54 protein-coding genes and 7 pseudogenes (1 of these 61 cut by a window edge) are annotated in these 55309 nt (G+C 69.8%); 26 read left to right on the forward strand and 35 right to left on the reverse strand.

From position 1 onward, the window contains the following. Positions 1-298: transposase (locus GFH49_RS23235; RefSeq protein WP_230396448.1), on the reverse strand; the 298-nt coding region annotated here is incomplete at its 3' end. A 162-nt stretch (positions 299-460) separates the two neighbouring features. On the opposite strand from GFH49_RS23235, the gene GFH49_RS23240 reads away from it, so the two are divergent. The 3 genes from GFH49_RS23240 (at position 461) to GFH49_RS23250 (ending at position 2208) form a co-directional block, all read left to right on the forward strand. Continuing rightward, entirely contained in the window at positions 461-955 is a 495-nt protein-coding gene (locus GFH49_RS23240; protein WP_155058017.1) for a helix-turn-helix domain-containing protein, read from the forward strand. 77 nt (positions 956-1032) lie between these two features. Beyond that, positions 1033-1707, forward strand: a complete 675-nt coding sequence (locus GFH49_RS23245) for a hypothetical protein (protein ID WP_155058018.1) — start codon at positions 1033-1035, stop codon at positions 1705-1707. A 168-nt stretch (positions 1708-1875) separates the two neighbouring features. After that, positions 1876-2208: a DUF2516 family protein gene (locus GFH49_RS23250; protein WP_196218104.1), complete on the forward strand. Its 333-nt coding sequence runs from the start codon at positions 1876-1878 to the stop codon at positions 2206-2208. A gap of 89 nt (positions 2209-2297) precedes the next feature. Here GFH49_RS23250 and GFH49_RS23255 read toward each other — a convergent pair whose 3' ends face one another. The 3 genes from GFH49_RS23255 to GFH49_RS23265 form a co-directional block, all read right to left on the reverse strand. After that, complete coding sequence (locus tag GFH49_RS23255) at positions 2298-3611, reverse strand: PP2C family protein-serine/threonine phosphatase (RefSeq protein WP_155058019.1); 1314 nt, start codon at positions 3609-3611, stop codon at positions 2298-2300. A 485-nt stretch (positions 3612-4096) separates the two neighbouring features. Further along, the gene (locus GFH49_RS23260; protein WP_155058020.1) at positions 4097-5191 is read right to left on the reverse strand and encodes a C40 family peptidase; all 1095 of its coding nucleotides are present in this window, start codon (positions 5189-5191) and stop codon (positions 4097-4099) included. Positions 5192-5799: 608 nt separating this feature from the next. Beyond that, on the reverse strand, positions 5800-6537 hold the full coding sequence (locus GFH49_RS23265; protein WP_230396449.1) for a class I SAM-dependent methyltransferase: 738 nt from the start codon (positions 6535-6537) through the stop codon (positions 5800-5802). Between the two features lie 282 nt (positions 6538-6819). On the opposite strand from GFH49_RS23265, the gene mshA reads away from it, so the two are divergent. Together mshA and GFH49_RS23275 are read left to right on the forward strand one after the other, a co-directional pair. Further along, a complete protein-coding gene (mshA, locus tag GFH49_RS23270) occupies positions 6820-8157 on the forward strand; it encodes a D-inositol-3-phosphate glycosyltransferase (RefSeq protein ID WP_155058022.1) in 1338 nt (445 codons plus the stop codon). Then, the gene (locus tag GFH49_RS23275) at positions 8150-8650 is read left to right on the forward strand and encodes a type III secretion system chaperone family protein (protein ID WP_155058023.1); all 501 of its coding nucleotides are present in this window, start codon (positions 8150-8152) and stop codon (positions 8648-8650) included. Before mshA ends, GFH49_RS23275 begins: the two co-directional genes overlap by 8 nt. A gap of 3 nt (positions 8651-8653) precedes the next feature. On the opposite strand, the gene GFH49_RS40305 is transcribed toward GFH49_RS23275, so the two are convergent. Both GFH49_RS40305 and GFH49_RS23285 read right to left on the reverse strand, forming a co-directional pair. Next, complete coding sequence (locus tag GFH49_RS40305) at positions 8654-9298, reverse strand: class I SAM-dependent methyltransferase (protein WP_155058024.1); 645 nt, start codon at positions 9296-9298, stop codon at positions 8654-8656. Positions 9299-9351: 53 nt separating this feature from the next. Next, positions 9352-10128, reverse strand: a pseudogene (locus GFH49_RS23285) (helix-turn-helix transcriptional regulator); the annotation flags it as partial. A gap of 49 nt (positions 10129-10177) precedes the next feature. Here GFH49_RS23285 and GFH49_RS23290 point away from each other — a divergent pair. Beyond that, positions 10178-10603: a PTH2-like family protein gene (locus GFH49_RS23290; RefSeq protein ID WP_155058026.1), complete on the forward strand. Its 426-nt coding sequence runs from the start codon at positions 10178-10180 to the stop codon at positions 10601-10603. A 38-nt stretch (positions 10604-10641) separates the two neighbouring features. On the opposite strand, the gene GFH49_RS23295 is transcribed toward GFH49_RS23290, so the two are convergent. Further along, positions 10642-11892 (reverse strand): MDR family MFS transporter, encoded by a 1251-nt coding sequence (locus tag GFH49_RS23295; RefSeq protein WP_155058027.1) that lies wholly within the window; start codon positions 11890-11892, stop codon positions 10642-10644. A gap of 162 nt (positions 11893-12054) precedes the next feature. Here GFH49_RS23295 and GFH49_RS23300 point away from each other — a divergent pair, with 162 nt between their 5' ends. Beyond that, positions 12055-12816 carry a phosphoglyceromutase gene (locus tag GFH49_RS23300; RefSeq protein ID WP_155058028.1) on the forward strand — a complete coding sequence of 254 codons (762 nt, stop codon included), beginning with the start codon at positions 12055-12057 and terminating at the stop codon, positions 12814-12816. A 78-nt stretch (positions 12817-12894) separates the two neighbouring features. Here the strand turns inward: GFH49_RS23300 and GFH49_RS41745 are convergent. From GFH49_RS41745 to GFH49_RS23320, 5 genes and pseudogenes are all read right to left on the reverse strand, one after another. Further along, positions 12895-13023 (reverse strand): annotated as a pseudogene (locus GFH49_RS41745) (tyrosine-type recombinase/integrase); the annotation flags it as partial. Beyond that, a pseudogene (locus GFH49_RS23305) lies at positions 12995-13195 on the reverse strand (DUF2637 domain-containing protein); the annotation flags it as partial. The pseudogenes GFH49_RS23305 and GFH49_RS41745, both read right to left, overlap by 29 nt. A 23-nt stretch (positions 13196-13218) precedes the next feature. Further along, positions 13219-13449, reverse strand: a pseudogene (locus GFH49_RS40310) (FtsK/SpoIIIE domain-containing protein); the annotation flags it as partial. Beyond that, positions 13449-13777: pseudogene (locus tag GFH49_RS23315) on the reverse strand (SCO3933 family regulatory protein). The pseudogenes GFH49_RS23315 and GFH49_RS40310, both read right to left, overlap by 1 nt. A gap of 166 nt (positions 13778-13943) precedes the next feature. Then, positions 13944-14732: a GntR family transcriptional regulator gene (locus tag GFH49_RS23320; protein WP_155058029.1), complete on the reverse strand. Its 789-nt coding sequence runs from the start codon at positions 14730-14732 to the stop codon at positions 13944-13946. A gap of 107 nt (positions 14733-14839) precedes the next feature. Here GFH49_RS23320 and GFH49_RS23325 point away from each other — a divergent pair, with 107 nt between their 5' ends. From GFH49_RS23325 to GFH49_RS23335, 3 genes are read left to right on the forward strand one after another with little or no spacing between them, the layout of a single operon-like run. Continuing rightward, positions 14840-15247 (forward strand): NUDIX hydrolase, encoded by a 408-nt coding sequence (locus GFH49_RS23325; protein ID WP_155058158.1) that lies wholly within the window; start codon positions 14840-14842, stop codon positions 15245-15247. Between the two features lie 46 nt (positions 15248-15293). Then, the gene (locus GFH49_RS23330) at positions 15294-15722 is read left to right on the forward strand and encodes an ATP-binding protein (protein ID WP_155058030.1); all 429 of its coding nucleotides are present in this window, start codon (positions 15294-15296) and stop codon (positions 15720-15722) included. Then, on the forward strand, positions 15716-16108 hold the full coding sequence (locus GFH49_RS23335; RefSeq protein ID WP_155058031.1) for a hypothetical protein: 393 nt from the start codon (positions 15716-15718) through the stop codon (positions 16106-16108). Before GFH49_RS23330 ends, GFH49_RS23335 begins: the two co-directional genes overlap by 7 nt. A gap of 272 nt (positions 16109-16380) precedes the next feature. Here GFH49_RS23335 and GFH49_RS40315 read toward each other — a convergent pair whose 3' ends face one another. The 5 genes from GFH49_RS40315 to phoU all read right to left on the reverse strand — a co-directional run bounded on the left by GFH49_RS40315 (position 16381) and on the right by phoU (position 19656). Continuing rightward, positions 16381-16923 carry a hypothetical protein gene (locus GFH49_RS40315; protein ID WP_230396450.1) on the reverse strand — a complete coding sequence of 181 codons (543 nt, stop codon included), beginning with the start codon at positions 16921-16923 and terminating at the stop codon, positions 16381-16383. Between the two features lie 17 nt (positions 16924-16940). Next, positions 16941-17627: a GTP pyrophosphokinase gene (locus GFH49_RS40320; protein WP_230396451.1), complete on the reverse strand. Its 687-nt coding sequence runs from the start codon at positions 17625-17627 to the stop codon at positions 16941-16943. Positions 17628-18301: 674 nt separating this feature from the next. Continuing rightward, the gene (locus tag GFH49_RS23345; RefSeq protein ID WP_155058032.1) at positions 18302-18550 is read right to left on the reverse strand and encodes an SCO4226 family nickel-binding protein; all 249 of its coding nucleotides are present in this window, start codon (positions 18548-18550) and stop codon (positions 18302-18304) included. Between the two features lie 129 nt (positions 18551-18679). Beyond that, on the reverse strand, positions 18680-18844 hold the full coding sequence (locus tag GFH49_RS23350) for a hypothetical protein (protein ID WP_155058033.1): 165 nt from the start codon (positions 18842-18844) through the stop codon (positions 18680-18682). Between the two features lie 98 nt (positions 18845-18942). Beyond that, positions 18943-19656 (reverse strand): phosphate signaling complex protein PhoU, encoded by a 714-nt coding sequence (gene phoU / locus GFH49_RS23355; RefSeq protein ID WP_155058034.1) that lies wholly within the window; start codon positions 19654-19656, stop codon positions 18943-18945. Positions 19657-19890: 234 nt separating this feature from the next. Between phoU and phoR the strand changes: the two genes are divergently transcribed. Together phoR and phoP are read left to right on the forward strand one after the other, a co-directional pair. Further along, the gene (gene phoR, locus GFH49_RS23360; protein ID WP_155058035.1) at positions 19891-21252 is read left to right on the forward strand and encodes a two-component system sensor histidine kinase PhoR; all 1362 of its coding nucleotides are present in this window, start codon (positions 19891-19893) and stop codon (positions 21250-21252) included. Between the two features lie 5 nt (positions 21253-21257). Beyond that, on the forward strand, positions 21258-21929 hold the full coding sequence (phoP, locus tag GFH49_RS23365) for a two-component system response regulator PhoP (RefSeq protein WP_004000192.1): 672 nt from the start codon (positions 21258-21260) through the stop codon (positions 21927-21929). A 69-nt stretch (positions 21930-21998) separates the two neighbouring features. Here the strand turns inward: phoP and GFH49_RS23370 are convergent, their stop codons facing one another. Beyond that, a complete protein-coding gene (locus tag GFH49_RS23370; RefSeq protein ID WP_155058036.1) occupies positions 21999-22688 on the reverse strand; it encodes a copper chaperone PCu(A)C in 690 nt (229 codons plus the stop codon). A 719-nt stretch (positions 22689-23407) separates the two neighbouring features. On the opposite strand from GFH49_RS23370, the gene GFH49_RS23380 reads away from it, so the two are divergent. The 6 genes from GFH49_RS23380 (at position 23408) to GFH49_RS23405 (ending at position 30110) form a co-directional block, all read left to right on the forward strand. Then, the gene (locus GFH49_RS23380) at positions 23408-23890 is read left to right on the forward strand and encodes a CarD family transcriptional regulator (protein ID WP_003953493.1); all 483 of its coding nucleotides are present in this window, start codon (positions 23408-23410) and stop codon (positions 23888-23890) included. Between the two features lie 313 nt (positions 23891-24203). Then, positions 24204-24956, forward strand: coding sequence for a 2-C-methyl-D-erythritol 4-phosphate cytidylyltransferase (gene ispD / locus GFH49_RS23385; protein WP_155058037.1), 753 nt, complete (start codon positions 24204-24206; stop codon positions 24954-24956). Next, positions 24946-25464, forward strand: coding sequence for a 2-C-methyl-D-erythritol 2,4-cyclodiphosphate synthase (gene ispF / locus GFH49_RS23390; protein ID WP_155058038.1), 519 nt, complete (start codon positions 24946-24948; stop codon positions 25462-25464). The genes ispD and ispF overlap by 11 nt, the downstream gene beginning before the upstream one ends. Before the next feature lie 331 nt (positions 25465-25795). Beyond that, positions 25796-27211, forward strand: coding sequence for a cysteine--tRNA ligase (gene cysS / locus GFH49_RS23395; RefSeq protein ID WP_155058039.1), 1416 nt, complete (start codon positions 25796-25798; stop codon positions 27209-27211). A 99-nt stretch (positions 27212-27310) separates the two neighbouring features. After that, complete coding sequence (gene rlmB, locus GFH49_RS23400; protein ID WP_155058040.1) at positions 27311-28252, forward strand: 23S rRNA (guanosine(2251)-2'-O)-methyltransferase RlmB; 942 nt, start codon at positions 27311-27313, stop codon at positions 28250-28252. Positions 28253-28475: 223 nt separating this feature from the next. Further along, complete coding sequence (locus GFH49_RS23405; protein WP_155058160.1) at positions 28476-30110, forward strand: DoxX family protein; 1635 nt, start codon at positions 28476-28478, stop codon at positions 30108-30110. A 129-nt stretch (positions 30111-30239) separates the two neighbouring features. On the opposite strand, the gene GFH49_RS23410 is transcribed toward GFH49_RS23405, so the two are convergent. From GFH49_RS23410 to GFH49_RS23425, 4 genes are all read right to left on the reverse strand, one after another. Further along, complete coding sequence (locus GFH49_RS23410) at positions 30240-30980, reverse strand: nucleotidyltransferase family protein (RefSeq protein ID WP_155058041.1); 741 nt, start codon at positions 30978-30980, stop codon at positions 30240-30242. A gap of 64 nt (positions 30981-31044) precedes the next feature. Further along, a complete protein-coding gene (locus GFH49_RS23415) occupies positions 31045-31491 on the reverse strand; it encodes a hypothetical protein (protein ID WP_155058042.1) in 447 nt (148 codons plus the stop codon). A 227-nt stretch (positions 31492-31718) separates the two neighbouring features. Then, complete coding sequence (locus GFH49_RS23420) at positions 31719-32855, reverse strand: ABC transporter ATP-binding protein (RefSeq protein ID WP_155058043.1); 1137 nt, start codon at positions 32853-32855, stop codon at positions 31719-31721. Between the two features lie 111 nt (positions 32856-32966). After that, positions 32967-33401 carry an ArsR/SmtB family transcription factor gene (locus GFH49_RS23425; RefSeq protein WP_230396452.1) on the reverse strand — a complete coding sequence of 145 codons (435 nt, stop codon included), beginning with the start codon at positions 33399-33401 and terminating at the stop codon, positions 32967-32969. A gap of 151 nt (positions 33402-33552) precedes the next feature. Between GFH49_RS23425 and GFH49_RS23430 the strand changes: the two genes are divergently transcribed. After that, complete coding sequence (locus GFH49_RS23430) at positions 33553-35517, forward strand: heavy metal translocating P-type ATPase (RefSeq protein ID WP_155058044.1); 1965 nt, start codon at positions 33553-33555, stop codon at positions 35515-35517. On the opposite strand, the gene GFH49_RS23435 is transcribed toward GFH49_RS23430, so the two are convergent. From GFH49_RS23435 to GFH49_RS23460, 6 genes are all read right to left on the reverse strand, one after another. Next, positions 35453-36892 (reverse strand): wax ester/triacylglycerol synthase domain-containing protein, encoded by a 1440-nt coding sequence (locus GFH49_RS23435; RefSeq protein ID WP_230396453.1) that lies wholly within the window; start codon positions 36890-36892, stop codon positions 35453-35455. The genes GFH49_RS23430 and GFH49_RS23435 overlap by 65 nt on opposite strands. Positions 36893-37028: 136 nt before the next feature. Beyond that, the gene (locus tag GFH49_RS23440) at positions 37029-38237 is read right to left on the reverse strand and encodes a beta-ketoacyl-[acyl-carrier-protein] synthase family protein (protein WP_155058045.1); all 1209 of its coding nucleotides are present in this window, start codon (positions 38235-38237) and stop codon (positions 37029-37031) included. Continuing rightward, positions 38234-38512 (reverse strand): acyl carrier protein, encoded by a 279-nt coding sequence (locus tag GFH49_RS23445; RefSeq protein WP_155058046.1) that lies wholly within the window; start codon positions 38510-38512, stop codon positions 38234-38236. The genes GFH49_RS23440 and GFH49_RS23445 overlap by 4 nt, the downstream gene beginning before the upstream one ends. Positions 38513-38535: 23 nt before the next feature. After that, positions 38536-39804 (reverse strand): WS/DGAT domain-containing protein, encoded by a 1269-nt coding sequence (locus GFH49_RS23450; protein WP_155058047.1) that lies wholly within the window; start codon positions 39802-39804, stop codon positions 38536-38538. A gap of 133 nt (positions 39805-39937) precedes the next feature. Then, positions 39938-40210: a hypothetical protein gene (locus GFH49_RS23455; RefSeq protein ID WP_155058048.1), complete on the reverse strand. Its 273-nt coding sequence runs from the start codon at positions 40208-40210 to the stop codon at positions 39938-39940. Between the two features lie 62 nt (positions 40211-40272). Next, positions 40273-41040, reverse strand: a complete 768-nt coding sequence (locus GFH49_RS23460) for a hypothetical protein (protein ID WP_155058049.1) — start codon at positions 41038-41040, stop codon at positions 40273-40275. A 412-nt stretch (positions 41041-41452) separates the two neighbouring features. Here GFH49_RS23460 and GFH49_RS23465 point away from each other — a divergent pair, with 412 nt between their 5' ends. From GFH49_RS23465 to GFH49_RS23475, 3 genes are all read left to right on the forward strand, one after another. After that, a complete protein-coding gene (locus GFH49_RS23465; RefSeq protein WP_155058050.1) occupies positions 41453-41944 on the forward strand; it encodes a hypothetical protein in 492 nt (163 codons plus the stop codon). 316 nt (positions 41945-42260) lie between these two features. Further along, a complete protein-coding gene (locus tag GFH49_RS23470) occupies positions 42261-42554 on the forward strand; it encodes a hypothetical protein (protein WP_155058051.1) in 294 nt (97 codons plus the stop codon). A 266-nt stretch (positions 42555-42820) separates the two neighbouring features. After that, the gene (locus GFH49_RS23475) at positions 42821-43162 is read left to right on the forward strand and encodes a hypothetical protein (protein WP_155058162.1); all 342 of its coding nucleotides are present in this window, start codon (positions 42821-42823) and stop codon (positions 43160-43162) included. A gap of 71 nt (positions 43163-43233) precedes the next feature. On the opposite strand, the gene GFH49_RS23480 is transcribed toward GFH49_RS23475, so the two are convergent. The 4 genes from GFH49_RS23480 to GFH49_RS23495 form a co-directional block, all read right to left on the reverse strand. Next, positions 43234-43578 carry a hypothetical protein gene (locus tag GFH49_RS23480; protein WP_230396454.1) on the reverse strand — a complete coding sequence of 115 codons (345 nt, stop codon included), beginning with the start codon at positions 43576-43578 and terminating at the stop codon, positions 43234-43236. Positions 43579-43898: 320 nt separating this feature from the next. Beyond that, the gene (locus GFH49_RS23485; RefSeq protein ID WP_155058052.1) at positions 43899-44243 is read right to left on the reverse strand and encodes a hypothetical protein; all 345 of its coding nucleotides are present in this window, start codon (positions 44241-44243) and stop codon (positions 43899-43901) included. 332 nt (positions 44244-44575) lie between these two features. After that, positions 44576-44947 carry a hypothetical protein gene (locus tag GFH49_RS23490; protein ID WP_155058053.1) on the reverse strand — a complete coding sequence of 124 codons (372 nt, stop codon included), beginning with the start codon at positions 44945-44947 and terminating at the stop codon, positions 44576-44578. 314 nt (positions 44948-45261) lie between these two features. Continuing rightward, positions 45262-45570, reverse strand: a complete 309-nt coding sequence (locus GFH49_RS23495; protein ID WP_155058054.1) for a hypothetical protein — start codon at positions 45568-45570, stop codon at positions 45262-45264. A 427-nt stretch (positions 45571-45997) separates the two neighbouring features. Here GFH49_RS23495 and GFH49_RS23500 point away from each other — a divergent pair. Continuing rightward, a pseudogene (locus GFH49_RS23500) lies at positions 45998-46827 on the forward strand (ABC transporter ATP-binding protein). Between the two features lie 73 nt (positions 46828-46900). Further along, positions 46901-47194 (forward strand): annotated as a pseudogene (locus GFH49_RS23505) (lipase family protein); the annotation flags it as partial. A gap of 208 nt (positions 47195-47402) precedes the next feature. On the opposite strand, the gene GFH49_RS23510 reads toward GFH49_RS23505, so the two are convergent. Both GFH49_RS23510 and GFH49_RS23515 read right to left on the reverse strand, forming a co-directional pair. After that, positions 47403-48770 carry a tryptophanase gene (locus GFH49_RS23510; RefSeq protein ID WP_155058055.1) on the reverse strand — a complete coding sequence of 456 codons (1368 nt, stop codon included), beginning with the start codon at positions 48768-48770 and terminating at the stop codon, positions 47403-47405. Positions 48771-48835: 65 nt separating this feature from the next. Next, positions 48836-50047: a tryptophan dimethylallyltransferase family protein gene (locus GFH49_RS23515; RefSeq protein WP_155058056.1), complete on the reverse strand. Its 1212-nt coding sequence runs from the start codon at positions 50045-50047 to the stop codon at positions 48836-48838. Positions 50048-50210: 163 nt separating this feature from the next. On the opposite strand from GFH49_RS23515, the gene GFH49_RS23520 reads away from it, so the two are divergent. Continuing rightward, positions 50211-53210 (forward strand): AfsR/SARP family transcriptional regulator, encoded by a 3000-nt coding sequence (locus tag GFH49_RS23520; RefSeq protein ID WP_155058057.1) that lies wholly within the window; start codon positions 50211-50213, stop codon positions 53208-53210. Positions 53211-54050: 840 nt separating this feature from the next. Here GFH49_RS23520 and GFH49_RS23525 read toward each other — a convergent pair. After that, positions 54051-54422 (reverse strand): hypothetical protein, encoded by a 372-nt coding sequence (locus GFH49_RS23525; protein ID WP_155058058.1) that lies wholly within the window; start codon positions 54420-54422, stop codon positions 54051-54053. A gap of 23 nt (positions 54423-54445) precedes the next feature. Here GFH49_RS23525 and GFH49_RS23530 point away from each other — a divergent pair, with 23 nt between their 5' ends. After that, positions 54446-55309: the beginning of a hypothetical protein gene (locus GFH49_RS23530; RefSeq protein ID WP_155058059.1), read on the forward strand. 933 nt of this gene lie beyond the right edge of the window; only the first 864 of its 1797 coding nucleotides appear in the window; the start codon lies at positions 54446-54448; the stop codon falls past the right edge of the window.

Below are 55309 nucleotides of genomic sequence, written 5' to 3' on the forward strand. Positions count from 1 at the left end.
TGACAGCCGCGGTCGGCTCCGCATCCCGGCCCTCGCTCTCACGGACCTTGCCGCGCAGCCGGTCGTGGAACTCCTGGGCCAGGCCCTGATCCCGCCACCTGCGGAAATAGGCATACACGCGGTCCCACGCAGGGAAGTCGGCCGGCATCGCACGCCACTTGATCCCGTTGTCCGTGACATAGAAGACCGCATCCAGCATCTGCCGGTGGCAATAGCCCCCGGGCTGTCCGCCCCGACCCTCCAGCCACGCCGGGACGGGCAGCGCGTCGCGCACCACCGCCCACTCCTCGTCCGTCATGTCCGACGGATACCTGCGCATCCTGTTCGGACGGTCAGCCGTGTTCCCGATCTGTACGGAACGGACAACGTGCTCAGTCACAGGGGCCGATCGGGCGTGGTGTGGCGCACTTTTGCAAGCGGGTGCTTGCAAAAGTTAGCGGGGGTGGTGCAAGGTGGAGGTATGGCATCGCTCAACGTCGGCAATCTCGGTGAATACCTGCGCGAGCAGCGGCGCAATGCGCAGCTGTCGCTCAGGCAGCTCGCCGATGCCGCCGGGGTGTCGAATCCGTATCTGAGCCAGATCGAGCGCGGGCTGCGCAAGCCGAGCGCGGAGGTGCTGCAGCAGGTCGCCAAGGCGCTGCGGATCTCCGCCGAGACGCTGTACGTGCGGGCCGGGATCCTCGACGCCGAACGGGACCGGGACGAGGTGGAGACGCGTGCCGTCATACTCGCCGATCCCACGCTCAACGAGCGGCAGAAGCAGGTGCTGCTCCAGGTCTACGAGTCCTTCCGCAAGGAGAACGGGTTCGAGACCGGCGCCGAGGCGGCCGACGCAGATCCTCAGCACATAGCGGACGACGATGCTCAGGATGACGCCCGACGCAGTGACACTGCCGTACGCGGCACCCGCAAGGCCGGCGGCAGCGACGCCGCCCCGCGGCAGTCGGCAGGCTGACGGGACTCAGCACCACGCCGACTGACCCGCGGGACCCACAACCCTCAAACGCAAGTGATCCCGGGAGGACCATCACCATGGCCATCACCGACGACCTCCGCAAGACCCTCAGCGACCCGACGCCGCTCTACTTCGCCGCCGGCACCGCCGACCTGGCCCTCCAGCAGGCCAGGAAGGTGCCCTCCCTGGTGGAGCAGCTGCGCACCGAGGCGCCAGCCCGTATCGACGCCGTGCGCAACACCGACCCCAAGGCCGTCCAGGAGCAGGCCACCGCCCGCGCCAAGGAGGTCGGCGCCCGGGTCAGGGGGACGCAGGAGAACTTCCAGACCAAGGTCAACGAGTTCATCGGCACGCTGGACGCCGACATCAAGAAGCTCGGCAGCACCCTCGACGCCGACCTGAAGAAGCTCGGCGAGACCGCCCAGGACATGGCGCTGCGCTCGGTCGGTGTCGCCGCGGAGTACGCCGTCAAGGCCCGCGAGACCTACGAGAAGGTCGCCGAGCACGGCGAGCAGGCCGTGAGGACCTGGCGCGGCGAGGCCGCCGAGGAGATCGAGGAGCTCGCCGTCGCGGTCGAGCCCAAGGCGGAGCCCAAGGCTGAGCCGGTCGAGGTCAAGGAGGCCGAGAAGGCCAAGGCCGACGAGAAGCCCGTCCAGGCCAAGGCCGAGCCCGCCCCGGTGAAGAAGACCGCCGCGAAGAAGGCTCCGGCCCGCAAGACCACGGCCAAGAAGACGACGCCGCCGGCCAGGTGAGGCGGGCGGGTCATACCGCCGTGCGTTGACCGCCGTGCGTTGACCGCCGTGCGATAACGGGTCGGGCACTCCTGGAGTGCTCGGCCCGTTCTCCGGGTAGCGGCTTTCCGGTTACGGGTACGGTGACCGCGTAGGGACTAACCGAGTCGGGTGGTGGACGTTGTGCTGATGCAGGGGTTCTCAGGGTTCATGTGGCTGCTGAGCACGGCCCTGATCCTTTTCAGCGGCTTCGCTCTCTTCGACGCCGCCGTGCGCCGCGAGGATGCCTACCGCGCGGCCGACAAGCAGACCAAGCCGTTCTGGCTGATCATCCTCGGGATCGCCTTCGTGGTGAACCTGATCTTCAACATCCTGTCGTTCCTGCCGATCATCGGCCTCATCGCCACGATCGTGTACATGGTCGACGTACGCCCGGCGATCCGGAGTCTGCCCGGAGGGGGCCGTCCCCGTCGTGGGTCGAGCAGCGACGGCCCGTACGGCCCGTACAACGGCGGACGGTGAGCGAAGCCCCGATCGACAGGGGCGCGGGACTGCATCAATCGGTGGCTCCGCCGCGCGGGCGCGACCAGCCACGACGCATCCGTGCCCGCTCAGGCCGCCCGGTCCAGCAGCAACACGGCAACGTCGTCCGTCAGCTCACCACCGTTGAGCTGACGCACCTCATTGACCGCGGCCGTCAGCAACGCCTCCCCGCGCAAGCCCTCCCCGAGTTGTCGACGGATGAGTTCCACCATCCCGTCCTGCCCGAGCCGCTCCCGCCCTTCACCGACGCGCCCCTCGATCAGCCCGTCGGTGTACAGCATCAGACTCCACTCCCGCCCCAGCTCCACCTGCTGCCGAGGCCACCGCGCCCCCGGCAGCAGACCCAGCGCAGGCCCGTTGTTGTCGTACGGCAACAACCGCGCGGGCCTGCCCGGTCGCGCGACGAGCGGCGCCGGGTGCCCGGCAAGGCACAGCCCCGCCCGCCGCCCGTCCGGCGCGATGTCCACGGTGCACAGCGTCGCGAAGATCTCCTCGTCGGAGCGCTCATGCTCCAGCACCTGCTGCAACGTGCCGAGCAGCTCGTCCCCGCACAGTCCCGCCAGGGTCAGCGCCCGCCAGGCGATACGCAGCTCCACACCGAGCGCCGCCTCGTCCGGGCCGTGCCCGCAGACGTCACCGATCATGGCGTGCACCGTGCCGTCGGGCGTGCGGACGACGTCGTAGAAGTCACCGCCGAGCAGCGCACGCGACCGTCCCGGCCGGTACCGCGCGGCGAACCGCAGCGAGGAGCCCTCCAGCAGCGGGGTCGGCAGCAGGCCGCGTTCCAGGCGCCGGTTCTCCTGTGCCCGCATGCGGCCCTCGGCGAGCCGCCGTTCGGCCGTGTCGGAACGTTTCCGCTCTACCGCGTACCGGATCGCCCTGCTCAGCAGCCGGCCGTCCAGTTCATCCCGGAAGAGATAGTCCTGGGCGCCTACCCGGACCGCCTCGGCGGCGCGCTCGGTGTCGTCGGACGCGGTCAGCGCGAGAACGGCGTGCCGGGGCGCCAGCTTCAGGACGTGCTTGAGTACGGCCAGCTCGTCGTCGTCGGCGGTCCGGCCGGGCGCGGGCAGCGCGAGGTCGAGCAGGATGCAGTGGACGTCGTCGGTCAGCAGCCGCTCGGCCTCGGTCAGGTTGCGGGCCGTGCGGATGCGGATCGGCTTGCCGGAGGCGTCGAGCAGTTCGGGCACGATCGGCGAGCCGCCGGGGTCGTCCTCGATCAGCAGCAGGGTCAGGTTGGTGGCGGCAGCGCCGCTCGGGTTGTCGACCGGCTCTGCCGTGCGCGGGGCCTCTGGCTTGGAGGGGCCGCGCACTGTGGACGCGGCCGGCGCCTGACCACTCTCCACGGCCGGGATCGCTCTCTGCCGCGGTACGGGTACGGGCATTGTGTTGGGTTCCTTCCCTCCCCCCGAGGGCATGGCCGGGGGACGAGGAAGTCCTCCCACCGACCGGGACCATAGCGGTAGTCGGCGCCGTAAAGGAATGGTGTGACGCACGCCGCTCGGCACTCGGCCACTGTCATATGCCGCTTTCCGTACCGCAGTTGGACAGGGCGACCGCGAGGCGGGGATGACGAAGGTCACGTCCGTGAAGGTTTGAACGCCCGTGGGGAGGTGGGCCAGGTCACGTGGTGCGGGTCACGAAATGGATGAAACGGTCACGCCGCCTCAGTGATTCAGCCCCACGTCTCCAGTGGCCCGGTCCCACTGTCTCCACTGCCTCAGCCCCACGTCTCCAGTGGCCCGGTCTCACCGTCTCCAGTGCCTCAGCCCCACGTCTCCAGTGGCCCGGTCCCACCGTCTCCAATGGCTCAGTCTCAGTGCCTCAGCCTCACCGTCTGAGTGGCCCAGTCACCCCGTCTCAGCGGCCTTCACTCGGACGTCTCCGCCCCCGGACGCACCACCCCGAGAATCGGCATCGATCCGGCCCCCGCGATCGTCACCGTCCGCCCCGGGCGCGGGGAGTGGACGATCGCGCCGTCGCCTATATACATCGCGACATGGCTGGCGTCGTCGAAGTAGATGATGAGGTCGCCGGGGCGCATGTCCTCCATGTCGACCGGCTCCAGCTGCTTCCACTGCTCCTGCGAGGTGCGCGGAATCGCGGCCCCCGCCGCCAGCCAGGCCTGTGAGGTCAGGCCCGAGCAGTCGTACGCCGCCGGGCCCTCGGCGCCCCATTCGTACGGCTTTCCGATCTGGGCCGTCGCGTACTCGACCGCCTTCTCGCCCGCCGCGGTGGCCGTGCCCTCGATGTCGTCGAGTATGCCGGTGTCGAGCCAGGCGTTCTGCGCCTCGGACGCGGCCTGCCGCTCCAGCTCCGCGAGGCGCTCCTTCTCCTCTTTCTCCAGCTGGGACTCCAGCTTCTCGGCCGCGGCGATCTGCTTCTCGATCTCCTTCTGGGCGGTCGCCCTGGCCTTGCGGTTGGCCTCCAGGTTCTCCCACTGGGCGGAGGCGTCCTTGGCATACCGCTCCAAGTCCTCCTGGGTGCGGGTCATTTCCTGCATGAGGGCATCGATGGCGCGCTCACCCTGGAGCACGCGGCCCACGCCGTCGAGGAACTGCTGAGGGTCGTCGCTGAGCAACAACTGTGCCTCGTCCGGCAGTCCGCCGGTGCGGTACTGGGCGCGGGCCGCCGCGCCGGCGCGCTCCTTGAGGTCGTCCAGCCTCGCCTGGCCCCGGACGATCTTGTTGGCCAGGTCGACGATCTCGGCGGACTGCTGCTCGGCCTTCTCTTCGGCGGCGTTGTACGCGTCCGTGGCGGCGGCGGCCTCGCGGTAGAGCTTGTCGATCTCCTCGCGGACGGCCTCAAGGTCGGTGCTCGTGGCCGGAGTCGAGGAAGCGGACGCCGAGGGGGCCGGTGTCGGGGTCGGTGCGGCGGATGCCATGCCGGGTGCTGCCGCCAGCACGGTGACCGCGCCGACCACGGTCACGGCCGCTGAGATCAGGCCCCGCTTGCCCGTACCCATACCCCTGCCCCCAAACTGATTTACCGTCAGTAACTTACGGACACCGGGGGATCGTGCCACGACATGGCACAAAACGACAGAGGCAGTGACTCTCTCTCCCCATTCGGTCACTGCGTCGGCTACTGCTACGATCCTCTCCCCGCCTTTGGTCTCCCCGCCTTTGGGACGAACGACTCCAAGAGATCGTTCCCGGTCGTCCGGCCGCCCGGGGAAACGAGAGGGAAACCTGTCGGTCCTGCGCCCCAAGCCACCGGGCCCTGCCCCTCCGTCCCGTCAGGCCCTGCCCCTCCGTCCCGTCAGGCCCTGCCCTCAGGCCCTGCGCACCCGTGTCCGTCAGGCGCTGCCCCCAGGTCCTGCACACCCCCGTCCCGTCAGGCGCTGCCCCCAGGTCCTGCACACCCCCGCGCCCGTCAGGCGCTGCCCCCAGGCCCTGGACGCCCGGTGCCCCGTCAGGCGCTGCCCCCAGGTCCTGCACACCCCCGCCCCGTCAGGCGCTGCCCTCAGGCCCTGCACACCCGCGCCCGTCAGGCCTGCCCCCCCCAGGCAGCCCTGCACACCCCGCCCCGTCAGGCCCTCCCCCCGCCCCGTCAGGCGCTCCCCTCACCCCGTCAGAACCTCGGCGCCAACGCCCCCCACCGCACCGTCACTTCGCCCTGCCGCCAGCGGACCGGACCGTCCGTCACCGGCCAGTCGGCGGTCAGGTCCCGCGCCGCGCGCATCCAGCGCTGGCGGGCGCCGTAGGAGGCGTAGGGCGCGGCGGCCGCCCAGGCGCGGTCGAAGTCGCGCAGGAAGGCGTGTACCGGTTCGCCGGGGACATTGCGGTGGATGAGTGCCTTCGGGAGCCGCTCGGCGAGGTCCGACGGCCGCTCAAGGGAGCCGAGCCGGGTCGCGAACGTGACCGTGCGCGGCCCCTCCGGACCGAGCGCCACCCACACATGCCGCCGCCCGATCTCGTCGCAGGTGCCGTCGACGAGCAGTCCGCCGCCGGAGCCGTCCGCCCGGGGCGCGAGCCGGGCGCACAGCCGCTGCCAGACCGCGGCGACCTCGTCCTCGCCGTACTGCCGCAGGACGTTGGCGGCGCGGACGAGCAACGGCCGCTGGGGGATGGGGATCTCGAAGCCGCCGTGCCGGAACGCGAGTCCCTCACGCTCGTACGGCCGTGCCGCCGCGACCCTCGCCGGTTCGATCTCGATGCCGACGACACGCGCGCGTGGCGCGACCGTGCGCAGGCGGCCGAGCAGTTCGACGGCCGTCCAGGGGGCCGCGCCGTAGCCGAGGTCGACCGCGACGGGGTCGGCGCCGCGGCGCAGTTCGGCGCCGTGCGTGGCCGCGATCCAGCGGTCCATGCGGCGGAGACGGTTCGGATTGGTGGTCCCGCGCGTCACCGTTCCCACGACCGGGGCCCCCGCGCTCGAACGAAACCGAGAGTGCGGGAGGGGCGCTGCGCGGGATGCCATGGCTACGAGGGTAGGCGAACGCACTTCATCATCGAACGGTTGAGCGACAATCGGTAATGATTCGGCAAAGAACCCGAAACTGGAAATGGAGCGCCACCCTCCGGTGTTCCTCCCTCTTGGAGGGCCGCGTACGTCCTCCCGAGGCATGCCCGGACCAAGGAGGAACGCCACGTGAGCCAGTACGTCAGCAGGCTCGGACGGCGCTCCCCGGCCGCGCACCCGCGGCTGCGGCTGCACCGTCGTCCCCGCCGTGTCGCGATGCTCTCCGTGCACACCTCACCCCTCCACCAGCCGGGCACCGGTGACGCCGGCGGCATGAACGTCTACATCGTGGAGCTGGCGCAGCGCCTCGCGGCCATCAACATCGAGGTGGAGATCTTCACCCGGGCGACCACCGCCACCCTCCCCCCGACCGTCGAACTCGTCCCCGGCGTCCTCGTCCGCCACGTCGACGCGGGCCCCTACGAGGGCCTCGCCAAGGAGGACCTCCCGGCCCAGCTGTGCGCCTTCACCCACGGCGTCATGCAGGCCTGGGCCGGTCACCGCCCCGGCTACTACGACCTCGTGCACTCGCACTACTGGCTCTCCGGTCACGTCGGCTGGCTCGCCGCCCAGCGCTGGGGCGTCCCCCTGGTGCACGCCATGCACACCATGGCCAAGGTCAAGAACGCCAACCTGGCCGACGGCGACACGCCCGAGCCCGCCGCCCGCGTCATCGGCGAGACCCAGATCGTCGCCGCCGCCGACCGGCTCATCGCCAACACCGCGGAGGAGGCCGAGGAGCTGGCACGGCACTACGTCGCCGACCGCGAGAAGGTCGCCGTGGTCCACCCTGGCGTCAACCTCGACCGCTTCAGCCCCGCCGAAGGCCGCGCCGCCGCCCGCGCCCGCCTCGGCCTCCCGCAGGACGCCCTGATCCCGCTCTTCGCGGGCCGCATCCAGCCCCTGAAGGCGCCCGACGTGCTGCTGCGCGCGGTGGCCGTCCTCCTCGACGAGCGCCCCGAGCTGCGCGGCAACATCGTGGTCCCCGTCGTCGGCGGCCCCAGCGGCAGCGGCCTCGCCAAGCCGGAGGGCCTGCAGAAGCTGGCCGCCCGGCTCGGGGTCGCGGACGTCGTACGGTTCCGCCCGCCCGTCGGCCAGGACCAGCTCGCGGACTGGTTCCGGGCTGCCTCCGTCCTGGTCATGCCCTCCTACAGCGAGTCCTTCGGCCTGGTCGCCATCGAGGCGCAGGCGGCGGGCACACCGGTGCTCGCGGCGGCGGTCGGCGGGCTGCCGGTGGCGGTACAGGACGGACGTACCGGATTCCTCGTCCAGGGGCACAATCCCGCCGACTACGCGCGCGTGCTGCGCGATTTCGCCGACGACCCCGCGCTGTCGGGACGTATGGGCGCGGCAGCCGCCCGGCACGCACAGTCCTTCGGCTGGGACACCGCGGCCGCCGCCACGGCGGACGTCTACACGGCGGCGGCCCACTCGTACCGCCGTCGCGTACGCTCCCACCATGGCTGAGTCACCGACGGCAGCGCAGGTCATCGAAAGCTTCCTCAAGGACGCCGAACTCGACTGGGAGAGCCCCGAGCCCGGCCACTACGTCGTGAAGCTCCCCGGCACCCGCAAACTCTCCACCACGGTCTCCGTCCTCCTCGGCCGCCACTCGCTCTCCCTGAACGCCTTCGTCGTCCGCCACCCCGACGAGAACGAGGCCGGAGTCCACCGCTGGCTCCTGGAGCGCAACCTCAAGCTCTACGGGGTGAGTTACGCCGTCGACCCACTCGGCGACATCTACGTCACCGCCAAGCTGCCCCTCTCCGCCGTCACCCCGGACGAGATCGACCGGCTGCTCGGCCAGGTCCTTCAGGCGGCGGACGGCTCCTTCAACACCCTCCTGGAACTCGGTTTCGCGTCCGCGATCCGCAAGGAGTACGAGTGGCGGGTGTCGCGGGGCGAGTCCACGCGGAACCTGGAGGCGTTCACGCACCTGATCGAGCGGCCCTCCGACTGACGCTCAGGAACGCCGCAGCACGTCGTACCCGACGAAGTCGAACATCCGCTGCCCGGGGACGAGGGGGCGGGGTTCGCCGGTGAACCGGTGGGCCCCGACGGCCTGTGTGAGCGAAGGGTCGGCCACCCACAGCCGCTCGAACCCTCGCTGCTCCAGCCACGCACAGACCTGCGGAACGAGATCGGGGGACCTGCGATTGCGGGTCCATACGAGCGTGCCGCCCGTCCGGCACAACCGGGTGCAGTAGTCCAGGATGCGCTCGACGTCCGCGTCACTGACGTTGCCGAGCGTGCCGCAGACCAGGACCAGGTCGGCGGGCACCATCCCGGCGTACTGATCGGTCGACGCGGCATCCCCGGCGACGACCTCGACCTGCTTCAGCCCCGCCGCGTCCGCCGTCCGCCTGGCGGCGGCCACGTTCCGCTCGTCCAGTTCGACGAGCCGCGCCCGGACGTCGTCCCGCCGCGGATGCCCGGACAGCACGCCGATCAGGTCACGCCCCTGCCCGGCACACAGGCTTACGGCGGTCAGGGGACCCGGCGGAGCGGTGTCGAGGGCGAGGCGGATGCGCTGCTGGACGAGGCTGAGGCGTCGTCCGAGGTGGGAGTCAGGGCTGTCGTAGGCGTCGTGCCAGGAATGCCAGTCCATGTACGAAGCGTACGGTGCTCAGCCGGGCCGTGTCCGGGCATAACGGTCCGGGCATAACGCCCAGGGGGCACGCCCACCAACTTCCGGAAGTGCCGCGTCAGATGGGCCTGGTCGTAGAACCCGGTCGCGGTGGCCGTCTCGGCCGGGCTCGCGCCGCGCAGCAGCAGGGCGCGGGCCCGGTCGACCCGGCGGGAGTTGAGGTACTGGTGCGGGGCGATGCCGTAGGCGGTGCTGAACGCCCGTACCAGGTGGGCGGGGTGGGCGTGCAGCAGCCGGCCCGCCTCGTCGAGGGTGAGGCCCTCGGTGACGCGCGCGTCGAGGAGTTCGCGGAGATCGCGGGCCAGGGCGGGATCACGGCGTTCCCCTACGGCCGACCGCGCCCGCAGATGGGTCCGCAGCCGGTCCCCTACGAGCGTCAGCCTGCTCTCCGCCTCCAACTCGTCGCCGGGACGGGCGAGCGCCGAGTGCAGTTGGCCGACGCGCCGGCGCAGCACGGAATCCCGGAGGTCGGGGGCGTCCACGGCCGGGCCGATCAGGTCCTCGGCCAGCCGGGTGCTGTCCAGGTACAGGACGCGCTTGCGGAATCCGTGCGGGGTGGCGGGGGAGCCGTTGTGCGGGACGTGCGGCGGCAGCAGGGACACCGTGTCGTGCGGGGTGCCGTGCTCGTGCCGGTCGAGGTCGTACCGTACGGCGCCGTCGTCCACGATGAGCAGCGTCCAGGCCTCGTGGACATGCATCGGATAGGCGTACTCGGTGAAGTGCGCGTGGAAGACCTCGACGACGCCCGGGACGCGCGGGCGCCAGGCGGAGACATCACGCCGGCCGGCCATGCAAAGAACGTACAAGACGGCGTCGTACGGCGATCGGCAGTCTCACCGCATGAGCGAGCAACCCCTCCGATTCGACACGAAGATCGCCGTCCTGCTGCGCGACGACCTGGAGCCCTGGCAGCGCCTGAACGTCACCGCGTTCCTGGTCAGCGGCCTGGGCACCCAGCTTCCCGAGGTGATCGGCGAGCCCTACGAGGACGCGGACGGTGTCCCGTACCTGCCGATGTTCCGCCAGCCCGTCCTGGTCTTCGAGGCCACCAAGGAGACCCTGACGGCAGCCCACGCGCGCGTGCTCTCCCGTTCCCTCCCGCGCGCGCTCTTCACCCCCGACCTCTTCGCGACCGGCCACGACCGCGACAACCGGGCAGCGGTGCGCGCCGTGCCGACGGGGGAGCTGGACCTGGTGGGTCTGGCGGTGTACGGGCCGCGGAACGCGGTGGACAAGGCGGTGAAGGGGGCGCGGATGCATCCGTGAAGCAGGCGTGCCGCCCTCCGCTTTCGCGGGGGACGGAGTCAGGCGCTGCCGACCTCTGCCTTCGTGAGCGGCGCTCCCGCTGTGGGCTCCCCCGCCGGATGCCGCCGCATCAGGACGCCGTACCCGATCCCCGCCGCCGTCCCGACGACCGCGCACAGCCCCCACAGCCACTCGGCGCCCCAGCGGTCGATGACGACACCGGACATCAGCGGGGCGACGAGGGAGGCCACCGCCCAGGACATGGTGTACATGCCCTGGTAGCGCCCGCGCCCGTGCACCGGAGACAGGCGGACGACCAGGCCGGTCTGGGTCGGGGCGTTGACGATCTCGGCGAGGGTCCAGACGCAGACGGTGAGGGCGAAGACGCCGACCGAGCCGGCGAAGGCGGTGAGGCCGAAGCCGTAGCCGGCGAGGAGGGAGGAGAGGACGAGGAGACGGCCCGGGTCCCGGTGTTCGATGAAGCGGGTGACCGGGATCTGGAGGACGACGATCAGGACGCCGTTGACGGCGATCGCCAGGCCGTAGTCGGCCGGGGTGAAACCGGCCTCGCCCATCGCCACCGGCAGGCCCACCATGCCCTGCTGGAAGATCAGGGCGACCAGGAAGGACAGGCCGACGACGCCCATGAACCGGCCGTCGCGCAGGACCGTGCCGAGCCCGGTGTCGTCGGCCGCCCGCTCGGCCGCGGTGCGTTCGGGGCGGGACTCGGGCAGCTTCAGGAAGACGACGATCGCGCAGACCATCGTCATCCCCGCCTCGATCAGGAAGCCGGCGAGATAGCTGAACTCGGCGATGAAGCCGGCGGCCATGGAGGAGACGGCGAACCCGAGATTGATGGCCCAGTAGTTCAGTGAGAAGGCGCGGACCCGGTCCTCCGGGCGGACGATGTCGGCCATCATCGCCTGCACGGCGGGCCGGGAGGCGTTGCTCGCCATCCCCACGAGGAACGCGACGGCCGCGATGGCGACGGGGTGGTGCATGAAGCCCAGCAGCGCGACCGACACGGCCGTGGACGCCTGCGCCACGAGCAGCGTCGGCCGCCGCCCGAGCCGGTCCGTCAGCACGCCCGCGCCGACGGAGGAGACGACCCCGCCGAGTCCGTGGAGCGCGGCGACCAGACCGGCGTACGAGGCGGAGTAGCCGCGGTCGAGGGTGAGGTACAGCGCCATGAAGGTGGCGACGAAGGCACCGAGCCGGTTGACGAGGGTGCTGGTCCACAGCCACCAGAACTCGCGGGGGAGTCCGGATACGGTTTCTCGGGCGGCGCGTCTCAGAGAGGCGAGCGACATACGGGTCCCCCACGGCAGTCAGCTGGCTGTAAGCGGCTCAAGCGGAGAGCACAACTTACGAGGACGCGGTCGCCCGGGGCCACTGAATTAACGGATCCCGTCAACCGTCCGCTCTGCGGGCGGCCGTACAAGCGATCAGAGCCGTCGATTACGCTCGGACGCATGGCCGACGCACCGTACAAACTGATCCTCCTCCGCCACGGCGAGAGCGAATGGAACGCGAAGAACCTGTTCACCGGCTGGGTGGACGTCAATCTCAACGAGAAGGGCGAGAAGGAGGCGGTCCGCGGCGGCGAGCTCCTGAAGGACGCCGACCTCCTCCCCGACGTGGTCCACACGTCGCTCCAGAAGCGCGCGATCCGCACGGCCCAGCTCGCCCTGGAGTCCGCCGACCGCCACTGGATCCCCGTCCACCGCTCATGGCGCCTCAACGAGCGCCACTACGGCGCCCTCCAGGGCAAGGACAAGGCCCAGACCCTCGCCGAGTTCGGCGAGGAGCAGTTCATGCTGTGGCGCCGCTCCTACGACACTCCGCCGCCCCCGCTGGAGGACGGCACGGAGTTCTCCCAGTCGGACGACCCCCGCTACGCGACGATCCCCCCGGAGCTGCGCCCCCGCACCGAGTGCCTCAAGGACGTGGTGTTCCGCATGCTCCCGTACTGGTACGACGGCATCGTCCCCGACCTCCTCGCTGGCCGCACGGTCCTCGTCGCCGCCCACGGCAACTCCCTGCGCGCCCTCGTCAAGCACCTCGACGACATCTCCGACGCCGACATCGCCGGCCTCAACATCCCCACGGGCATCCCGCTCTCCTACGAACTGGACGCCGACTTCAAGCCGATGACGCCGGGCGGCACGTACCTGGACCCGGACGCGGCCGCGGCGGCCATTGAGGCGGTCAAGAACCAGGGCAAGAAGAAGTAGGGTTTGTGATCATGCCCCTGACCTGCACGGGAAGTGCAGATCAGGGGCATTTTCATGGCCTGGGCCCACTGTGGGCCCTCAGTCCCCGGAGCCTTGAGGCCGGAGCGCCTGCCCGAGAGCCTTCCGGGCGCGGTCCCGGCTACTCGGCATGAGGTGCGCGTATACCTTCAGCGTCAGGCCCGGATCGGAGTGTCCGAGGTACTCCGCGTCGGCGCCAGGCGGCGACGAGCAGCAGGTCGACCGAGACGGGGTAGGCCCACGCTTTCCACCCGTGCTGTCCGGCGGCCGAGGCGATGTCGTGCAGGTGGGTGAAGGACAGCGCGGCGGCGATGAGCGCCTGGACGAGCACCGCGTCGACACGGGCCAGTTGGGCGCGCATGATGCGGCTCCTTGATCAGGTCGCTCCCGCCGAGTGGTGGCCTTGACGGCGAGGACCCGCAGCCGGGACGGCGCCACGGTCAGCCCGCACCCCTCCATGACCGAGCCGTACGAGCCGAGCAGCCGGGCGGTCGCTATCGGCAGACCGACCGAGGGCCAGTACACGCGAGGGTGCTTGGCCGGGGTGTAGGCGGCCCCGCCGCCGAGTGCGGCGACAGGACCACCCACCTCCAGAAGTGTCACCAGATCGGACATCAGGCGGTGGCCCTCATGGCGGCAGGGAAGGCGATGCCGTGCCGCTGCTGCCCGTTGAACACGCTCTCCCACGGCCGGGCAACCAGCCCCGGTAGCGAGACCGGCGCCCCCAGCATCAGCCTCTCAGCCACACCGCCTTCCGGCACGGTGACCTTGACCAGCGACGACTCCCCGTTCTCGATGTAGACGACGCCGATCGTCATCAGCACTTCCCCGCTGAAAGCGTCCTTGGCGATCTCGCCCGTCTGCCGGTCCCGGACCTTGGGCTCAGGAGCCTCTCGGTCAGCAGGATCGTGGCGGCCGAGGTCTCAACACGAATGGTACGCAAGGCAGTTCACCCATCTACTCGTCTATACACAATGCGCTGCGAACCCGATCTCCGGGCTCATGCGGACCGCCCTGCCCCGCCACTTGCCCACTCGTCTATGTGAGTATGCCTGTTGGGGTGTACGAGTCGGAGAAGCGTCCCCCGCGCACCACCGCAAATCACCTCATCACGTCGCCGGAAGCTGATACGACAGCACGTACGCGTCCGCCGCCATGACCGTGTCACAGACCTCCACGGCCCGCCCTTCGGCGTCGAAGGCGGTACGGATCAGGTGGATCACCGGCACACCGGAGGCCAGCCGCAGCGTCTTCACCTCGGCCGGCGAAGGCATCCGGGCGCGAATCTCCTCCTCGAAGTGGTCGAGGCGGTGCCCCAGCTCTTCGAGCCGGGCGTAGATGCCACCGGGCCCGGGGTTCGGCTCAGCAATCGGCGTACCGCGCGCGATGTCGAGTGGGAGATACGAGGTGGCGAACTCGACCGGCCGCCCGTCGAGCAGATAGCGCCGACGACGAGCCAGAACCCGCCGCACGGACCCGAGCCTGGCCGAGACGTCCTGACTGGCCTTCTCTTCCTTCACCTCAAGACTGTCGACCTGGGGGTGACTGCCAGCGGCGTTGGCTTCGACGATGAAGGCCGCCTTGCCCTGCTCGCGATGGCGCCGGGCGAACCGGTCGGAGGCGAGCCGCCGCACGGGCGGCCGGGGCCGGACGAAGACGCCCTTGCCGTGCTCGGCGTGCACGAGCCCTTCGCCCTGGAGGACGGAGAAGGAGTTGCGGACCGTCATCCGGGATACCCCGTAGTGGTCAACAAGCTCGGCTTCCGAGGGCAGTTTTTCACCCTCCTTGAACCGCCCGCGGTCGATGGCCTCGCGCAACTGGTCGGCGATCTGCCGAAAGACCGCACGATCACTCGTGGGGTCGAGATCACCGAGGAAGCCGGAAGGAAGAGAGGGCACGTGTACTCCTTTAGATATCTAGACGAGTGGGCGATTGTTGTTGCTACGGTGGAGAGCCTAGCCAGCCGAGAGGGCCCAGGAACGTGAGCACCGAACGTCCGCACTCCGTGAGCGTCGCCGGTGTCATCGTCGACGACCAGGGCCGGGCCCTCTTGATCAAACGCCGTGACAACGGCAAGTGGGAACCCCCGGGCGGAGTCCTCGAACGCGAGGAAACCGTCCCCGAGGCCCTCCAGCGCGAGGTTCTCGAAGAGACCGGCATCAAGATCACGCTTCCCGCGACCCTGACCGGTGTCTACAAGAACATGACGGGCCTGATCGTCTCTCTGGTCTTCCGCTGCGAGGCGGCAGACGGCACACCGACCACCGGCGACGAGACCCGCGCACTGCGCTGGGCCACCCACGAAGAAGTCACCGAGCTTGCCGACGAGGCATACGCGATCCGCGTCACCGACGCATTGGACGCGGCATCCCCGCCGGCCATCCGCGCCCACGACGGCGTGAAACTCGTCTAGCCCGAACCCGCTGCACATGGCGGCCTACCAGCACGAAGAAACTTGTATGCACGAGTATACGAGCACCGCCCGGGTCTGGGGACTCACTTGCCCAGGATTTCCGGAAGAGGTGAGCCGGGCCCGCCGCTGGACCCGTGACATCCTGCGCGGATCTCCCCTGGCCGACGACGCCGAGCTGATCGTGAGCGAGCTGAGCGCGAACGCGATCCTCCACACGGCCAGCGGCATGGAAGCGGGCAGCTTCCACCTGGCCCTCGCGGTGACCCGGCAGGTGATCGCCCTGTCGGTGACGGATGGTGGAGGAACCGGCACGGCCCCCAAGGCCGAGCACCAGGACGACGAAGCCGAACACGGCCGGGGCCTGGGCATGGTCACCGCACTCGCCCACCGAGTCGTCATCCACGGCAGTGAGGACGGCTACACAGTCACCGCGGAACTGTTCACCGCCCCCCGGTCGGGAGACCACCTGTGCTGAAGGGCGAAGCCCGCCGAGGCTACTGGTGCGAGTGCTGGACCGAAGACCTCACCGAAGACGGCCCGTTGATACTCCGAGCATCCTTCGACGCCTACACGGCACCCCAGGCCGACCGATGGGTTGCCGTCGCGCTGCGTACCATCTCACCGGCGTTCGACCCGGAAGCATCCGAGCAGGCATGGCAGTGGCTGTACGACGGCCGCATAGAGACACGACGAGCCCTCCTGCGCTCCGAGCCCTGCACCGTGTCGGTCACCTTCTTCACCACTCGCATCACCTGGACGATCCGACCAGTGATCTTCCTGCCCCTCGCAGACCGTCAAGGCACGGAACTGCCAGCCTGCGCATACGACTTCAAGCCCCGGCCGCCACAGCGGACTGACTGAGTTACAACTTTCTCTACTGGTTCAAGGCGGCTCGCTTCGCTCCCCGCGCGCGGCCCGGCCCCCGGCCGGGCCTGCGCTCCTGCCTTCGTCCCGCTCCAGCCCGGCCGGCGCCCGTGCCGCGCTCACAGCAATCAGCCTCCGAAGCCAGAGAAGGGGTGCCTCTCGGCTGGGGCAGTCGGCTTCGCGATTTTAGCCAGCCGCTTGGCGCGAGCCATGAAGATCGTGGCCCCATCTCGCGCTTTACAGGCAGGCCAACTGACTGCCCGACTCGTTCAAGGAAGTATCCGGCGTACTCTTTCCGTGATTTCTTGAACTCGATCAGTCGCCTCGGCCAGGTAACTGATGGGCGGAACATCTCTTCCATGCACCACACTGTTACGCACTCGCCGCAACAAATTGATCTCATGGCGAGTCTCTGCGTCCAGCATTGTTAGGCGGTCAAGTAGCCGAAAGATCGGCAGGGCGATTCGCTCGTCGTCTTCCCTCGGGGCAAGATTTCGTAGTGACTCTTCTAGGTCTACCCAGCTTGTGAGGAAATGGCCGATCTGTTGATGCATTCGTGCGCTCTGCGAACGGGGATCAAGTGAAATGGCGTCAGCGTCAACCTGAACCAAGTTGAAATTCTCGTATCGCGAAGGGTCTTCGGCGAGAAGAGCATCAATAACCTGCTCAGCAAGGGGGCGCATCTCCACATTGTCGTGCAATGATGCCAGATATGAGTTCAGGTCAGCGGGTGCCTCTTTATTCAGATGTCGCAAGAAATTGAACAGGAGGTCTACGCGGCCTAGGCCTGAGTCCCCGACAGGCTCGTTCAAGATCTTACCTGCCTGGTTCAGCAGGTAAGCTGCGAGTTCATAGTGATTGAGGAATCGACCGTTCCTAGCGACTCGATTCTCGCTCGCCTCTTGCAGCATCCTGAGCGACAATTCGCCAGCGATAACCAATCCATTGAGCTGGTCCAGGATCGCTTTTCCGCCTCGGACAGGTCCCCCGATAGTGGCTTGTAGGCGAGATCATGCTCCACCTCTGACCAGGAATGCATAAGCACCGATGCGACCTGTACTTCGACACGCGCCTTGGCGTATCGCTTATCCAGATCGATCAGCTCGCGCTCCTTGAGTCGAACCCGATAATGAGTTGCCGAGTACCCAGAAAATTCTTTCCCGGGTGGCCTCTCGTTCGACTCGGGGAAACTTTTCTTCGCCGTTAGGTCGAAAAGGCGATTAACGGCCTTTTCTACCTGATCTTGCTCGCCCGGGAAATATAGAGCAATGCGCACGCCTGCCAGATCGACAATATCGTCGTAAATATCTTCTACTGACTTGTATTTCTTTTTCGGTGCGCGTTGGCGGCACTTCTCTTCCAGGCGCTTGATGTCTTTCGCGCGGTAGGTGACGATGCAGCGGACGCCTGATTCTTTGAGATCCCTTTCTAGGGCTTGGGAAACTAGGTGCGCTGCCCGACTGTAAAAGTCGTACTCCTTTGAGTAGCGCGCAATGAAGTGATCAACGATTTCCATGGCTCCCCCAAGGCGCAGTGCTGGGCCTTCCGGTGCTGCGTCTACGTGCATACGTAGGATGCCGCAAGAAGGGACTGACGCGGGGGCGAACGCCCCAGCAACTGCTTCGGTCCGGCTACCTACACCAGCCCGTGGCGCGGTCCCTCCTCCGGCTGCTGCGCGACGAAGAAGCGTCCGTGCCCAAAGCTTCGTCATCACGGTTCCACCGTCGCCGCGTGCTCTGGCGGACGTCACCGGACAACGTGGCTGAGGCCGGTGGGGGTGCAGCGAGACACACGCGCGCGCTGCCGGTCGACGCGCCCGCCGTCGTGGCTGACTGTCGTCGGCTGAGGTTCGTACGGGGCGCATCGAGGTGCTGGCCGTCAGCCGGAGGCGGCATAGCTGGGCCGTCCCTGGGCCGTCCGAGGACGCTCACCAGTGGCCAATGACGACCACCAGGCGCACGAGCTCACCGCCCCTCACCAGCAAAAACCCAGCTCACCAACATCCCCGACAACACCCAGGGCAAGAAGAAGTAGGGTTTGTGATCATGCCCCTGAGCTGCGCATACGGCGTGGATGAGGGGCATTTTCAGCAGATGGTGAGCCGGGCGAAGGCCATCCCCATACCCTCGCCCGGCGTCCCGTGGTGGCGTGATGAGCGGCCGTGATGAGCGGTGAGCCGGTGACCGTCAGTCAGATGGACAGCGGGACCTTGTGGACCTCGTCGGCCTTGTGGCCCGTCCGCTCGTGGATGCGCTGGACCGCTTCGGCCGAAGGCGCCTCGGAGAGGCAGTAGACGATGCCGGACTCCGGGTCCGCCCAGGCCCGCTCGAAGTGCACGCCCTCTTCCTTCTCTATGGCGAGGTCCGCTTCGTGGGCCTCCCTGAGCTGTTCGGCCGTGATCCCCTTCATCCCGGTGTGTACGTCCATGAACTGAGCCATGGCCTCGCACCTCCTTCTCGCCAGTGCGCTCCGCTGCGCTTGCCCTCTCTCCATGCTGCGCCTGTACGGCCGTACGGACCAACACAAGGGCCCCGGCGCGAAGCCGGGGCCCCTGAGAAGAACGGTCGGTCAGCCGCACTGGCACGGATTGCCGGACTGGCATCCGCACTGGCAGCCCGAGCCACATCCGCACGCGCTGATCAAGGTCAGGCTCTTGATCTCGGCGGGCTGCTCGGTCGGACGTTCCTGGGTGGGGTCGGTTGTCGTACCGGAGGTGCTGGGGGATTCGGCCATGGTCCCTCCTAGAGGCTGGAGCCTTTGCCCATTCCATGCCCGCCCTGCCGGTCGCATCAACGGCGCACAGAGGCTCTGGGCACGCCCCCGACGCGATCTCAGGCGCCCTCGGTCCCAGGCGCCGGCGTGATGTCGGGCTGGATCTCGGGCTGGATGTCGGGCTGCAGCTCGTCCGCGTGCTCGCCCGTGACCAGGAACACCACGCGCTTGGCGACCGCCACGGCATGGTCGGCGTAGCGCTCGTAGTAGCGGCCGAGCAGGGTGACGTCGACGGCGGTCTCGATGCCGTGCTTCCACTTGTCGTCCAGCAGGTGCTGGAAGAGCGTGCGGTGCAGCAGGTCCATCTCGTCGTCGTCCTGTTCGAGCTGCATCGCCAGGTCGACGTCCTTGGTGATGATGACCTCGGCGGCCTTCGCCATCAGGCGCTGGGCGAGCTGGCCCATCTCCAGGATCGTGGCGTGCAGGTCGTGGGGGACCGCCCGCTCCGGGAAGCGCAGCCGGGCCAGCTTGGCCACGTGCTGGGCCAGGTCGCCCGAGCGCTCCAGGTCGGCCGACATCCGCAGCGAGGTGACGACGATGCGCAGATCAGTCGCCACCGGCTGCTGCCGTGCCAGCAGGGCTATGGCCCGGGCCTCCAGGTCGTGCTGGAGTTCGTCGACCTTCTTGTCGCCCTCGATGACGCTCTCGGCAAGCTTCAGGTCGGAGTCGAGGATCGCCGTCGTGGCACGCCCGATCGCTGATCCGACCAGCCGGGCCATCTCGACCAGACCGTCACCGATCGAGTCGAGTTCCTCGTGGTACGCGTCCCGCATCAGGGTTCCTCTCGTACGTCTGTTTCCGTGGCTGCCGGGGGCCGGGCCCGGTGCACAGGTCCTGCTGAAACCGGTGCTTCGCACCCCACGTGTCCACGTTCCGGCCCGTACGCGTCCGTTTTCGCCACCCCAAATGAACCAACCCTAGCCCCGACGTGAACTCTGGGCGACGAGTGTTCGAGGTCGCACCCCGATGGCTGTGGCCATGGACTATCCCATGCCTAACCTGGATGCATGGACGTGAACGCGGCGGTCGCCGCAGCGGCAGCGATCGTCGGTGTGCTCACCGGTGTCATCGCCATGCTGGCGTTCCGCTGGAGCGAACGCGACCAGAAGCGGCCCACGAGAACCTCCCTGCACACCGACCCCGTCCTGCCGCCCGGCGTGGACACGGTGCTGTCCGTGCTGCGCTCCTCGGCCGTCGTCCTCGACGAGGGGGACGCCGTGGTCAAGGCCAGCTCGGCGGCGTACGCACTGGGCCTGGTCCGCGGCGGCAAGCTCGCCGTCGACCCGATGCTCACGATGGCCCGCGACACCCGGCGCGACGGAGAGATACGGCAGGTGGAGCTGGACCTGCCGAGGAGGGGAACCGGCCGGGGCGAGGCCCTCGCCGTCTCCGCGCGCGTGGCGCCGCTCGGCTCCCGCCTCGTACTGCTCCTGGTCGAGGACCTCACCGAGGCCAGACGCATCGAGGCGGTACGGCGCGACTTCGTCGCGAACGTCAGCCATGAGCTGAAGACGCCGGTGGGCGCTCTCTCCCTCCTCTCCGAGGCCGTCATGGACGCCTCGGACGACCCGGAGGCCGTGGAGCGCTTCGCCGGCCGTATGCAGATCGAGGCGACCCGCCTGACCAACCTGGTCCAGGAGCTGATCGACCTCTCCCGGGTCCAGAACGACAACCCGCTGGAGGACGCCGAGCCGGTCCGCGTCGACGAACTCGTCGCCGAGGCCATCGACCGCTGCCGGCACGCGGCCGGCACCAAGCAGATCACCATGGCCGCCGCCATCGGGGGGCCCGGAGGGCCTTCGACCGAGGACGGTGGTGGGAGCCGGGCGGGCACCGCCGACCTGCATGTGTGGGGCAACCGCGGCCAGCTCGCCGCCGCCCTCGGCAACCTCGTCGAGAACGCCGTCAACTACTCGCCCGCCCGCACCCGCGTCGGTATCGCCGCCCGGAAGGTGACCGCGTCCGGCGGCGCCCACATCGAGATCGCCGTGACCGATCAGGGCATCGGCATCTCGGAGAAGGACAAGGAGCGCGTCTTCGAGCGCTTCTACCGAGTCGACCCCGCCCGCTCCCGAGCCACGGGTGGTACGGGCCTCGGGCTGGCTATCGTCAAGCACGTCGCCGCCTCGCACGGCGGGGAGGTCTCGGTGTGGAGCTCCGAGGGACAGGGCTCCACCTTCACCCTGCGGCTGCCGGAGGCGGGCGTGGCCCGCGACCGTGCGAAGCAGCACTCCGCCCTCGACGACGAGGCCGGACAGTCCGCACCCGCCGTCCCGTCCCCTGATTCATCTGAGTCATCTGACTCACCCCGGTACGAACCTGACTCATCCCCGTACGAACCGCTTCCCGCCCCGGAGGTCCTTCCGTGACCCGAGTGCTTGTCGTCGAGGACGAGGAGTCCTTCTCCGACGCCCTGTCGTACATGCTCCGCAAGGAGGGCTTCGAGGTCGCCGTCGCGACCACCGGGCCCGACGGCCTCGACGAGTTCGAGCGCAACGGCGCCGACCTCGTCCTCCTCGACCTGATGCTGCCCGGCCTGCCGGGCACCGAGGTCTGCCGCCAGCTGCGCGGCCGTTCCAACGTCCCGGTGATCATGGTCACCGCCAAGGACAGCGAGATCGACAAGGTGGTCGGCCTGGAAATAGGAGCCGATGACTACGTCACCAAGCCGTTCTCCTCGCGCGAGCTGGTCGCCCGTATCCGGGCCGTCCTGCGCCGCCGCGGCGAGCCGGAGGAGGTGACCCCGGCCGCACTGGAGGCGGGCCCGGTCCGCATGGACGTCGACCGCCACGTGGTGACGGTCTCCGGCTCCAAGGTCGACCTCCCCCTCAAGGAGTTCGACCTCCTGGAGATGCTCCTGCGCAACGCCGGCCGCGTCCTGACCCGTATGCAGCTCATCGACCGCGTCTGGGGCGCCGACTACGTGGGCGACACCAAGACCCTCGACGTCCACGTCAAGCGCCTGCGCGCCAAGATCGAGCCGGACCCGGGGGCGCCGCGGTATCTGGTGACGGTGCGCGGTCTGGGGTACAAGTTCGAGCCGTAAACCGCTGCGTACGACGACGAAGGGCGGGACCTCTGCGGAGGTCCCGCCCTTCGTTTCCGGTACGGCTGCTCAGTGGCCGGCGGTCTCGCCCAAGGGGGACTCGGTGGCCGTGGCGCTCTCGGAAGCGGCGTCGTCCGGGGAAGCGGCGTCGTCCGGGGAGGCCGTGCCGGTCGCCGATTCGCTGGGCGAGCCGGAGGTGCCCCGGCCCGGCTTCTCCGAGGCCGTCGCCGAGGCGCCCGGCGCCGCCGGGACCTCGGTCGGGCCCCAGCTGGTGAAGTAGTGCTCGGCCGGCACGACGAAGGCCCGCAGGCTCACGTCGCCGGTCGTGGAGAAGGTGAAGGTGACCTTCTGGGCGTCGCCGTCCCTCACGGACTCGCGGCTGCCGGTGAGGACGGCGGAGGCGTTGTTCTCACCGCCGAGGACGAGCGAGCCGCCGGCCGGGATGGACAGGTTCCTGCCCTTGACCGCGGTCAGCTTGGCGGTGCCGGCGCCGTCCACCCTGATGGAGTCCAGGGTCTGCGCCTTGTCGCCGCTGTTGAACAGGGTCGCGGAGATGGCGGCCGGGCCGGTCGACTCGGTGTCGGGCTGGGTGATGACGATGGCGTTCTGGATCTTGATGTCGCCGACCGTGGTGGCGGCGTTGTCCGGCTTGATCTCCAGGGTCTGGGCGTTGTTGCCGGCCGCGCACGCGGAGAGCGAGGCGATCGAGAACGCGATGGCGGCGGCGGCGAGGGCGCCGCGTCGAAGGCTGCTGCTCACGGCGGCGGCAACTCCTTGACTCGAACGGGGCGGGCGCGTAAAGCCGCCCTAAGCATCTGTCAGCGGACTTAGGTTACCGAGACGTTCCCGCGCGACCGCACCCGACCCTCCCCATGAGCCCCCTTCCCTCGGCGGGCGCCGGTCGGTGTGCCCGCAGAAGTGACTCACGAGTCACTTCGCACCGGCGCTCGTCCGCCATTCACATAAGTGGCCGAGATCGATTGGCTGACAACACCTCGACATCCGCCTCGACATCCGCCTCGACATCCGCCTCGACATCCACCCTGACATCCGCCTCGACAACGCGCCGACATAGCGTCGGCATAGTCGAACCACCGGTGCGCAAATTTTCCGTGAAGGAATGCGCGGACGCCCTGATAATTGATCACCGGTCACCCGGTCGGGCTCCTGTGATCAATTCCGGATTCGTCTCACACCCGACTCCAGACACCGAACGGAGTAGCGGAAGTCGAGCACTTGGAACCGGACATATGGGGACGTTCGTCCACTTGGAGGGGGCTCCGGATGTGTGTAACGTGCGGGTTTCACTCCCCCTGGAGAGCCGCTCCGACCTGCGAATACCTTCGCCCCGTCGGCTCGCGAAGCACGTTCCTGTCGTTGTTGTCAAGCCCCGAGATATGCCCTGACCTGCGAAAACGCCATTCAGAACCCGCCGTTTCCGTGTTACCCTGGATAGCCACGGAAGGGGTACCTGTCACATGACGTTCAAGGTTGGCGACACCGTGGTCTATCCCCATCACGGGGCCGCGCTGATCGAGGCCATCGAAACTCGCCAGATCAAAGGCGTGGACAAGACCTACTTGGTGCTGAAGGTCGCCCAGGGTGACCTGACAGTGCGTGTGCCAGCGGACAATGCGGAGTTCGTCGGCGTGCGTGATGTGGTCGGTCAGGACGGGCTGGACCGGGTCTTCGAGGTGCTGCGCGCGCCGTATGCCGAGGAGCCCACGAACTGGTCCCGTCGTTACAAGGCAAATCTGGAGAAGCTCGCCTCCGGCGATGTCATCAAGGTCGCGGAAGTCGTACGTGATCTGTGGCGTCGTGAGCGCGAGCGCGGACTCTCCGCAGGTGAGAAGCGCATGCTCGCCAAGGCCCGCCAGATCCTGGTGAGCGAACTCGCCCTGGCGGAGAACACGAACGAGGACAAGGCAGAGGCTCTGCTCGACGAGGTCCTCGCGTCCTGACGCAGGCGACACGCAGCACGCCGCACTGCCTCAGCGGTACATGGAAAATGCCGTGGTGCCCGATGACGTATTCACTGTCGCCGGGCGCTGCGGCATGTTCGCGCCCAGCGCTACCGCAGACCGCTACCGCAGACACCGCGCGGTGATGTCGTACGCATTCCGTACACCGAGGAAGGTAAACCCCCGTACTTGGCGTGCCGGGCCCGGGCAGCTGGCTCGACCAGGGTCACGGAAGGGTTCCGGTCAAGGCGTCGCGCCCGGCACGGTGTGGCCATACCCAAGTAGGCCGAGCACACAAACCTGACAGGAACCGATGTCTGACGATTCGCGCCCTTCGCCCGCGTCCACTCGCACTGCGGCGGTGATTCCGGCCGCCGGCCGGGGCGTACGCCTCGGTCCGGGCGCCCCCAAGGCACTCCGTGCGCTGGGCGGCACTCCCATGCTGATCCACGCGGTGCGCGCGATGGCCGCGTCCCGTGCCGTCTCCCTCGTGGTCGTCGTGGCCCCGCCGGACGGCGCCGCCGAGGTCAAGTCCCTGCTGGACGCCCACGCGCTGCCGGAGCGGACGGACTTCCTCGTCGTGCCCGGCGGCGACTCCCGGCAGGAGTCGGTGAAGCTGGGCCTGGACGCCCTGCCCCCCGAGTACGACATCGTGCTGGTCCACGACGCGGCCCGGCCGCTCGTCCCCGTGGACACGGTCGACGCCGTGATCGAGGCGGTACGCGACGGCGCACCGGCCGTGGTGCCCGCCCTGCCTCTCGCCGACACCGTCAAGCAGGTCGAGCCCGCCGGGACGCCCGGCGACCCGGAGCCGGTCGTCGCCACCCCGGACCGCTCCCGTCTCCGCGCCGTGCAGACACCGCAGGGCTTCGACCGGGCGACGCTGGGCCGGGCCCACGAGACGGTGACCGACGACGTCACCGACGACGCGAGCATGGTCGAGCAACTGGGGGCGCGGGTCGTGGTCGTGCCCGGCCACGAAGAGGCCTTCAAGGTCACGCGGCCCCTGGACCTCGTCCTCGCCGAGGCGGTCCTCGCCCGCAGGAGGCTGAACGATGGCTTCTGACGTGTCTGATGTCCGGCTACCGCCGGGTGGCCACCTGCCCCAGGTCGGCATCGGCACCGACATCCACGCCTTCGAGGACGGGCGCGAACTGTGGTGCGCCGGCCTGAAGTGGGAGGGCGAGGGACCGGGCCTGGCCGGGCACTCCGACGCCGACGTCGTCGCCCATGCCGCCTGCAATGCCCTCTTCTCGGCCGCCGGCCTCGGCGACCTGGGGCAGCACTTCGGCACCGGGCGGCCTGAGTGGTCGGGGGCGTCGGGGGTCACGCTGCTGACGGAGGCCGCCCGCATCGTCCGCGAGGCGGGCTTCCGGATCGGCAACATCGCCGTCCAGGTGGTCGGGCCCAGGCCGAAGATCGGCAAGCGCAGGGCCGAGGCGCAGAAGATCCTTTCGGAGGCGGCGGGAGCACCGGTGTCGGTGTCCGGCGCCACGACGGACGGGCTCGGGTTTCCGGGGCGCGGCGAGGGGCTGATGGCGGTGGCTACGGCGCTGGTGGTGCGGACGGGCTGATTTCGCCCCGCCGCCCTTACCCGTCCCGTCCCGTCGCGTCGTCCCGTCCCGTCCCGTCGTCCCGTCCGTCCCGTCGTCCCGTGCGTCCCGTCGTCCCGTCCCGTCCGGTCCGGTCCGGTCCGGTCCCAGGGATTCGCCCCTTCGACCCCACCAGGGGCTTCGCCCCTGAACCCGTTCGGGGCCAGCCCCGGGACCCCCGCTCCTCAAACGCCGGAGAAGCTGAATCTCCGCGACCGTCGGAGGGGCTGAATCTCCGCGGAAGTTCCGCGACCGCCCGAGAGCAGCCGTCCTTTGCACGGTGCAGTCCCGTCCGCCCACTACCCTTGGACACGTGACTATTCGCCTGTACGACACCAGCGCCCGGCAGATCCGTGACTTCACCCCGCTCACGCCGGGTTGTGTCTCGATCTACCTGTGTGGCGCCACCGTGCAGGCCGCACCGCACATCGGGCACATCCGCTCCGGGCTCGACTTCGACATCCTGCGCCGGTGGTTCGAGTACCGCGGCTATGACGTGACGTTCATCCGGAACGTCACGGACATCGACGACAAGATCATCGCCAAGGCGGCCGACCAGGACCGCCCCTGGTGGTCGATCGGCTACGAGAACGAGCGGGCGTTCAACGACGGCTACCGCGCCCTCGGTTGCCTGCCGCCGACGTACGAGCCCCGCGCCACCGGCCACATCACCGAGATGGTCGAGATGATGCGCTGCCTCATCGAGCGCGGCCACGCCTACGAGGCCGACGGGAACGTCTACTTCGACGTGCGGTCCTTCCCGGAGTACCTCCAGCTGTCGAACCAGGAGCTGGACAACCTGCTCCAGCCTTCGGGCGAGGGCGAGACCGGCAAACGCGACCCGCGTGACTTCGCCATGTGGAAGGCGGCGAAGCCCGGCGAGCCGACCTGGGAGACGCCGTGGGGACGCGGCCGCCCCGGCTGGCACCTGGAGTGCTCGGCGATGGCCCACAAGTACCTGGGCTCCGCCTTCGACATCCACGGCGGCGGACTCGACCTGATCTTCCCGCACCACGAGAACGAGATCGCCCAGGCCAAGGCCTACGGCGACGAGTTCGCCCGGTACTGGCTGCACAACGCCTGGGTCACCATGAGCGGCGAGAAGATGTCCAAGTCGCTCGGCAACTCGGTGCTGGTCTCCGAGATGGTCAAGCACTGGCGGCCCATCGTCCTGCGGTACTACCTCGGCACCCCGCACTACCGCTCGATGATCGAGTACAGCGAGGAGGCCCTGCAGGAGGCCGAGTCGGCGTTCGCCCGGATCGAGGGCTTCGTGCAGCGCGTCGTCGAACTGGCCGGGGAAGCCGTCGGCCCCGCGCCCGAGGTGCCGCTCGCCTTCGCCGAGGCGATGGACGACGACCTGGGCGTCCCGCAGGCGCTCGCCGTCATCCACACCACCGTCCGGCAGGGCAACTCGGCGCTCGCGGCCGACGACAAGGAAGCCGCGGTGGCCCGCCTCGCCGAGGTCCGTGCCATGCTCGGCGTCCTCGGCCTGGACCCGCTCGACCCGCACTGGGCCGGGGAGAGCGGCCGGGGTGAGACTGTGCTCAATAAAAGCGTGCGCGGCGTCGTCGACAGCCTCGTACGCCTGGTCCTCGACCAGCGCGAGGCGGCCCGCTCCCGCAAGGACTGGGCCACCGCCGACGCCATCCGCGACCACCTCAACCAGTCGGGACTGGCCATCGAGGACAGCCCGGCGGGTCCGCGCTGGACGCTCGGTCCGCGCTGAGCCTTTCTTGATCGATTGTGCCGCCCGGCCGTCCGGGCGGCACACTGCATATACGCACATACGCATGCTCCGGCGTGCCCCGAGACAGACAGGTAGGTCATGGCAGCCAACAACCGCCGCATGTCCGGCAAGAAGGGCGCGCAGGTCGGCAGCGGCGGCCAGCGGCGCAAGGGCCTGGAGGGCAAGGGGCCGACCCCGCCCGCCGAGATGCGCAAGGGCCACAAGAAGAACCGCATCGCGAACGCCAAGGCGAAGCAGGCGGTACGGCGTCCCGCGCCCCGCGGCCGTGGCGGCAGGTCCACCTCCGAGCTGGTCGTCGGCCGCAACCCCGTCGTCGAGGCGCTGCGCGAGGGCGTGCCCGCCACCACGCTGTACGTCCAGCAGTTCATCGACAACGACGAGCGGGTCCGCGAGGCACTCCAGCTCGCGGCCGAGCGCGGCGGCATCAACCTCATGGAGGCGCCGCGCCCCGAGCTGGACCGCATGACCAACGGCCTCAACCACCAGGGCCTCGTCCTCCAGGTCCCGCCGTACGAGTACGCCCACCCCGAGGACCTCGCCGCCGAGGCCGCCGACGAGGGCGAGGACCCGCTCATCGTCGCCCTCGACGGCGTGACCGACCCGCGCAACCTGGGCGCCGTCGTCCGCTCCGTCTCCGCCTTCGGCGGCCACGGCGTCGTCGTACCGGAGCGCCGCGCAGCCGGCATGACCGCCGGAGCCTGGAAGACGTCCGCGGGCACCGCCGCCCGCACCCCGGTCGCCCGCGCCACGAACCTCACCCGCGCCCTGGAGTCGTACAAGAAGGCGGGCATCGTGGTCGTCGGCCTCGCCGCCGACGGCGAGGTCGAACTCGGCGAGCTTCAGGCCCTGGGTGGCCCGGTCGTCATCGTGGTCGGCAGCGAGGGCAAGGGCCTGTCCCGACTCGTCGGCGAAACCTGCGACTTCCGCGTACGGATCCCCATGCCGGGCGGCGCCGAGTCCCTCAACGCCGGTGTGGCGGCGGGCATCGTGCTGTACGAGGCGGCCCGGCGGCGGGTCTGACACCGGCACGGGCGGGCGGGGGAGCCCGTCGGCAGGAGGCCGGCACAGCCGCCTGAAGCGCGAAGCCGCCAGGGCGGCGGACAAGAGAGGCCGCGGCTGAACACGCGTCCACCGGCTCGCCCGTGCGGGGTAATCCCGGCGTCCAGGACAACCTTGACGCGGTCCGGACACTTCCGGCGAGTCAAAGCAGTGTCCTAACTCCATGTCACTCGGTTAGTTGAGTGTGGACACCAGAACACCCCGCACACCCACGGGGGACCGCTCGTCGGGATACGACGACGCTCCCGCGCTGAGCATGGTGAAGGTGCCGAGCGATCCGGCGCAGGTCATCGTCAATCATGTGAGCTTCCGCGTGCAGTTGGGGGCCTCGACCCGGCGGACCCAGTCGCCGCGGGTCGCACGGCACTTGCGCGCCACCGAGGACACCGCCCGCATCCCCGCCGCCTCCGGCCCCGGCACCCGCCGCCGTACCCCCGTCGTCTGGAGCGGGAAGTCCGCTCCGGACGACACCGGCGCGCACCGGCTGCTCCAGGCGGTGCGCGGCGGCAGCGTCCGGCACGGCGAGGAGCCCGCCTCCGACGCCGCGGGAGCCACCCAGGTCATCCCGCGCATCGACCAGGGCGGCTACCCGCACGGCTACGACGGCCTCACGGAGCAGACCCTCGAAACCCCGGTCGTCGGCGCCCAGCGCGGCCCCGACGCCGGCGAGACCCGGCTCCTGCCACAGATGCGCTCGGCCGGCAGCGCCTACGACGAACCCGCCTACGAGCGCGCGCGGTTCGACGAGGACTACGGCTACGAGGACGACGACGAGCCGGACACCGACGCGCCGGGCAAGCGCCACGGCGACGACCCGGCCCGGCACGCCTACTACCCCGGCCGCCGGATGAACCTCGGCGTCGTCCTGCTTCCGCTGCGCATCTTCCTCGGCTTCATCTCCATCTACGCCGGCATGGGCAAGCTCTGCGACCCCGTCTACTTCGACGGCGGCAAACGCGGCTCCATGACCAAGTGGCTCAACACCCTGCACCCATGGGAAGTCGCCGAGCCGCTGCGCCAGTTCGCCCTTGAGCACCCCGTCGGCTCCGGCCTCGTCATCGCCTTCTTCCAGGTCATCGTGGGCGTCCTCACGGTCCTGGGGTGCTGGCAGCGGGTCGCCGCGGTCGTCGGCGCGCTGCTGTCGGCCGCGCTGCTCGTCACCGTCAGCTGGAAGAGCGTCCCCGCCTACGACGCCCCCGACATCATCTACCTCGCCGCCTGGTCCCCGCTGATCATCGCCGGCGCCCCCGTCTACTCCATCGACGGCCGCCTCGGCGGCAGTGCCTGGCGCCGCCTCGGCCCTCGCGCCGACATCTGGGAGCTGCGCAGTTACGTCCTGCGCCGCGGCGCCCTCGTCACCGTCGTCGTCACCGGGCTCACCCTGCTCGTCGGCTCGCTGCTCGGCGGCGCCGTCCGCGACGCCGACCGCGTGGTCGTCCCCGGCCCCGGCGAGGCCCCGCGCAACGAACTGCCGGGCTCCCCGCTCCCGCAGCAGCCCGGCACCAGCGCTCGGGAACGCACCCCGAGCGCCTCCAACCCGCCCACCCAGGGCGCCACTTCGGGCACGGCCAGCCCCTCCGGCGCCGCGACCACCCCCGGCGCCACCCGCGACACCGGCACCCTCCCAGGCTCCCCCAGCCAAACCCAGGGCACCGGCACCGGCGCCCAGGCCCCACCCCAACAGCCGGCCCCCGCCGACGAGGCCCCGAGCACCAGCACCGGCCCGACCTCAGGCGGCACCACCGGCTCCCCGGGCGGAACCGGCGGCGGAGACACCGCCCCCGAAGAACCGGGCTTGGTGGGCGGTTTGCTGGGCTAGTAGCTCACTGGCTGAACATTTCGAGGTACGCAGTTCCCCGCGCCCCTTCAGGGGCGCGGGGCTGTGTCGATATGCGGCTCCGCCGCGTGGGCACGACCAGCCCTCACAAACCCGCACCCGGCGCACAACTTACGCGCCCCCACCCCGCAGCGAGCGCAGCTCCTCCGCCGCCTCGGTCAGATCCTTCGCCGTATCGATGGCCCGCCAGTACGCCCCCTGCGGAAGAGGAAACCCCGCCAGCCGCCGCTCGCGAGCCAACCGCGGAAACGTCGTCCGCTCATGGTCCCCCCGTTCCGGCAGCATCCCGGCGAACTCGGGAGAGAAGACGTACACACCCGCATTGATCTCGAAGGTCGACGGCGGCGCCTCGATGAAGTCCGTGATGTGACCGAAGCCGTCCGTCCGCACCGCGCCCCACGGAATCCGCGGCCGGGCCAGCGCGAGCGTCGCTATGGCGTCCCGCTCGGCGTGGAAGTCGGCCATGTCGCGCAGTGAGAACCGGGTCCAGATGTCGCCGTTGGTGGCGTACCAGTGCTGCTCTGGGTGCGGAAGATGCGCTGCCGCATACCTGAGGCCCCCGCCGCGGCCGAGCGGCTCGGTCTCGACGACGGTCGTGACCCGCACGGGAAGCTCCGCCGACTCCAGCCACTTCTGCAGGACGCCGGCGAGGTGGCCGCAGCTGACCACCACGTCCGTGACGCCCTCCTCGGCGAGCCAGACAAGCTGATGGCCGATGATCGGCGTCCCCGTACCGGGGATCTCGACCATCGGCTTGGGCCGGTCGTCGGTGTAGGGGCGCAGCCGGGAGCCCTGGCCCCCGGCCAGGACGACGGCCTGAACCGGGCGGGACGCGGCGTTCGGATCGGTCATGACCGAACTGTACGTCGCGTCCCGCGCCCCTTTTTTTGCCGCTGCTGACGGCAACCGCCGCCGGTCAGCTGTGCGCGGCCGCGACCCCCGAGGCGAACGAGGTGTCGCAGACCGGGCGGGAGAAGGACTGGGCCCGGTTGGCGCCGTAGACGCGGACCGCGGCGCGGCCGAGTTCGCGGGCGAGGGAGGCGCAGTGCTTGGCGAGCGACGGGCGGTCGTTGACCGCCTGCTGGAGGTGGGTGAGCGCGATGCCCGGGTCCTTCTCCTGGAGCTCGGTCAGGAGCTGCTCGCGCAGCACGTCCTGGGGGGCGCGCTTCTTGGCGGGCGCGGCCAGGTCCTCGGAGGACGCGGTGAGCACCGAGTTCGAGGAGTTCCCCGACCAGTTGACTCGGGTGACCGCGAGGGTCCCGGAGAGCACCAGGACGACGGGCAGGACGAGGGCGAGGGAGCGGCCGATCCGGCGGGCGGGGCCCCGGCCGCGTCGCGTCTGTTGGGTAGTGGAGTGCTTCACGCGAGTGAGAGTAGCGTCAGGTAATGATTTGGCGACATTCAGTCACCGGTTCGGGGGATAGCGAGCCGCCTCGAATTGGGTACGGCGTTGACGCACAGTGCTCGAAATGACCGGTCTGCCGGGGTATTTGTCGACAGCGAGAAGGGCCCCGCAGCAGTCTGCGGGGCCCTCTTCGTCAACCTGGGTGAATTACCCGGTGTTGTGCTTACTGTCCTTGGCGCGAGGCGTCAGTCGGAGAGACGTTCGCCCGTGGAGGTCGAGAACACGTGGGTCTCGCCCGGCCGCGGCACGACGTGCAGCGTGGCGCCCTTCTCCGGCACTGCACGCCCGCTGACACGGACGACCAGGTCCTTCAGGTCGTCACCGACCTTGGCGCTGCCGTAGACGTAGCCGTCGGCGCCCAGCTCCTCGACGACGTTCACGGAGACGGCGAGGCCCGCCGGGGCGTCCTCGGTGTCCTTCGTCAGGGACGTCGCGGCGTCGCCGTTCTGCTCGACGATGTCGAAGTGCTCGGGGCGGACGCCGACGGTCACGGTGGTGTCACCCTTGTCGGCGGCGGCGCTGAGCGCCTCGCGGTTGACGGGCACCACGCTGTTGCCGAACTTCACACCGCCGTCGGTGATCGGGACCTCGACCAGGTTCATGGCGGGGGAGCCGATGAAGCCGGCGACGAAGAGGTTGGCCGGGCGGTCGTACATGTTGCGCGGCGAGTCGACCTGCTGGAGCAGGCCGTCCTTGAGCACGGCGACCCGGTCGCCCATCGTCATGGCCTCGACCTGGTCGTGGGTGACGTAGACGGTGGTGATGCCGAGGCGGCGCTGCAGCGACGCGATCTGCGTACGGGTCGAGACACGGAGCTTGGCGTCGAGGTTCGACAGCGGCTCGTCCATGAGGAACACCTGGGGCTCACGCACGATGGCGCGACCCATGGCGACACGCTGGCGCTGACCACCGGAGAGGGCCTTCGGCTTGCGGGCCAGGTAGTCGGTGAGGTCGAGGATCTTCGCCGCGTCCTCGACCTTCTGGCGGATCTCCGCCTTCGGCACGCCGGCGATCTTGAGCGCGAAGCCCATGTTGTCGGCAACCGTCATGTGCGGGTAGAGCGCGTAGTTCTGGAACACCATGGCGATGTCCCGGTCCTTCGGGGGGAGGTGCGTGACGTCGCGGTCGCCGATGCGGATGACGCCGGAGTTGACGTCCTCAAGCCCCGCGAGCATCCGGAGCGAGGTGGACTTGCCGCAGCCGGACGGGCCGACCAGAACGAGGAATTCCCCGTCCGCGATCTCGATGTCGAGGCCGTCGACGGCGGGCTTCTCGGTGCCCGGGTAGATCCGGGTCGCCTTGTCGAACGAGACAGTGGCCATGGTGAATGGGCCCCCTTCTACCGGCAGGAACGTGCCGGACGATCCGTTGTAGGAAGGTGGTGTCCACTACGGGTGGTTCCGTGGTGGTGTAGTCCAGACAGGTGAACTGGGTCAGGACGGTACCTGGCGTTCACCTGCTCTGTCATTACCCGGCGCCCTGTGAACTTCGTCGAAATTTTCGAAGGCGTCCACCGGGGTGTCGCGCAGCCCCAGCCGCAGATGCTCCACGTGGTAGAGGGCCTGGTCGAGAAGTTCGGCGACATGGTTGTCGTAGAGCGCGTAGATCACGGAGCGCCCGCGCCGCTCGCCGGTGACCAGTCCGAGGTTGCGCAGCAGCCGCAGTTGGTGCGAGCAGGCCGACTGCTCCATGCCCACGGCGTCCGCGAGTTCGGTCGCCGCGCACGGGCCCTCCTGCAGCCGGGCCAGGATCCGCAGCCGTGAGGGGGTGGCGAGGGCCTGCAGCGTGGTGGCCACATCGGCGGCGCCCACGGCCTCAAGGCGTTCGCGCGCGGTGGCGGTGTTCCTGGCGTCAGCTCCGTGGCCCATGTCCTTCATCCTACGGAGACGCGTACATGAACACATGAATTCGTCTTCATGTAATCCTGTACGGTGGTCCCGCAGCACACCGTGAAGTGCCCCGTGACGCGCCGTGATGCCTCGTGAAGTACCCCGTGATGCCCCGTGAAGGACGCCGCCCATGACCTCCACCCTCACCCGGCCGGCCTCGCCACCGCGGCCACAGGACGCCATACGCCGTCGCACCCGCGTCCTCGCCCTCCCCGAGGCCCGCTGGGCCGCCGCGGCCACCGCCTTCTTCCTGCTGGCGCTGGTGCTCCAGCTGGCCGGGGCCCCCGCGTGGACGTGGGGCCCGCTCTATGCCATGTCATATTGCACCGGTGGCTGGGAGCCCGGCCGGGAAGGCCTCAAGGCCCTCAGGGACAAGACCCTCGACGTCGACCTGCTGATGATCGTCGCCGCCCTCGGCGCCGCCTCCATCGGACAGGTCATGGACGGCGCCCTGCTCATCGTCATCTTCGCCACCTCGGGCGCCCTGGAGGCCCTGGCCACCGCCCGTACCGCCGACTCGGTCCGCGGCCTGCTCGACCTGGCCCCCGCCACGGCGACCCGCCTCACCGCCGACGGCGGCGAACAGACCGTCGCCGTGGAGGAGTTGACGGTCGGCGACATCGTCCTCGTACGCCCCGGCGAACGTGTCGGCGCCGACGGGCGCGTGCTCGACGGGGCGAGCGAGGTCGACCAGGCGACCATCACCGGCGAACCACTGCCGGTCGCCAAGGAGCCCGGCGACGAGGTCTTCGCGGGAACCCTCAACGGCACGGGGGCGTTGCGCGTCCGCGTCGAGCGGGACGCCTCCGACTCGGTGATCGCCCGGATCGTACGGATGGTGGAGGAGGCCTCCGAGACCAAGGCCCCCACCCAGCTGTTCATCGAGAAGGTCGAACAGCGCTACTCGATCGGCATGGTCGCCGCCACCCTCGCCGTCTTCCTCGTCCCGCTCGCCCTCGGCGCCGCGCTCACCGGCTCACTGCTGCGCGCGATGACCTTCATGATCGTCGCTTCGCCGTGCGCGGTGGTCCTGGCCACCATGCCGCCGCTGCTGTCCGCGATCGCCAACGCCGGACGCCACGGTGTCCTGGTCAAGTCGGCGGTCGTGATGGAACGCCTGGGCCAGGTCGACACCGTCGCCCTCGACAAGACGGGCACCCTCACGGAGGGCACGCCGCGCGTCACCGACGTCACCCCGCTGACGGACTCCGGCCTCGACGCCGCCGCCCTGCTCACCCTGGCCGCAGCCGCCGAGCACCCCAGCGAGCACCCGCTGGCCCGCGCTATCGTGGCCGCGGCACGCGAACGAGGGCTCACGCTGCCGGACACCGAGGACTTCGACTCCACACCGGGCGTCGGAGTCACCGCGGGCGTCGACGGCCACATCGTCGCCGTGGGCACCCCGGCACGCCTGCTGAACGGCGCCGGTGACCCGGCCGCCCCGGTCGTACGACTGGAGGAAGAGGGCCGTACGGCGGTCCTGGTGACCGTCGACGGCGCCCCGGCCGGAGTGCTGGGCATCGCCGACCGCCTGCGTCCGGACGCGACGGCCACGATCACATCGCTCGCGCACCTCACCGGAACCAAGCCCGTGCTGCTCACCGGTGACAACCCGCGCGCCGCCGCCCGTCTGGCCGCCGAGGTCGGCATCGACGACGTACGCGCCGGGCTGCTCCCTCAGCACAAGGTCGCCGCGGTCAGGGAACTTCAGGCCGCCGGCCGCACGGTGATGGTCGTGGGCGACGGCGTCAACGACGCCCCCGCGCTCGCCGCCGCCCACTCCGGTGTCGCGATGGGGCGCGCGGGCTCGGATCTCGCGTTGGAGACGGCCGACGCGGTCATCGTCCGCGACGAACTCACCACGGTGCCCGCGGTGATCGCCCTCTCACGGCAAGCCCGGCGGCTGGTGGTGCAGAACCTGGTGGTCGCCGGGGTGTTCATCGCGGCGCTGGTCACCTGGGACCTGGCGGGGACGTTGCCGCTGCCGCTCGGTGTGCTGGGGCACGAGGGGTCGACCGTGCTGGTCGGGCTCAACGGTCTGCGGCTGCTGCGGGAGGCGGCGTGGCAGCGGGCGGAGCGTGCGTCGGGGCACTGAGCCGCGGCTCCGTACGACGCGTGGCGAGGGCACCGGACGCCGCCACCGCCTGCAGCTCCTGCGCCACGGCAGCGCCGATCATCTCGGCGTCACCGGCACGCAGATGGCTGACGACGGTGAGGGTGTAGGCGTCGGCGGTGTGGACGAGGCAGAGGTTCGCCGTGCCGGGCGGCGACAGCTGCGGCAGGGGGACGATGCGTGACAGGGGACGGCCGTACAACCGGCTGGGGCTGTCGCGCCATTTGAACGCGGTGCACAGGCTGGTGGTGATCTCGGGGCGGGCGAGGCGCTTGGCCATCACCTCGGCCAGCCACGGCACGGTCCGGGCGGAGGCCTGCAGCGCGGGCAGGATCGCGCGGTGCGCGTCGCAGCGGCGATGCAGCGCGGCGACCAGGTCCTGGCACGCCTGGAGGCGGTCCACCGGGGACGCGACGTCGACGGGCAGCGGGATGCGCAGCACGGTGACGCCGTTGCCGAGCTGCCCTGCGGTGTGGCGGCTGCGCAGGTCGACCGGCACCGTGGCGTAGAGGGGGGCCGGTCCCTTCGGCCAGCACCGCAGCGGCCCGTAGCAGGTGCGGAGGGCGCCGGCGTAGGCGCTCAGGAGGAGTTCGTTGAGCGTCGCTCCCCGCCCGCCGGCCGGCTGGCGGCGGGCCGTGCGCATCGTCTGCGGGTCGAGTCCGACCATGGCCACCGACGGCCGCATGCCGTCGGCGGGCGCCGGCGGAAGGGGCTGGCTGGGGACCCCGATGCGGTGCAACTCCCGGAACATGGTGGCCGCTTTGATGCGCGGGCGTTGCCCCGCCTCCGGAGCCGGTGCGAGCGCGGACGGCGGTACGGCGCCGTCCATCAGCATCCGGAAGAGCGTCTCCAGGGATCTGCCGTCCAGCAGCGCGTGATGGGCGAGCAGCACGATGGCGTGCTCGCCCGCCGGGGTGGCGCGCGGGATCACCAGCAGCCGCCACAGCGGCCGTTCGGACGGCAGCGGGTCACCGACGCCGGCCGTCAGCACGGAGGCCAGGTCCTGGTCCGTGGCGGTGAGGTGCGCGGCGGGATCGAAGGGCCGGGCGGCCGACCACCGGTGGCCCGACAGCGCCGCCGGCCCGGCGGGGGGCCGCAGCACCTGGCTCATCCGGTCCAGTTCGCCCCATCGCTCGCGGACGCGGGACCGCACCTGCTCCAGGTCGAACGGCGTTCCGGGAAACACCGCGGCGATGCCGATCGTCCCCGGCAGCCCATTGCGCAGGTGCCCCTCGTCGAAGGCCGACAGCCTCATGTTCCACAGCCTCTCGTTCTCGGTGGTGCAGCCGTCCTGAGCGGCCTCGGTGACGTCGGCTGCGGTTCCGCGGCGCCCCGAAGGGGGCGGGGCTGTATCCATAGGCAGCTCCGCCGCGATGGGGAGCGACCGGCCACGATGACGCCGCAGTTGACCGACGGCACACCGCTGTCCCGCGGCGCGGCCGCATGTCGACGCAGCCGCAGCCCGCGGAGCGCTTGGCCCCGGCCTTCGGTGCTCAACCGTCGGGTGAGTCGAACACGACACAGGCGTTGTGGCCGCCGAACGCGAAACTGCTGCTGATCACCGGTCCGTCCGGGATCTTGCGTGGCTCGGCCGTGACCACGTCCAGTTCGCATCGGGGGTCCAGCCGCGTGAGATGGGCGGTAGGCGGCGCGAGCCCTTCATGCACCGACCAGGCCGCGATCACGGCCTCCACCGCTCCCGCCGCCCCCAGCGCATGCCCGGTCACCGCCTTGGGCGCGGTCACGGGCACCCCGCCGGCGCCGAACAGCGCGGTCATCGCCCGTGCTTCCGCGAGGTCGTTCAACTGGGTGCCGGTGCCGTGCGCGTTCACATGGGTGACGGCGTCGGCCGTCGTGCCCGCGTCGGCGAGCGCCTGCTCCATGCACGCCCGGGCACCGGCACCGTCGGGATGCGGCGCCGTGAGGTGGTAGGCATCGGAGGTACGTCCGTACCCGGTGAGCGTGGCGTAGATCCGGGCGCCCCGTGCGCGGGCGAGGTCCAGCCGCTCCAGCACCAGGAACGCGGCCCCCTCGGCGAGGACGAAGCCCCGCCGGCCCTCGTCGAACGGCCGGGACGCGGCGGCGGGATCCTCGCACTCGGTGACCATCGCGCCGGACCGGCCGAAGGCCAGCGCGGTCGTGGGAGTCAGCGGCGCTTCGTGACCGCCTGCCACCACCACGTCAGCGCCCTCCGCCCGCATCATCTGCAGCGCCTCACCCAGCGCATGCGTTCCGGAGGCACACGCGGTGGAGACCGTCAGACTGGGACCGGTGACACCGAGCTTGGCGCTGACCCAGTAGGCCCCCGCGTTGTGCATCAGCCGTGACGCGTACAGCACATCGGGCCGTCCGATGCCGTTCTCCTGACTGATCACCCCGCCGTAGCCGGTCCCGGTGACCACCGCCCGCCGCTCGGCCGGCACATGCAGCCCTCCGGCGTCCGCCACGGCGTCCATCGCCGCGCACACCGCCAACTGCACCGAACGGTCGGCCCGCCGTACCTCCTTGGGCGTCAGCTGTCCGCTCGGATCGAAGCCGGTCACCGGACCGGCCGGGTATACGACGGTGCCCTCGTCGTCGAAGGCATGCAGCGTCGTCGCCGAACGGCACTCCAGCAGACTCGCCCACAGCGCGGCGGGGGTCGCTCCGGCCGCGCAGCGGACCCCCAGGCCCGTGACGGCGACGGCGTGACGGGGCGTCACCGGGCGGCGAGGGGGCCGTTGCCGGCGTGGGTGCGCAGCCCCACGATGAGGTCGGCGACATCACCCACGGTGGACACTCCGGAGGTGTCGGTTCCGCGCAGGGACACCCCGAACTCGTCCTCCGACGCCGCCTGCAACTCGGTGATGTCCAGGCTGTCGGCGCCCAGATCGGCGACCAGCCGGGCCTGCGGCACGACGGCCTCCAGCGGCACCGACATCACCCGCGCGCACAGCGGGCGCAGCGCTTCCCATACGTCCACGTGTTCCACGTCCATGCAACTTCTCCGTTTCCTGGTGCTCACAGTGAGGGCGTCGGCGTCCGAGCCCATGTCTCGAACTCCGTGACGACCGCGTCCGCGAGCCGTCTCGCGTCGTCCGGGCGCAGGTTGCACACCACGGTGAGCGTGACCGCGTCCCCTGCCTGGGTCAGCGCGAAGCTGGCGGTGCCCGGGTGGTGCAGGGGCGGCAGCCCCACCGTGCGCACGAGCGCGTGGCCCTGGAACGTGCTCGGCCCGCCGGGCCACTTGACGGCTGTGGTCGCGGTCGCCGCGAAGCAGGAGTGGCGACCGCGGTTGGTGAGAAGTCCGGTCACCCATGGGCCGGTCCGCCGTGCCGCTTCCGCCGCGGGAAAGAGCACGGTGGCGTGGACCGCGGCCCGTGCGGGAACCGCGGCCAGCGCGGTCCGGCACGCCCGCAGCCGCGCCACGGGATCCTCCACGTCGACGGGCAACGGCACCCGGACCACTGTGAGGGCATTGCCGAGTTCGTCCGGATCGGCCCGGGTGCGCAGATCACACGGCACGGCCGTGAACACGGGTTCATCCCGCTGCCGCCACCGCCGTACGGGACCGTACTGATCCCGCACGGCCCCGGCCACCGCGCCCACCAGCAGCTCGTTCAGCGTCGAGCCCCGCCCGTCGGCAGGCTGCCGACGGGCGGCCCTGACCGTCTGCGCGGACAGCGCGCTCACCGCGACCGAGGAGTACGTCCGCCCCGGCGACGGCAGGGCCTGTCCCGCGGCCGTCATCACCCTGAGTTCCCGGCCCGCCGCTCGCAGCCCCGAACGCGACAGCGGCGCCGGCCGGGCCGCTGCCCTCACCGCCGAAGGGCTGTCCATCAACGAGCGCATCAACGTGGCCAGCGAGCGCCCGTCCAGCAGCACGTGCTGCGCCACGAGCGCCAGGGCGAAGCCGCCGTACACCGCGTCCGGGACCACGTGGAGCCGCCACGGCGGCGCCCCGTCGGCCAGCGGCCGGTCCACGCTCCGCGCCCACAGGTCGTCCAACTTGTGCCGGGCCAGGACGACATGTACGTCGGGATCGAACGGCCCCGGTACGACCCACCGCGCGCCTCCCGCCCGCCCGAACGGCATCCGGCGAGCCGTCCCTGAGCTGCCCGCCGGACGGTCGAGCAGGCAGTTCATCCGCTCCAGACCCGTCCACCGCTCGGCGACACGGGCCCGCACCCGATCCACATCGGGCGGCTCACCGGCGAAGACCGCCGCCAGGCCGACAACTCCCGGACACCCGTTGAACAGCAGCATCTCGTCGGCACAGGACAGTCTCATGCGCTAGGTCGCCATACCCTTCCTCGTCCAACGCCCGCACCGTGATGGTGCGGGCGTTGGACTGCGAGGCCGATCCGTGCGCTCGGAAGAACATCCGGTGCCGTCACGGTTCCGAACGGTTCAAACGGACTGCTCAGAACGCTTCGCTGTTGCAGCCCATGTCCGAACCGAGGTCGGTGGGCTGCGCGCCCGGGTTCCCCTCGCCGTTGAGCGCGTTGCCCAGCGCGCCGTTGATGGCGCCGACGCTGCCGAGGATGTCGATGTTCATGTCGTGCGAGCGGCATTCGATGCTCTGGTTGACGTCGAAGTCGTTGCCCGGCCCGTGTGCGACGGCGGGGCTGACGCCGAAGGAGCCGACACTGCCGAGGACGGCGCCCACGAGAGCGACCTTCTGAAGCTTGCGCATTTCTTCTCCGTTGAACGAGCGGATGAACTGAACGAGCGGAATGACGAACTGCGGTGAGGCGATCAGCCGAGTCGGGGCAGACCCAGCTGGCCCACGGGCGGCGCCGCGACCTGACCGAGGCCGAGCCCGGGCACCTGCGGGGTGCCGCCGGTCGGCGCGATCAGCGGGTTGATGAGCGGGTTCACCTCAGGGTTGAACTGCGGGTTCACCTGCGGAGCGACCCGCGGCGCGGGCTCCGGCTCGAAGACCTGGGGTACGTCGAGCTGCGGGGCGACCTTCGGAGTGACCTGCGGCGCCGTCTGCGGGGAGACCTGCGGCCCGACCTCAGCCTGCTGGGCGGGCGCCTGCTGCGAGCCGTACGGCGAGCTGGAGGCATGCGCGTTGCCCGTCGACGCGGCGAAGGCGGAGGCCTGACCGCTGTGCTGCGGGCCCGGGGCCGGGGCAGGAGCGGGTGCCGGAGGTGCGTAGTGGGGCGCCGGCTGGGTGTAGGAGGGCGGACCGCTGACCTCCGCCGTGCCCGTGGAACGAGCCACGGCCGTGGCCTGCGGCGGGGGCGCCTGGTACTGAGGGGCCGGTGCCGGGGCGTAGTACTGCGGCGGGGGTGCCTGGTACTGGGGGGCCGGTGCCGGGGCGTAGTACTGCGGCGGGGGTGCCTGGTACTGGGGGGCGGGTGCCGGGGCGTAGTACTGCGGCGCCGGGTAGTAGGGAGGAGGAGGCGCCGCGGAGAACCCGCCGTACCCGGGAGCGTCGGCATGGCTGACGCCGGCGCCGATGGCGGACAGACCGCCGGCCGTTGCTACGACGAGCGCGGCCTTGTGAAGCTTGCGCATGGAACCCTCGGCCCTTCATTACCTGTACAGGGAAAATCCGTTGTATTCAGTGCAGTTTTGCGTGCGCTCAGTCTGATGTTCGTGCTGCGCCCTAACAGGGGTAACTCCTGGGCTGTCATGTGGACTTCACGCTGGAGCCGACAGCGGATCCCAATTGCCCTCTCTGATTCATGATCGCTGCCCTCTCTCAGCTGGCAACGAAATGACCCCCGGCCCGGTCACGGGGTGAGAAAAGCCGTCACTCATTTGCCATCGGTCGGATTATCGGGTCTGTATTTTCGTGGCAGCAAACGGGTGACCACACCCCGACTCACGTGACCGGCCGCGCACTTGGCTCGTTCCTGCAACAGCCGCAGTGGTCATCAGCATTTCAATACGTTCCGTGCACAGGTCAATGAAGGGCCGAGGTTCCATGCGCAAGCTTCACCAGGTCGCGCTCGTCGTCGCAGCAGCCGGAGGTCTGTCCACCGTCGGCGCCGGCCCCAGCTACTCCGCCCCTGTGGCGTACAACGGTGCCCCGCCGCCCGTTTCGCAGCAGGACGCCCAGGCCACCTCGATGACCTCGGCCCAGGCCACATCGCAGAACTCCGGTCCGTCGTCCCCGCGGCGGATGGCACTCCCGACGCGGGGCGCCGATGTCAGCCCGCAGGTCAACCCCCAGTTCAACCCGAAGCTCAGCCCGAACATCTCCCCTCAGGCGGCCCCGCACACGGGCCCGGGGCAGGGTGAGGTGGGCCAGACCAACCTCTTCCGCCCGTCCCAGGAGTGCAGCCCGCAGTCCCTGCTCAACGCGGCTGTCCCGGTCGCCGTGCTCGCCGCCGCCGAGAACCGCGGCATCGAGTGCGGTCAGACCAACAGCCAGGCGAACTCCCTCGCCCACGCCCGCGCCACCACCACCCGCTAGGGATATCGACGGGATTCTCATCGCCCGCGCCCACCAGCACGGGGTCGGCGCTCGAACAGGGCGATCTCCAGGCCGAGTCGCCCGGCGAGGACTTCGCCGGGCCCGGTGAACATCGCCGCCCCGCACGGGCCCTTCGAGGATTGCCTTCCTCAAGGGCCCGTTCGTATGTGATGCGGCGTCAGAGTGCTTCCGTCACGCGATCACGAAACCCGGCGCGTCGCCGGACATCTTGGGATACTTCCGTATTAATCTCCCGTAACTGTACGAAGTCGATCTCTCGCGGATCGCACCCACACCTCACTCCACCGGAGATGACATGCACAAGCTTCGCAAGGCCGCCGTCGTGGTCGTCGCCCTCGGCAGCGTCGGGATCCTGAGCGCGGGCACCGCCAGCGCCAACGGTCAGGACGGTCACGGCGGCAAGGACGGGGGCAAGTTCAGCGTCCTGCAGAGCTCCAACTGCAAGTCGCACGACCTGAACCTGGACGTTCTCGGCCAGGTCGGCCTGCTCAACGGCCTGCTGGGCAACGCGCTCAACGGCGAGGGCAACGCCGGTGGCCAGGACACCCACCTCGGCTCGTCCATGGGCTGCAACAACAGCGCGTTCTGATCGCGTGACGGTCGCGTAGGCGGCCGACAGCCGGAAAGCAGGTCCCGGCACCGAGCCTCAGGCCCGGTGCCGGGACCTTTTTTACGCCGCACCGATATTGCTATTTATCATTAAGTAAATGGAATTCCCGACCATCGGCCAAGGCGGTGAGAATTCCTCGAATTCGGCGTGCCGCGGAGTCCTTCGAAATTCTTCCTATTACCCTCTGTAATCGTACGAAGTCGATCTGTTACAGATCGCACCCCTTCACTCCACCGGAGATGAACATGCACAAGCTCCGCAAGGCCGCCGTCCTGGTCGCCGCTCTCAGCAGCGTCGGGCTCCTGGGTGCCGGTACCGCCCAGGCCGACGGGGGCCCGGGCGGCTGGAGTTCGGGCGATCGGGGCCACCACGGCAGCCACCACGGCGCCCGTAAGAGCAGTCCGACCCTCAACGTCGCGCAGAGCACCACCTGCAAGTCGCACGACGCCAACGTCAGCGTCCTCGGCCAGGTCGGCATCCTCGACGGCGCGGCCGGCAACCTGCTGAACGGCGAGGGCAACCCGGGCGCGCAGGAGACCGGCCTGGGCTCGTCCATGGGCTGCAACAACAGCTTCGGCGGCAAGTAAGGGCTAATCCCTTCCCCTGAAAAAATGCCGGACCGGGAGAAATCCCGGTCCGGCATTTTTTCGATCGCGCCTCAGAAGTCGAATTTAGGCAGCTTGAACCCCTTGGGCAGCTCCGCGTTGTTGGAGCAGTCCACGACCGGTCCGACCTTCATGGTGCCGCTGTTCACCATTCCCTGCTGGGGAAACGCCAGGCGCGGCCGTTCGGTCGTCGAGCAGTCGTGCATCTGCTGGACGACAGTGCCGTCCTTTCCCTTGTGGACGGTCTCGCTCTTGCGAACACACGTGATGTCGCCCTGGGGGGAGGTCTTGCAATCATTCGAGGGCACTGCGGCGTACACCTGCCCGGCACCGCCGTAGAGCACGGCGAGAGCTCCGACGAGCCCCGAGATGGTTGCGATCTTCTGTCGACCGATCATGTGCTGCGTTCCTTTGCGGATCCGAAATGCCAGAGCCATCGTCCGACGTGATATCAGCCGCGTCCGACGATGGCATTGCTGCAGCCCGGGCGCGCACCCTGGTGGGTTTGCCGCGCGTCCGGGCTGCCTTCACATCGTGTGATGTGCATAAAGTGTTCCGATGGAATTCGATGCGCCTGCCGTGACGCTCCGAGGCGATATGCCTGCGAAACGGCCTTGGGGGCTCAATGTGGCGCGGAATACGGAGCCGCTTGCCCCGCCGTCGTCACGGCGACAATCACAGTGCCCTGAAACTCGCGCATCGAACCCTCGGTACTTCTTTACTTGGCGATGTACGGAGCGGAGTACTCGCCGAAGCCCTCCGGCGCGGCGTACTGCGGGGCGTACGGGGCGTACTGCGGAGCGGCCTGGGGGGCGGCCTGAGGAGCGGCCTGGGGAGCGGCCTGGGGAGCGGCCTCCGGCGCGGCAGCCCGGTGCGGAGCGGAGTGCTTTCCGTGCGGAGCGCCCCACGTGGCCACGGCGTTGGCCTGCGAGGTGGCCACCGCGGTGATGTCCGGTCCGTCCCAGCCGCCCTCGTGGGCGGAGGCCGTGCCGACGCCCGCACCGAAGGCGGACAGCCCTGCGACCGCTGCGGCTACGACCGCAACGCGCTGAAACTTGCGCATTGAATTGACCTTTCTTTCCGGGGCTCGATGCCCTGGGTTGACTACTTAGTGTGAGCATATACAAGCGAACCGTAGCAATTTGGGATCTATTGCCCTTCTGTGTGTCGTGTCGGCTCATGCCGAGGCACCCCTTTCGTCCGCCTGTGTCGTGGACTTGAAGGGGGTGGGAGAGCGGGTGCTGTTGTGGCAACGACGGTTCCCCGAGGGGGAGTCACGGGTGGTCGGGCGCGGTCACCCGTTTGCCGAAACGGCGGATGGCCGGACCAGGTCGCCCTGATCCGGCCATCCACTGCTGGTGAGTTGAGGCAGCTGACGGGACGTCAGCCCCGGACTCAGCCGCCCAGCAGGCGCTGCAGCACCGTGCTGTTGTCGCTGCTGTCACTGTTGTCGGCGACCGGCGCCTCGGCCGTCGGGTCGGAACAGGTGATGTGCGGGCCGATCCGGGTCTGCCCGTTGTTCAGCAGGCCGGGAGCGGGCAGGGTCAGAGGCTGAGTCGGCTGGCAGTTCACGGTCCGGCGGACGGTGAACCCGTCACCCTCGGGCGTCTGACCCACGATCCGCTGGGTGCAGACGATGTTGCCCTCGGCGTCGAGTGAGCAGACGCCCGGGCCTCCTGCCGCGTACGACTGGGTGACGCCGACGAAGGTCATGGCGAGGCCGCCGAGAAGTCCTGAGACGGCCGCGATCTTCTTTCCGTTGAACATGTGTTGCGTCTCCTTTGTGAGGGGTGCCCCGGGCGCCGCGCGCCGTGAACCGGTCGCGCCGGGTCCTGGGGGTGTCGGAGAGGCGGACCCCGGCGTCCGGCCGATGTCCGGGACGCCGGGGTCCAATTCGCTTACGAAGTGAAGGGCTGGCCTGCTGAAGGAACTGGTGCTTCGGGGTGCAGGTCGTGGGGAGTCGAGCGAACGGGCGCGATGTCAGGGCCGGTCGCTACGGGCGACCGCGCATCAGCGGGCCCCGTCGGGGGGTGACCCCGAGGGGGCCCGCGAAGGCATCGCGCACGACTGTGCCGCCGACCTCAGTCAGTGAAGGCGTTGTTGAACTGGCCGCAGGTGGTGTCGAAGGTCTCGGCGAGACCGAGCAGGCCGATCGGGAGGTCGCCCTCGGCCACCGTCTGCGGGCTGCACTCCTGGTACGGCCGGTAGAGGTCGGTGACGGACACCTGCGCCCGGGTGGGGGCCTGCTTGTGGGACACGTGCGGCCGGTCGGACTTGTGGCCGTGCCCGCCACCGTCGGCGTAGGCGGCAGTGGCACCGGCACCGGCACCGACGGCGGTCAGGCTGCCGGCCGCCGCCGCGACGATCATGACCTGCTGAAGCTTGCGCATGGAACCCTCGGTCTTTCACTACATGTACGTCGAGGCTGATTGCCTACCGTGACTGAACGAACACTAGCAGTAGCGATCTGAGCTATTCCACACCGGTGATATCCCGTGTCCCGGCGGGGACATGGGGTATGTGATGAATCTTGTCCTGCGTCGGCGAGGACTCAATACGGCCTGGTGCAGGCTTAATTGCCGAAGGTGTGAAGATCGGCCTGCCGGGCCTTTTCCGGGGCGGAGGATATGAGGCCGCTTGCTTGCGTCGCGTCAATTCGTGAACTCGTCGGAGCTGCGGCGGAGTTCGTTTTTCTTCTTGACGTAAGGGTGGCACGGGCCGCGACAGAAGGGCTGGGCCGCTTCGTCTCCTCACGGCTTTGTCTTAGGTTAGGCTGACCTTTGTCGCGCGCGATCAGGCGAAGAGACCTCTGCGGCGGTGAATGCCTGCGGGCATGAGCTTTCAGCTACCCGAGTCACCGTGGCGTACGACGGTGTCGACGTCGTCCATGACGCGTCGGTGGTGCTGCGGCCGGGCGAAGTGACCGTGCTGGTGGGGCCGAACGGCAGCGGGAAGTCGACGCTGCTGCGGACGATCGCGCGGCTGCAACGGCCCCGGACCGCCGCGCTCGTCATCGACGGCACCGACGGGCTGGCGCTGTCGCCTCGTGAGTTCTCGCGCCGGGTGGCCCTGTTGACACAGGGGCGCCCCACGCCGAGCGGGCTGACCGTGCGGGACGTGGTCGAGTTCGGCCGGTACCCGTACCGGGGCCGCTGGGGCGGGGCGGACCCGGACGGGCGGGGCGCGGTGGACCGGGCGCTGGCCATGACGGGGGTCGCGGAACTCGCCGGGCGCGGCGCCGAGCACCTCTCCGGGGGGGGCAGCTCCAGCGGGTCTGGCTCGCGAGCTGTCTCGCTCAGGAGACCGGCGTACTGCTCCTCGACGAGCCGACGACCTACCTCGACCTGCGCTACCAGATCGAACTCCTCGATCTCGTCCGCGACTTGGCCGACGACCACCAGATCGCCGTCGGCGCCGTCCTGCACGACCTCGACCAGGCCGCGGCCCTCGCCGACCGGGTCGTACTGCTGCACGAGGGACGGATCGTCGCGGACGGCCTCCCCGAAGACGTACTGACGGCCCAGCGGCTGACCGACACCTACGGCATCCGCATCGAAGTCGGGACCGATCCCCTGACGGGGCGGCTGCGCACCCGCGTGATCGGCCGACACCACTCGCGAAACGAAAGGCTCAGCACACCCTCATGAGACGCCTGATGATGACCGCGGCCCTCACCACCGCCGCGGCGCTCACCCTGGCGGCCCGAGGCAGCAGGGGTTCGTCCACTACGGCTTCGGTGAGGCCCTGAACTCTGTCTTCCCGCAGGTCAAGGAGGTGCTGGAGGCGTTGCGGACCAACGGCCAGACGGTCTGGATCACGGGGCACAGCCTCGGAGGCGCTCTCGCCATGCTCGCAGGCGCGCGGCTGCACTTCGAGGAGCCGAATCTGCCGGCCGACGGCATCATCACCTTCGGTCAGCCCCGGGTGTGCGACCGGGTGCTTGCCGCAGCCTGTGACAAGGCATTCACCAAGCGCACGCACCGGTTCGTGAACAACAACGACATCGTGCCCCACCTGCCACCCGAGCCCGCCTACACCCACACCCAACTGCTGCGGTACATCGACTCGACCGGCAAGCTGCGCGAATCTTCAACTACATCGACGCCATGGAGAAGAACCTGGCCCGGAGCTGAGCCTGTCCCCTCAGGCCACCGGCGCCCCGACCGGCTGCCGTCGGCCGATGCCGGTGAGTCCCGCGCCGACCACATGCATGTGAGAGCCATTACAGGGGTACCGGCTGGAGTTCGGAATGGAAGTGGCGGAGGACCGGGCCCTGCCGGACGAGGCGATAGCCGGGGATTCTGTCCTTGCCCTCGGCGGTCCTCGCCAGGATCTCGCCGACGTGGTTCAAGTGGCTGAGCGTGTATGTCCTGCGGGGGAGTGCCAGTCGCAGGAGTTCGTATGGGGCCGTGGTGACCGGGTTTCCGTTCTCGTCTTCCTTGCCGAGGTAGAGAGAGCCCAACTCGACGGAGCGGATGCCGCCCTCCAGGTACAACTGGCAGGCGAGCGCGTGGCCGGGAAAGCGGTGCGGGGCGATGTGGGGCAGGAGACGGCCGGCGTTGAGATAGATCGCGTGCAGGCCGGGTGGTTCGAGAATGCTGATGCCGGCGTTCCGGGACAGGCAGGCGAGATGACGGGCTGCCTCGGCCCGGGAACGGAGGTAGTCGGGATCGGTCACCTCGGTCAGGCCGTGGGCGATCATGTCCAAGTCCCGGCCGGCCAGTCCGCCGTATGTGGGGAACCCCTCGGTGGCGACGAGCAGCAGCCGGCATCGCTCGGCGAGCGCGGGGTCGCGCAGGCCCAGGAACCCGCCGATGTGCACGATTCCGTCCTTCTTGGCGCTCATCAGGCAGCCGTCGGCCAGACGGAAGGCCTCTTCGGCGACCTCGCGAGGGCTGACCCCCTGGTAGGCGGGTTCATACTGGGTGACCAGCCAGGCGTTCTCGGCGAAGCGCGCGGCGTCCAGGAAGAAGGGGACCGCGTGTTCCCGGCACAGCGCGGCGGCTCGGGCGAGGTTGTCCATGGAGACGGGTTGGCCGCCTCCGCCGTTGTTCGTCAACGTCATGATCACTACGGCGATACGGGAGGCGTCCGGGCCGTGCAGGGCGTCTTTGAGCCGCTGCAGGTCGATGTTGCCCTTGAACGGCTCGTTACTGTCGAGATCCCGCGCCTCGCAGCAGGGCAGGTCCACGGCCTGGCCGCCGCACAGTTCCACATTCGCGCGGGTGGTGTCGAAGTGGGTGTTGCTGAGCGTGATCCGTCCGGGGCCGAGCAGCGCGGAGAAAAGGATGCGTTCTCCGGCCCGACCCTGGTGGACGGGGAGAATGTGGGGATACGACGTCAGCTCGTGCACCACCTCATGGAAGCGGTAGAAGGACCGTGAACCGGCATAGGACTCGTCACCGGCCATGCCCGCGGCCCACTGCGCCGCTGACAGAGCGCCTGTCCCCGAGTCGGTGAGCAAGTCGATCGTGATCTCGTCGGCGCGCAGGGCGAAGAGGTTGTAGTGCGCGCGCCGCAACGCCGTTTCCCGCTGCGCGCGTGTGGTCATCGGGAGGGGCTCGACGGCCTTGATCCGGTACGGCTCCATGAGCTCTGTTCTCCTGTTGGGCACGGCGCGAGTTCCAGGCATCCGGTGCCGCGACGGCAACTCGTTCACTGCCGGTCGGCATCGGCAAGCGGGGGCGCCGGCTCCTGCGGTGGCCGGACTTCGTAGGCCTCGGGTGAGAGATAGACGGTCAGCCGAGGCGGCTGCCGAGTGCTCTGGACGAGCGAGACGTACGAGATCAGTCCCACCCCGTCAGCCGGGTCGCGGTGTGTCATGGCGGCCAGTGCGCGGTCAAGGGCACCGGCGTCCATGCCGTGGCGCCGTAGGACGGTTGCGGCGCGCTTCCCGGTCACCCGGTCATCTCCGGCGTAGTCACGCACCGGCACGTGCAAGGTGTAACCGCTGGGACGCTCCATGTCCCACTCCGTGAAGGACAGGCAGGAGACCAGCGGTCGGCGGTCGAAGAACTCGGCGTCGCCGACCGTGCGGCAGAACTCCCCCACTCGTTGTGCGCAGCCACCCGGCAACAGGCGGGAAACGGCCTGCGCGCCGGTCGCGGAGAAACCGCGGTGGGCGACATAGACCTTCACCCGCCGCGTCTGCCAGTCCCCCACATCCATGGCGAAGAACAGGAACTCGTCGCTTTCGGGCCCACGGGGTGCGGCATGCTCCAGCAGCGCCGGCCACGCCCGGCCGAATCCGAACCGGGCCAACGCCTCCTCGGTGACCTGTGCGGACAGACGGCGGCCGTGGCACGCCGGATTGACGTAGACCTTGACGCCGGGCGCCCGGTCCCTGCGCAGATCCATCGCGCACCACAGGGCGAACGGGCCCCGGGCTGCGGCAGGGAAGAACAGGTCCTCCACTCCATGCACCGGCTCGGTCGAGAAACTCCAGCGCGCGGCCAGCGCGTCGAGAGCCCGCCGGCCCACGCGTCCGCTCTCCGTGAAGGAGGCCGCGGCGCACCCGGGTTCGACCACGACCCGCACGGTCGGGGCGGCTCCTGCAGGGAACGAGACGGAGAACTCGGCCGGAGAGTGGTCGTCGGAGACGAAGGACGGTGACGGTGGGCCGGCGGCCAGCGGACGTTGTGCCGCGGGGCCCAGCAGATCGAGCAGTGATCGCGTGGAACCGCCGTCGGGCGGGCTGACACCCACGGCGCCGCATACCCCCGACAGTTGGCGGCTCAGGTGCTCGCCCAAGGTGACCGCGGACCGGGACAGTACGGCCGCCGACCGGGACAGTACGGCCGCCGACCGGGACAGTACGGCCGCTGCCTGGGACGAGGAGTTCAGCTGTGAGGGACCGGTTGAGGCCATTGCGGACTCCAGGAGACGCGCGCTGTCGGGACGGGCTTCACCGTTCCAGTCGCCGCCGTCACCGTGGTCACCTCCCGGTCGCGCTACGGTTACGCGCAGTCGCGGGCCGGTCACGTGGTGTCGTATGCTCGCGGAACCCTGGGAATGGATCACCGAGGGAGCAGTGAGCGCACGGTACGAATTCAGGATCCTGGGGCCGCTGGAAGTCCGGCGTGACGGGCACCCGGTGGGCATCGGTGCGACCAAGCTCCGGTTGCTGCTCGCCGCGTTGCTGGCCGAGGCGAATCAAGTGGTCACCGTGGAAAGGCTGATGAGTCGACTGTGGGGCGACCAGCCGCCGAAGGACGCCCGCAACACGCTCCAGAACTACGTACTGCGCCTGCGCCGTGCTCTCGACTGCTCCGCGGACACCACCCCGGTGCTCACGCACCCTCGCGGTTATGTGATCAAGGTCGACCCTGACGCACTGGACCTGCACCGTTTCACCGCCCTCGTCCTCCAGGGCCGCACCGCGCTGAAGGAGGCAACGGCGGCGAGCGCGGCACAGGCGCTGCGAGAAGCACTGGCACTGTGGCGCGGCGAACCCCTCTCCGACCTCCCCGCGGAGTGCCTCCCCGACTTCGTGCCGGCCTTGAACGAACAGCGTCTGGATGCCCTGGAGTTGAGGATCGACGCCGACCTCGTGCTGGGCCGGGCCGCCGATGTCCTTCCGGAACTGCGGGCGCTCATCGGGGCGCATCCGCTGCGCGAACGGTTCTGGGCCCAGCGGATGCTGGCGCTCTCCCGCTGCGGGAGGCAGGGAGAGGCGCTTGAGTGCTACCGCGAGGTCGCCCGGCTGCTGGCCGACGAGTTGGGGGTCGCCCCGGGGCCGGAGCTGAAGCGACTGCACCAGCGGCTGCTGGCCGCTGCTCCAGACCTGAACGAAGGGCCCGACAGGACGACAGCCGCGTTGCCTCGCGGGATCGGCAACCTGCCGATCGAAATGACCACGTTCGTCGGCCGCGAGGCACAACTGGCCCAGGTGCGCGCCCTGCTGGCGTCCGCCCGGGTGGTCACCCTCACGGGTGTCGGCGGTGTCGGCAAGACCCGGCTCGCGCTGCGGGCAGCGGCGGACCTGGAGCCGGCCTTCCCGGACGGCGTCCGGCTCGCGGACCTCGCGCCCCTGACCGGTCCCGAACTCCTCGACCGGGCCGTCGCCGAAGCGCTCGGATTGCGCGACCACTCCGCTCGGCCCGCTGTGGACACCATCCTGGATCATCTGCGCGACCAGCGGCTGCTGCTGGTCCTCGACAACTGCGAGCACCTGGTCGACGACGTCGCGGAGCTGGTCCTGAGGATGGCACGGGCCGCCCCCGGGCTCCGTCTGCTGGCCACCAGCAGACAGCGACTGGGGCTGCCCGGCGAACACGTCCTGACGGTGCCCTCGCTCACCGTCCCCGAAGCCGTCTCGCCCTCAGTGATCCAGCGGGCTGATGTCTCCCCCTCAGTGATCCAGCGGGCTGATGTCTCCCCCTCAGCGATCCAGCGGGCTGATGGTGTGCTCTGCTTCGAGGACGGCACATCGGACCGCTCCGAGGCCGTCCGGCTGTTCGTCGACCGTGCCGTCGCCGCTGTCCCGGCGTTCCGGATCACTTCCCGCAACCGCGGCGTGATCGCCCAGCTGTGCCGACGGCTGGACGGGCTGCCGCTCGCCATCGAACTGGCGGCGGTACGGCTGAGCACGATGACCGCCGACGAGATCCTGGAACGCCTCGACGACCGATTCCGGCTGCTGTCCGTACCGTACGGTCACCCCTCCACCCGTTACCAGCACACTCTGCGCGGGGTCGTCGACTGGAGCTACGACCTGTGCACACAGCAGGAGCGGCTGCTCTGGAGCCGGTTGTCGGTGTTCGCCGGCGGCTTCGACCTGGAGGCCGCCGAGGCGGTGTGCGGGGGAGAGGGCATCGCCCGGGAGGAGGTGCTGAACCTTCTGGCCGGGCTGGTGAACAAGTCCATCGTGGCGGTGAACAGCTCGGGTGACCGCGCCCGGTACAGCCTGCTGGAAACCATTCGCCAGTATGGCCAGCAACGGCTCGACGAACAGGACTGCGCGACAAAGCTCCGCCTCAGGCACAGTGACCACTACCGGGCGATGGCCGTGCGCGCCGGCGACGAGTGGTGCGGCCCGGGGGAAGTCGACTGGCTGATCCGGCTGCGGACCGAACTCGCCAACTTCCGGACCGCGCTGGACTTCTGCACCACGCGTCGCGAGCGCGTGGACGCGGGCGTCGAGATCGCCGTCAATCTCGCCCGCACCCGGTGCTGGTTCTTCAACAGTACGTTGGGCGAGGGGCGGCACTGGTTGGAGCGACTCCTCCCCCTGAACCCCGGCACACCGCCGGCCCTGGCCGCGGGAGGGCTTGCCATGAAGGCCTGGATCGCGCTGTGCCAGGGGGACAACCCCTCCGCCGAGGCGTTTCTGATCGAATGCCGCACCCTGGCGAGCGAGCTCCCCGACGGTGCGGTGGCCCCGCCGGTGACCTTCATCGAAGGCGCTCACGCCATGCTCGTCCGGGGCGACCCGTGCTCCGCGGCTCTGCTGACCGAGGCGCGGGACCAGTTCCGTGCGGCGGGTCAGAGGGGTGACGCTCATATGGCCACGATGCTCTGGGCCATGGCCGAGGCCTTCCTCGGCGACCGCGACTCGGCCCGCGCCGCCCTCGACGCGTATGTCGTGGAGGCCGCGGAGAGCGGTGCGGAGTGGGCCCGAACCTGGGCCCGGTGGTGCACAGGACTGTTCCAGCTCCGGCACGACACGGCCGCCCGGTCCCCGGCCCACCTGCGCGAAGCGCTGGGCCGGCAGTGGGCCATCGGCGACAGTTGGGGCCCCGTCTGGGGTGTCGAGACGCTGGCCTGGGCCATGGCAGCCACCGGCCGCCACACACAGTCGGCACGGCTTCTGGGCGCCGCCCATCGCCTGCGGCAAGAGACAGGGGTCGCCCTCATCGGGCTGCGACCGTTCCATGACGCCCACGCCGCCACCGAACACCAGGTACGCGAGGCCCTGGGCCCCCAGGAATACGAGGCGGCGTGGTCCCAGGGCGCATCAGCCCAGGACGGTGTGCGGTTCGCCCTGGACACACTGGATCACGAAGCCTTGCGGGTCACCGACTCACGGTAGTTCGGGTCACCGACTCGCAGTAGCAGGCAGCGCGGGAGGACAGACAGGCCGTCGACGCCGAGCCGGCCCCGAGGACGGCAGGTTGGCCCGGTGGCGCACCCACACGTGGGGTGCGGTCGGTTTCGGCAGCAACGAGAGACGGTATCGGCAGCCACGAGAGACGGTATCGGCAGCCACGAGAGACGGTGACGGGGGACTGATTCCAGCGGGGCCGGGACCCCTCCCGGACCTCGCGCGGCACGCTGTGCGGAGCCATTGCCCCAAGGCGGAGGGTGAGTTGATGGCTGAGGAGAGTGTCGAGGCCGTCATCGGGGCGTACGGCACGAGCGGCTGTGGGTTCCGCTGATGCCGTTGCCAGAAGCCGTCGACACGGTCGGCCGGTTCGGGACATGGCGGCCGCCCGTCGAGGCGGACCGCGAGTTGTTCGAGGCACTGCGTGCGGCGGACCCATGGGTGGTCGACGACGGCCTCAGGGCGGTGTCCGTCCTGCCGCCGCGCATCGAGCCCGTACCGGTCGACCTCACCAAGAACATCAGGGCCGCTGTCCACGCCTTCGACTTCTCCGCGGACGGGCAGCGGCTCGCCTTCGTCGGGACCCATGACGAGCGCCGCTTCTCCGCAGGCGTGAACGGGGTGCTCTGTCAGGCGCAGGCCGCCTCGTCGCCGTTCGCGCTGAACGTCCGGCACGATCCGCTCACCTCCACATCCAGGCCGGCCACAGCTGACGTCCGGCCCCGCGAGAACCTCCCGGCCGGCTTGGCCTGGTCATCAGCCCGGCACCGGTTCGCGACGGTCAGGGACGGTCACCTGGAGCTCCTCTCCGTGCCACCGACCCCCGGCCTACGGTTGCCCGACGAGCTCGCGCCCCAGCGGATCCACCTGGTCGGCGCCCCGCGCCGGAGACCCCGCGTACGGCTGCGGCTGTCGCCCAAGGGCGACATGCTCGCGGTCGCGGGTGGTGAGGGGCCGGCCATCCACCTCCACGACCTCACGCCGCGCGCATCGGCCCGCACCGGCCCATGGGCCCTGAGCCGCCAGGACGTGGCCGAGGTGGCCGAGGTGGCCGGGCTTCGGCGGGATCGGGGCCCCGGACACACCGCCCGGCAGGCCCTGGCCCTGCTGCCTGCTGCACGGCTGCCTGGAGCACAGATACCGGCACGACATCGGGATCGGCGACGCGACGAGTCCGGCGATCGTGTCGGACTTCGACATCGAACTGCGAGAGGAGTAGCGCAGTGGCCGAGGAAGCATCCCCGGAGCACGCCGCCCGAATCCTGCGGCACGCGTTCCGACGCCGGGCCGACGGCTCCCGCGGGATACGCGCCCGGTGGGCCTGGGGGCGGCTGCTACGGGCGTGCGCGGCGGGCGACCCTGTGGCGCAGGAGGCGGTGCGGACCGCCGAACTGCCCGAAGCCGACGTCCTCGACCTGCTGGCGGCGGCCCCGAAGGAGCCCGCCGACCAGGCCGCCTACCTGACCATGATCGGACAGCACGCCCAGCGCCAGGCCCTGGATCCCGACGGTTCCCTGCTGGCCCTGGCGTACCGGGCCGCGCCCGCACAGGTCCGCGAGCGGCTGCGTACGGAGATGACCGCGGCGGGCGACAGCACGGCGATCCGCGTGGTGGTCACCGGCGACCGGCGCGACCGCCTGGCGACACTGTCGTACGACGAAGCCGGCTACCTGAGCCGCCGGTTGGCCCACCACCAGGACTGGGACGAGTTGCGCCGCCTCGCCGCCGACCTGCCCCCGGCCGAGGCGGCGGTCGCCGCCGGCCTGCTGCCGCCGCGCGAACGCACCGGCCGCGACGCCGAGTCGCTCGCGCTGCTGGCCGGGCAGTCGGGTGACGGACTGCGCGCGCTGTCCCAACGGCTGCCCGCCACGCCGCTCACCGAGTACACCGTCGGATTGATGTACGGCGAGGGGCCCGTACGTGCGTCCTTCTCCCCGGATCTGTCGGAACTGGCCGTGGTCCACCTGCGCCGGCGGGGGGTGACCGAGTCCGCGCACGAGTTCGACCTTCACACCCTCCGGGTCGGCACAGGCGCCGAGACCGACCGGGGCTGGTGCGGCCTGATCCGGATCTCGCGTCCTCCTCTC

Origin of the sequence: Streptomyces blattellae (assembly GCF_009709555.1) — a bacterium.
Lineage (GTDB): Bacteria > Actinomycetota > Actinomycetes > Streptomycetales > Streptomycetaceae > Streptomyces > Streptomyces blattellae.

Excerpts from the sequence above, each read along its gene's own strand:
- GFH49_RS23410 (WP_155058041.1), bottom strand. The coding sequence starts at position 30,980 with ATGACCGATCCGAACGCCGCGTCCCGCCCGGTTCAGGCCGTCGTCCTG.
- GFH49_RS23510 (WP_155058055.1), bottom strand. The coding sequence starts at position 48,770 with ATGGAGCCGTACCGGATCAAGGCCGTCGAGCCCCTCCCGATGACCACA.
- GFH49_RS23450 (WP_155058047.1), bottom strand. The coding sequence starts at position 39,804 with ATGAGACTGTCCTGTGCCGACGAGATGCTGCTGTTCAACGGGTGTCCG.
- GFH49_RS23435 (WP_230396453.1), bottom strand. The coding sequence starts at position 36,892 with ATGGATACAGCCCCGCCCCCTTCGGGGCGCCGCGGAACCGCAGCCGAC.
- phoU (WP_155058034.1), bottom strand. The coding sequence starts at position 19,656 with ATGCGGGACGCGTACCACGAGGAACTCGACTCGATCGGTGACGGTCTG.
- GFH49_RS23330 (WP_155058030.1), top strand. The coding sequence starts at position 15,294 with ATGCACGAGTATACGAGCACCGCCCGGGTCTGGGGACTCACTTGCCCA.
- GFH49_RS40305 (WP_155058024.1), bottom strand. The coding sequence starts at position 9,298 with ATGGACTGGCATTCCTGGCACGACGCCTACGACAGCCCTGACTCCCAC.
- GFH49_RS23295 (WP_155058027.1), bottom strand. The coding sequence starts at position 11,892 with ATGTCGCTCGCCTCTCTGAGACGCGCCGCCCGAGAAACCGTATCCGGA.
- GFH49_RS23475 (WP_155058162.1), top strand. The coding sequence starts at position 42,821 with ATGCACAAGCTCCGCAAGGCCGCCGTCCTGGTCGCCGCTCTCAGCAGC.
- GFH49_RS23420 (WP_155058043.1), bottom strand. The coding sequence starts at position 32,855 with ATGGCCACTGTCTCGTTCGACAAGGCGACCCGGATCTACCCGGGCACC.
- GFH49_RS23345 (WP_155058032.1), bottom strand. The coding sequence starts at position 18,550 with ATGGCTCAGTTCATGGACGTACACACCGGGATGAAGGGGATCACGGCC.
- rlmB (WP_155058040.1), top strand. The coding sequence starts at position 27,311 with ATGGCAGCCAACAACCGCCGCATGTCCGGCAAGAAGGGCGCGCAGGTC.
- GFH49_RS23380 (WP_003953493.1), top strand. The coding sequence starts at position 23,408 with ATGACGTTCAAGGTTGGCGACACCGTGGTCTATCCCCATCACGGGGCC.
- GFH49_RS23350 (WP_155058033.1), bottom strand. The coding sequence starts at position 18,844 with ATGGCCGAATCCCCCAGCACCTCCGGTACGACAACCGACCCCACCCAG.
- GFH49_RS40320 (WP_230396451.1), bottom strand. The coding sequence starts at position 17,627 with ATGGAAATCGTTGATCACTTCATTGCGCGCTACTCAAAGGAGTACGAC.
- GFH49_RS23495 (WP_155058054.1), bottom strand. The coding sequence starts at position 45,570 with ATGCGCAAGCTTCAGCAGGTCATGATCGTCGCGGCGGCGGCCGGCAGC.
- GFH49_RS23490 (WP_155058053.1), bottom strand. The coding sequence starts at position 44,947 with ATGTTCAACGGAAAGAAGATCGCGGCCGTCTCAGGACTTCTCGGCGGC.
- GFH49_RS23525 (WP_155058058.1), bottom strand. The coding sequence starts at position 54,422 with ATGTCGAAGTCCGACACGATCGCCGGACTCGTCGCGTCGCCGATCCCG.
- ispD (WP_155058037.1), top strand. The coding sequence starts at position 24,204 with ATGTCTGACGATTCGCGCCCTTCGCCCGCGTCCACTCGCACTGCGGCG.
- GFH49_RS23445 (WP_155058046.1), bottom strand. The coding sequence starts at position 38,512 with ATGGACGTGGAACACGTGGACGTATGGGAAGCGCTGCGCCCGCTGTGC.
- GFH49_RS23260 (WP_155058020.1), bottom strand. The coding sequence starts at position 5,191 with ATGGGTACGGGCAAGCGGGGCCTGATCTCAGCGGCCGTGACCGTGGTC.
- GFH49_RS23465 (WP_155058050.1), top strand. The coding sequence starts at position 41,453 with ATGCGCAAGCTTCACCAGGTCGCGCTCGTCGTCGCAGCAGCCGGAGGT.
- GFH49_RS23470 (WP_155058051.1), top strand. The coding sequence starts at position 42,261 with ATGCACAAGCTTCGCAAGGCCGCCGTCGTGGTCGTCGCCCTCGGCAGC.
- GFH49_RS23290 (WP_155058026.1), top strand. The coding sequence starts at position 10,178 with ATGAGCGAGCAACCCCTCCGATTCGACACGAAGATCGCCGTCCTGCTG.
- GFH49_RS23430 (WP_155058044.1), top strand. The coding sequence starts at position 33,553 with ATGACCTCCACCCTCACCCGGCCGGCCTCGCCACCGCGGCCACAGGAC.
- GFH49_RS23240 (WP_155058017.1), top strand. The coding sequence starts at position 461 with ATGGCATCGCTCAACGTCGGCAATCTCGGTGAATACCTGCGCGAGCAG.
- GFH49_RS23425 (WP_230396452.1), bottom strand. The coding sequence starts at position 33,401 with ATGGGCCACGGAGCTGACGCCAGGAACACCGCCACCGCGCGCGAACGC.
- GFH49_RS23245 (WP_155058018.1), top strand. The coding sequence starts at position 1,033 with ATGGCCATCACCGACGACCTCCGCAAGACCCTCAGCGACCCGACGCCG.
- GFH49_RS23275 (WP_155058023.1), top strand. The coding sequence starts at position 8,150 with ATGGCTGAGTCACCGACGGCAGCGCAGGTCATCGAAAGCTTCCTCAAG.
- GFH49_RS23300 (WP_155058028.1), top strand. The coding sequence starts at position 12,055 with ATGGCCGACGCACCGTACAAACTGATCCTCCTCCGCCACGGCGAGAGC.
- GFH49_RS23515 (WP_155058056.1), bottom strand. The coding sequence starts at position 50,047 with ATGGCCTCAACCGGTCCCTCACAGCTGAACTCCTCGTCCCAGGCAGCG.
- ispF (WP_155058038.1), top strand. The coding sequence starts at position 24,946 with ATGGCTTCTGACGTGTCTGATGTCCGGCTACCGCCGGGTGGCCACCTG.
- GFH49_RS23485 (WP_155058052.1), bottom strand. The coding sequence starts at position 44,243 with ATGCGCAAGTTTCAGCGCGTTGCGGTCGTAGCCGCAGCGGTCGCAGGG.
- phoR (WP_155058035.1), top strand. The coding sequence starts at position 19,891 with ATGGACGTGAACGCGGCGGTCGCCGCAGCGGCAGCGATCGTCGGTGTG.
- GFH49_RS23265 (WP_230396449.1), bottom strand. The coding sequence starts at position 6,537 with ATGGACCGCTGGATCGCGGCCACGCACGGCGCCGAACTGCGCCGCGGC.
- GFH49_RS23250 (WP_196218104.1), top strand. The coding sequence starts at position 1,876 with ATGCAGGGGTTCTCAGGGTTCATGTGGCTGCTGAGCACGGCCCTGATC.
- GFH49_RS23460 (WP_155058049.1), bottom strand. The coding sequence starts at position 41,040 with ATGCGCAAGCTTCACAAGGCCGCGCTCGTCGTAGCAACGGCCGGCGGT.
- GFH49_RS23480 (WP_230396454.1), bottom strand. The coding sequence starts at position 43,578 with ATGATCGGTCGACAGAAGATCGCAACCATCTCGGGGCTCGTCGGAGCT.
- GFH49_RS23455 (WP_155058048.1), bottom strand. The coding sequence starts at position 40,210 with ATGCGCAAGCTTCAGAAGGTCGCTCTCGTGGGCGCCGTCCTCGGCAGT.
- GFH49_RS23255 (WP_155058019.1), bottom strand. The coding sequence starts at position 3,611 with ATGCCCGTACCCGTACCGCGGCAGAGAGCGATCCCGGCCGTGGAGAGT.